Origin of the sequence: Pseudanabaena mucicola FACHB-723 (assembly GCF_014696385.1) — a bacterium.
Classification (GTDB): Bacteria; Cyanobacteriota; Cyanobacteriia; order Pseudanabaenales; family Pseudanabaenaceae; genus Pseudanabaena.
This window is the reverse complement of record NZ_JACJQB010000005.1, coordinates 1-57,671: the sequence shown is the minus strand read 5'-3', so window position 1 is coordinate 57,671 and position 57,671 is coordinate 1. Positions and strand designations below refer to the sequence as shown.

At 44.0% G+C, this 57,671-nt stretch carries 51 protein-coding genes, 2 tRNA genes and 1 riboswitch (1 of these 54 running past the window's edge); of the genes, 28 read left to right on the top strand and 25 right to left on the bottom strand.

Features of this window, described 5'->3' with window-relative positions; translation table 11 throughout:
* Positions 1-861: the 5' portion of a TrkH family potassium uptake protein gene (locus H6F41_RS04535; protein ID WP_190402292.1), read on the bottom strand. The gene continues 474 nt to the left of window position 1, outside the view; the window shows 861 of its 1,335 coding nt (coding positions 1-861); the start codon lies at positions 859-861; the stop codon falls past the left edge of the window.
* A gap of 299 nt (positions 862-1,160) precedes the next feature.
* Between H6F41_RS04535 and H6F41_RS04530 the strand changes: the two genes are divergently transcribed.
* Both H6F41_RS04530 and H6F41_RS04525 read left to right on the top strand, forming a co-directional pair.
* Positions 1,161-1,544: a transcription initiation factor IIE subunit alpha family protein gene (locus H6F41_RS04530; protein WP_190402291.1), complete on the top strand. Its 384-nt coding sequence runs from the start codon at positions 1,161-1,163 to the stop codon at positions 1,542-1,544.
* 139 nt (positions 1,545-1,683) lie between these two features.
* Positions 1,684-2,136 (top strand): NAD(P)H-quinone oxidoreductase subunit N, encoded by a 453-nt coding sequence (locus H6F41_RS04525; RefSeq protein ID WP_190402290.1) that lies wholly within the window; start codon positions 1,684-1,686, stop codon positions 2,134-2,136.
* Positions 2,137-2,190: 54 nt separating this feature from the next.
* Here the strand turns inward: H6F41_RS04525 and H6F41_RS04520 are convergent, their stop codons facing one another.
* Positions 2,191-3,528 carry an efflux RND transporter periplasmic adaptor subunit gene (locus H6F41_RS04520; RefSeq protein WP_190402289.1) on the bottom strand — a complete coding sequence of 446 codons (1,338 nt, stop codon included), beginning with the start codon at positions 3,526-3,528 and terminating at the stop codon, positions 2,191-2,193.
* Positions 3,529-3,845: 317 nt separating this feature from the next.
* Here H6F41_RS04520 and H6F41_RS04515 point away from each other — a divergent pair, with 317 nt between their 5' ends.
* From H6F41_RS04515 to H6F41_RS04495, 5 genes are all read left to right on the top strand, one after another.
* A complete protein-coding gene (locus H6F41_RS04515; RefSeq protein ID WP_322095873.1) occupies positions 3,846-4,844 on the top strand; it encodes an adenylate/guanylate cyclase domain-containing protein in 999 nt (332 codons plus the stop codon).
* 75 nt (positions 4,845-4,919) lie between these two features.
* Positions 4,920-6,272, top strand: coding sequence for a tRNA (N6-isopentenyl adenosine(37)-C2)-methylthiotransferase MiaB (gene miaB / locus H6F41_RS04510; protein WP_190402288.1), 1,353 nt, complete (start codon positions 4,920-4,922; stop codon positions 6,270-6,272).
* Between the two features lie 76 nt (positions 6,273-6,348).
* Positions 6,349-6,420: transfer RNA gene (locus tag H6F41_RS04505), tRNA-Lys, on the top strand.
* A gap of 155 nt (positions 6,421-6,575) precedes the next feature.
* Positions 6,576-7,739 carry a glycosyltransferase family 4 protein gene (locus H6F41_RS04500; protein WP_190402287.1) on the top strand — a complete coding sequence of 388 codons (1,164 nt, stop codon included), beginning with the start codon at positions 6,576-6,578 and terminating at the stop codon, positions 7,737-7,739.
* A gap of 54 nt (positions 7,740-7,793) precedes the next feature.
* Positions 7,794-7,867: transfer RNA gene (locus H6F41_RS04495), tRNA-Arg, on the top strand.
* Between the two features lie 62 nt (positions 7,868-7,929).
* On the opposite strand, the gene H6F41_RS04490 is transcribed toward H6F41_RS04495, so the two are convergent.
* Positions 7,930-8,901, bottom strand: coding sequence for an aspartate carbamoyltransferase catalytic subunit (locus tag H6F41_RS04490; RefSeq protein ID WP_190402286.1), 972 nt, complete (start codon positions 8,899-8,901; stop codon positions 7,930-7,932).
* 443 nt (positions 8,902-9,344) lie between these two features.
* On the opposite strand from H6F41_RS04490, the gene H6F41_RS04485 reads away from it, so the two are divergent.
* Positions 9,345-9,764 carry a helix-turn-helix domain-containing protein gene (locus tag H6F41_RS04485; RefSeq protein ID WP_190402285.1) on the top strand — a complete coding sequence of 140 codons (420 nt, stop codon included), beginning with the start codon at positions 9,345-9,347 and terminating at the stop codon, positions 9,762-9,764.
* Positions 9,765-9,789: 25 nt separating this feature from the next.
* On the opposite strand, the gene H6F41_RS04480 is transcribed toward H6F41_RS04485, so the two are convergent.
* The 7 genes from H6F41_RS04480 to H6F41_RS04450 form a co-directional block, all read right to left on the bottom strand.
* Positions 9,790-10,665 carry a HEAT repeat domain-containing protein gene (locus tag H6F41_RS04480; protein WP_190402284.1) on the bottom strand — a complete coding sequence of 292 codons (876 nt, stop codon included), beginning with the start codon at positions 10,663-10,665 and terminating at the stop codon, positions 9,790-9,792.
* A 100-nt stretch (positions 10,666-10,765) separates the two neighbouring features.
* Positions 10,766-11,584 (bottom strand): HEAT repeat domain-containing protein, encoded by an 819-nt coding sequence (locus tag H6F41_RS04475; RefSeq protein WP_190402283.1) that lies wholly within the window; start codon positions 11,582-11,584, stop codon positions 10,766-10,768.
* A 95-nt stretch (positions 11,585-11,679) separates the two neighbouring features.
* Positions 11,680-12,168 (bottom strand): phycocyanin subunit alpha, encoded by a 489-nt coding sequence (gene cpcA, locus H6F41_RS04470; RefSeq protein ID WP_190402282.1) that lies wholly within the window; start codon positions 12,166-12,168, stop codon positions 11,680-11,682.
* Between the two features lie 147 nt (positions 12,169-12,315).
* A complete protein-coding gene (locus tag H6F41_RS04465) occupies positions 12,316-12,834 on the bottom strand; it encodes a phycocyanin subunit beta (RefSeq protein WP_190402281.1) in 519 nt (172 codons plus the stop codon).
* A gap of 528 nt (positions 12,835-13,362) precedes the next feature.
* Positions 13,363-14,277 (bottom strand): glycine--tRNA ligase subunit alpha, encoded by a 915-nt coding sequence (gene glyQ, locus H6F41_RS04460; RefSeq protein ID WP_190402280.1) that lies wholly within the window; start codon positions 14,275-14,277, stop codon positions 13,363-13,365.
* Between the two features lie 119 nt (positions 14,278-14,396).
* Positions 14,397-15,554 (bottom strand): GAF domain-containing protein, encoded by a 1,158-nt coding sequence (locus H6F41_RS04455; protein ID WP_190402279.1) that lies wholly within the window; start codon positions 15,552-15,554, stop codon positions 14,397-14,399.
* An 11-nt stretch (positions 15,555-15,565) separates the two neighbouring features.
* A complete protein-coding gene (locus H6F41_RS04450) occupies positions 15,566-16,219 on the bottom strand; it encodes a hypothetical protein (RefSeq protein WP_190402278.1) in 654 nt (217 codons plus the stop codon).
* 160 nt (positions 16,220-16,379) lie between these two features.
* On the opposite strand from H6F41_RS04450, the gene argC reads away from it, so the two are divergent.
* Complete coding sequence (argC, locus tag H6F41_RS04445) at positions 16,380-17,438, top strand: N-acetyl-gamma-glutamyl-phosphate reductase (RefSeq protein WP_190402277.1); 1,059 nt, start codon at positions 16,380-16,382, stop codon at positions 17,436-17,438.
* 41 nt (positions 17,439-17,479) lie between these two features.
* Positions 17,480-18,463 carry a thiamine-phosphate kinase gene (gene thiL / locus H6F41_RS04440; RefSeq protein WP_242022920.1) on the top strand — a complete coding sequence of 328 codons (984 nt, stop codon included), beginning with the start codon at positions 17,480-17,482 and terminating at the stop codon, positions 18,461-18,463.
* A gap of 31 nt (positions 18,464-18,494) precedes the next feature.
* On the opposite strand, the gene bchI is transcribed toward thiL, so the two are convergent.
* The 4 genes from bchI to H6F41_RS04420 all read right to left on the bottom strand — a co-directional run bounded on the left by bchI (position 18,495) and on the right by H6F41_RS04420 (position 21,784).
* On the bottom strand, positions 18,495-19,565 hold the full coding sequence (gene bchI / locus H6F41_RS04435; RefSeq protein WP_190402353.1) for a magnesium chelatase ATPase subunit I: 1,071 nt from the start codon (positions 19,563-19,565) through the stop codon (positions 18,495-18,497).
* A gap of 146 nt (positions 19,566-19,711) precedes the next feature.
* Complete coding sequence (locus H6F41_RS04430; RefSeq protein ID WP_190402276.1) at positions 19,712-20,764, bottom strand: M23 family metallopeptidase; 1,053 nt, start codon at positions 20,762-20,764, stop codon at positions 19,712-19,714.
* A 57-nt stretch (positions 20,765-20,821) separates the two neighbouring features.
* A complete protein-coding gene (locus tag H6F41_RS04425; RefSeq protein WP_190402275.1) occupies positions 20,822-21,562 on the bottom strand; it encodes a biotin--[acetyl-CoA-carboxylase] ligase in 741 nt (246 codons plus the stop codon).
* A gap of 24 nt (positions 21,563-21,586) precedes the next feature.
* Complete coding sequence (locus tag H6F41_RS04420) at positions 21,587-21,784, bottom strand: hypothetical protein (protein ID WP_190402274.1); 198 nt, start codon at positions 21,782-21,784, stop codon at positions 21,587-21,589.
* A gap of 147 nt (positions 21,785-21,931) precedes the next feature.
* Between H6F41_RS04420 and H6F41_RS04415 the strand changes: the two genes are divergently transcribed.
* Both H6F41_RS04415 and H6F41_RS04410 read left to right on the top strand, forming a co-directional pair.
* Entirely contained in the window at positions 21,932-23,887 is a 1,956-nt protein-coding gene (locus H6F41_RS04415; RefSeq protein ID WP_190402273.1) for an AAA-like domain-containing protein, read from the top strand.
* Between the two features lie 90 nt (positions 23,888-23,977).
* Positions 23,978-27,439 carry an AAA-like domain-containing protein gene (locus H6F41_RS04410; RefSeq protein WP_190402272.1) on the top strand — a complete coding sequence of 1,154 codons (3,462 nt, stop codon included), beginning with the start codon at positions 23,978-23,980 and terminating at the stop codon, positions 27,437-27,439.
* An 18-nt stretch (positions 27,440-27,457) separates the two neighbouring features.
* On the opposite strand, the gene H6F41_RS04405 is transcribed toward H6F41_RS04410, so the two are convergent.
* Positions 27,458-28,246 (bottom strand): TrmH family RNA methyltransferase, encoded by a 789-nt coding sequence (locus H6F41_RS04405; RefSeq protein WP_190402271.1) that lies wholly within the window; start codon positions 28,244-28,246, stop codon positions 27,458-27,460.
* 255 nt (positions 28,247-28,501) lie between these two features.
* Here H6F41_RS04405 and H6F41_RS04400 point away from each other — a divergent pair, with 255 nt between their 5' ends.
* From H6F41_RS04400 to H6F41_RS04380, 5 genes are all read left to right on the top strand, one after another.
* Complete coding sequence (locus H6F41_RS04400; protein ID WP_190402270.1) at positions 28,502-28,903, top strand: DUF4189 domain-containing protein; 402 nt, start codon at positions 28,502-28,504, stop codon at positions 28,901-28,903.
* A gap of 216 nt (positions 28,904-29,119) precedes the next feature.
* On the top strand, positions 29,120-29,518 hold the full coding sequence (locus H6F41_RS04395) for a DUF4189 domain-containing protein (RefSeq protein WP_190402269.1): 399 nt from the start codon (positions 29,120-29,122) through the stop codon (positions 29,516-29,518).
* A gap of 34 nt (positions 29,519-29,552) precedes the next feature.
* Positions 29,553-30,380: a prepilin peptidase gene (locus H6F41_RS04390; protein ID WP_190402268.1), complete on the top strand. Its 828-nt coding sequence runs from the start codon at positions 29,553-29,555 to the stop codon at positions 30,378-30,380.
* Between the two features lie 98 nt (positions 30,381-30,478).
* Positions 30,479-31,864 carry an anthranilate synthase component I gene (locus H6F41_RS04385; RefSeq protein WP_190402267.1) on the top strand — a complete coding sequence of 462 codons (1,386 nt, stop codon included), beginning with the start codon at positions 30,479-30,481 and terminating at the stop codon, positions 31,862-31,864.
* 309 nt (positions 31,865-32,173) lie between these two features.
* Complete coding sequence (locus H6F41_RS04380; protein WP_190402266.1) at positions 32,174-33,130, top strand: hypothetical protein; 957 nt, start codon at positions 32,174-32,176, stop codon at positions 33,128-33,130.
* Positions 33,131-33,278: 148 nt separating this feature from the next.
* Here the strand turns inward: H6F41_RS04380 and argZ are convergent, their stop codons facing one another.
* Positions 33,279-35,390, bottom strand: a complete 2,112-nt coding sequence (gene argZ / locus H6F41_RS04375) for a bifunctional arginine dihydrolase/ornithine cyclodeaminase (protein WP_190402265.1) — start codon at positions 35,388-35,390, stop codon at positions 33,279-33,281.
* A gap of 417 nt (positions 35,391-35,807) precedes the next feature.
* Positions 35,808-35,904: riboswitch (cyclic di-GMP riboswitch) on the top strand.
* A 90-nt stretch (positions 35,905-35,994) separates the two neighbouring features.
* Positions 35,995-36,978 carry a GTP 3',8-cyclase MoaA gene (gene moaA / locus H6F41_RS04370; protein WP_190402264.1) on the bottom strand — a complete coding sequence of 328 codons (984 nt, stop codon included), beginning with the start codon at positions 36,976-36,978 and terminating at the stop codon, positions 35,995-35,997.
* A 74-nt stretch (positions 36,979-37,052) separates the two neighbouring features.
* Between moaA and H6F41_RS04365 the strand changes: the two genes are divergently transcribed.
* Positions 37,053-37,973 (top strand): branched-chain amino acid transaminase, encoded by a 921-nt coding sequence (locus H6F41_RS04365; RefSeq protein ID WP_190402263.1) that lies wholly within the window; start codon positions 37,053-37,055, stop codon positions 37,971-37,973.
* A gap of 43 nt (positions 37,974-38,016) precedes the next feature.
* Here H6F41_RS04365 and cobO read toward each other — a convergent pair whose 3' ends face one another.
* Positions 38,017-38,625 carry a cob(I)yrinic acid a,c-diamide adenosyltransferase gene (gene cobO / locus H6F41_RS04360; RefSeq protein ID WP_190402262.1) on the bottom strand — a complete coding sequence of 203 codons (609 nt, stop codon included), beginning with the start codon at positions 38,623-38,625 and terminating at the stop codon, positions 38,017-38,019.
* Positions 38,626-38,708: 83 nt separating this feature from the next.
* Here cobO and cax point away from each other — a divergent pair, with 83 nt between their 5' ends.
* Together cax and H6F41_RS04350 are read left to right on the top strand one after the other, a co-directional pair.
* The gene (gene cax, locus H6F41_RS04355; RefSeq protein ID WP_190402261.1) at positions 38,709-39,791 is read left to right on the top strand and encodes a calcium/proton exchanger; all 1,083 of its coding nucleotides are present in this window, start codon (positions 38,709-38,711) and stop codon (positions 39,789-39,791) included.
* A gap of 162 nt (positions 39,792-39,953) precedes the next feature.
* Positions 39,954-41,711, top strand: a complete 1,758-nt coding sequence (locus tag H6F41_RS04350) for a SulP family inorganic anion transporter (RefSeq protein WP_242022919.1) — start codon at positions 39,954-39,956, stop codon at positions 41,709-41,711.
* Between the two features lie 41 nt (positions 41,712-41,752).
* Here the strand turns inward: H6F41_RS04350 and H6F41_RS04345 are convergent, their stop codons facing one another.
* The 4 genes from H6F41_RS04345 to H6F41_RS04330 all read right to left on the bottom strand — a co-directional run bounded on the left by H6F41_RS04345 (position 41,753) and on the right by H6F41_RS04330 (position 45,202).
* Positions 41,753-41,959 (bottom strand): hypothetical protein, encoded by a 207-nt coding sequence (locus H6F41_RS04345; protein WP_190402260.1) that lies wholly within the window; start codon positions 41,957-41,959, stop codon positions 41,753-41,755.
* Positions 41,960-42,206: 247 nt separating this feature from the next.
* Complete coding sequence (locus H6F41_RS04340; protein ID WP_190402259.1) at positions 42,207-42,698, bottom strand: YajQ family cyclic di-GMP-binding protein; 492 nt, start codon at positions 42,696-42,698, stop codon at positions 42,207-42,209.
* 137 nt (positions 42,699-42,835) lie between these two features.
* The gene (locus H6F41_RS04335) at positions 42,836-43,963 is read right to left on the bottom strand and encodes an aldo/keto reductase (RefSeq protein WP_190402258.1); all 1,128 of its coding nucleotides are present in this window, start codon (positions 43,961-43,963) and stop codon (positions 42,836-42,838) included.
* 153 nt (positions 43,964-44,116) lie between these two features.
* A complete protein-coding gene (locus H6F41_RS04330; protein WP_190402257.1) occupies positions 44,117-45,202 on the bottom strand; it encodes an alkene reductase in 1,086 nt (361 codons plus the stop codon).
* Between the two features lie 110 nt (positions 45,203-45,312).
* Between H6F41_RS04330 and H6F41_RS04325 the strand changes: the two genes are divergently transcribed.
* A complete protein-coding gene (locus tag H6F41_RS04325) occupies positions 45,313-45,654 on the top strand; it encodes an ArsR/SmtB family transcription factor (RefSeq protein WP_190402256.1) in 342 nt (113 codons plus the stop codon).
* Between the two features lie 40 nt (positions 45,655-45,694).
* Here the strand turns inward: H6F41_RS04325 and H6F41_RS04320 are convergent, their stop codons facing one another.
* The gene (locus H6F41_RS04320; protein ID WP_190402255.1) at positions 45,695-46,327 is read right to left on the bottom strand and encodes a DUF1361 domain-containing protein; all 633 of its coding nucleotides are present in this window, start codon (positions 46,325-46,327) and stop codon (positions 45,695-45,697) included.
* 111 nt (positions 46,328-46,438) lie between these two features.
* On the opposite strand from H6F41_RS04320, the gene H6F41_RS04315 reads away from it, so the two are divergent.
* From H6F41_RS04315 to carB, 5 genes are all read left to right on the top strand, one after another.
* Positions 46,439-47,203 carry a TIGR00297 family protein gene (locus tag H6F41_RS04315; protein ID WP_190402254.1) on the top strand — a complete coding sequence of 255 codons (765 nt, stop codon included), beginning with the start codon at positions 46,439-46,441 and terminating at the stop codon, positions 47,201-47,203.
* Between the two features lie 192 nt (positions 47,204-47,395).
* Positions 47,396-47,767 (top strand): cyclic nucleotide-binding domain-containing protein, encoded by a 372-nt coding sequence (locus tag H6F41_RS04310; RefSeq protein ID WP_242022918.1) that lies wholly within the window; start codon positions 47,396-47,398, stop codon positions 47,765-47,767.
* A 138-nt stretch (positions 47,768-47,905) separates the two neighbouring features.
* Positions 47,906-49,189, top strand: a complete 1,284-nt coding sequence (gene eno / locus H6F41_RS04305; RefSeq protein WP_190402253.1) for a phosphopyruvate hydratase — start codon at positions 47,906-47,908, stop codon at positions 49,187-49,189.
* A 72-nt stretch (positions 49,190-49,261) separates the two neighbouring features.
* Positions 49,262-50,548: an ABC transporter substrate-binding protein gene (locus H6F41_RS04300; RefSeq protein WP_242022917.1), complete on the top strand. Its 1,287-nt coding sequence runs from the start codon at positions 49,262-49,264 to the stop codon at positions 50,546-50,548.
* Between the two features lie 93 nt (positions 50,549-50,641).
* Positions 50,642-53,893 carry a carbamoyl-phosphate synthase large subunit gene (carB, locus tag H6F41_RS04295; protein ID WP_190402252.1) on the top strand — a complete coding sequence of 1,084 codons (3,252 nt, stop codon included), beginning with the start codon at positions 50,642-50,644 and terminating at the stop codon, positions 53,891-53,893.
* Positions 53,894-53,981: 88 nt separating this feature from the next.
* Here carB and upp read toward each other — a convergent pair whose 3' ends face one another.
* Positions 53,982-54,632: a uracil phosphoribosyltransferase gene (upp, locus tag H6F41_RS04290; protein WP_190402349.1), complete on the bottom strand. Its 651-nt coding sequence runs from the start codon at positions 54,630-54,632 to the stop codon at positions 53,982-53,984.
* Positions 54,633-54,787: 155 nt separating this feature from the next.
* Between upp and H6F41_RS04285 the strand changes: the two genes are divergently transcribed.
* Complete coding sequence (locus H6F41_RS04285) at positions 54,788-55,939, top strand: metallophosphoesterase family protein (RefSeq protein WP_190402251.1); 1,152 nt, start codon at positions 54,788-54,790, stop codon at positions 55,937-55,939.
* Positions 55,929-57,059, top strand: coding sequence for a DNA replication/repair protein RecF (gene recF / locus H6F41_RS04280; protein WP_190402250.1), 1,131 nt, complete (start codon positions 55,929-55,931; stop codon positions 57,057-57,059). Before H6F41_RS04285 ends, recF begins: the two co-directional genes overlap by 11 nt.
* A 97-nt stretch (positions 57,060-57,156) precedes the next feature.
* Here recF and H6F41_RS04275 read toward each other — a convergent pair whose 3' ends face one another.
* Positions 57,157-57,540 carry an AbrB family transcriptional regulator gene (locus H6F41_RS04275; protein WP_190402249.1) on the bottom strand — a complete coding sequence of 128 codons (384 nt, stop codon included), beginning with the start codon at positions 57,538-57,540 and terminating at the stop codon, positions 57,157-57,159.
* Positions 57,541-57,671: the final 131 nt, after the last annotated feature.

Sequence of the window (57,671 nt, the reverse complement as noted above, 5' to 3'; positions counted from 1 at the left end):
TGTCATCTTGCCATTGTCAATCGTATTAAATCCTGCGGTGCGGGTACTAACCGCTTGAAACCACGCGCCAATGATTTGATCAAATAATGGTAGTTTGCCTAATGTTTCACTGTTATTAAATTCGGTAAACCAGATCGCCAAAGTACCTAATACTATTAAAACGATGGTGGTGCTAGTAACCACACAAAAAGTCAGACTAAAAGAAATGTATTCACGATTGCGGGAAAGTTTGGTTCTTAGCCACAGATAACCCTCTAAAATCACCTGATAGCCAATCCCACCAAAGATAATCAATAAGCCAATGATGATATTGAGGCTAGGGGTATTCACGTAACCCATGAGGTTGTCAGAAAACAAGCTAAACCCTGCATTATTAAAAGCACTGACGCTATTAAAGATGGCATGCCAGACGCTCTCTTGAAAACTCATTTTTTGGTTAAAAATCGGAATTAAGGCGATCGCACCCGTTAGTTCTAACAGTAGGGTAGTAGCAATAATTGATTTCACTAATTGCAAACCGCCACGAATTCCTTTTGTGTCAAGGGATTGCTGGAGAGTGATTTTATCCCGTAAGCTAAACTTGCGCCCAATCAGGATGAGCAGAATCGAGGTGGAGGTCATATATCCTAAACCGCCGATCTGGAATAGCAGCAGCAGGATAATTTGTCCCCATATCGAATAAAATTTGCTAACATCAACGACCGATAGCCCTGTAACACATACAGCAGAAGTAGCTGTAAATAGTGATGTAATCGGATCAGACCAATTCCCACTGCTAGAGGATATCGGTAGCATCAATAGAAATGCGCCAAAGGAAATGACAGCCAAGAATCCGAAACAAATTGTTCTAGCGGGGTTCACGTTTGTTTTGCAGATATCACATAAGAAGTAATTCTATAAGTAGCTAGGTGCAATTAAATAGCTAAATGTAATTAAAACAAAAAATTAGAGCGTGAGTGACTCACGCTTCTGGGTTTTAAGATTATTTATACTGAACTAATTAAATATAAAAAACTAAAATCTGTGGTGCATTCGCTACATTTTTAGGCATGTTCGCGATTACCCTATGGCTCACTGTGGTTAACCATACCCAGTGACAGAATGGCAAGTTTAAACAAGAGTGTTACGATCGCTACAGGTAAATACAGGGACGAAAACTCATGAGATACTACACATTTGGCAATAATTTCCCCAGTGGTGGCGGCGATGATGATCGTTGGTCAGGTGTGCGCTTTTGGCTAAAGGCTTTACTAATTTTTTGGGCGTTTAGTGCGCTCGGTCTAGGCTGGTTAGTCAACTCTTTTTTCATTTTGATTGGTTTAATTACAGTTGTCCCTGTAATTGCCTTTTTCGGTTTGCAATGGTGGGCAAAGCGCAGCATTGTCACGGCGGAATGTCCTGTATGTAGCTCTACATTTACTGCGTCAAGGTCAAGTCAGTTTCAATGCCCTAGCTGTGGAGAGCCTTTACAAGAAGAAAAAAATAAATTTGTGCGATTAACTCCCCCTGGCACGATTGATATTGATGTTCAAGTCGTTGATTAATTCTAATTATGTAGCCCATAGAAATTTTTGAAAGCGCCGCGAAGCGGCGCTTTCAAAAATTTTTATGGGTTTTAATTCAGCGCTTTGCGCTGTAAAATACCCGTAGCTCTATATTTAGCATTTCGCATAGGATGTCGCCATGCCATTAATTGCAACCGATAAAATTGTCAAAGACCTCGAAAAAGCAGGCGCTTTAGCAATGCGCGTTCCTCCTGAAGGTGGTTATGAAGGTCGCTACCAACTGCGGCTGAAGAATGCAGGTTATGAAATTCTATTTATTACGGCACGGGGACTAGGTGATGTCAGCAGCTATCTCACCGATGTGCATGGTGTACGTCCCTCGCACCTTGGCAAAACTGAGATTCGCACATATTTCATCCCACCTGCAATTCAGTTTCGCCTCAATGCCTTGCCTCCAAAATCGAAAGGGTTAGTTGTATGGCTGATTGAAGGAAAATATCTCTCTAAGGAAGAATTAGAAACTCTTAGTCAAATCCCCGATCGCGATCCACGGGTCAAAATCGTGATTGAAGTCGGCAGCGATCGCCAAGTAACTTGGGAATCTCTCAAACAATCGAATGCCGCCGCATAGATAATTCTCTAGCATAACAATCAAAAAGAGTCGCTTAGCGACTCTTTTTGATTGTTATGGCTTTTTGTTATCTGGGAGCTTTACAAATATGCGCTCCCCGACTTTTGCACCGCTCAAAATCTGAGTTTGGTTATCCACAGTCGTACCGATGGTCACGGGGCGAAATTGTGATTTACCCTGCTCATCGGCAATGAGTAAGCCTGTTTTCCCTTCCTGTGTGACGATTGCCACCGTCGGTACAACTAAAGCATTATCAATTTTTTGACCAATAAAGCGGATATCAGCATTCATCCCCGATTGCAATTTATCTTTGCCCGTTTCCAATGCGACACGGACTTGAAAAGATGTCACATTCTGCTCAATGATTGCTTCAGGTGCAATCAAACGGACTTTGCCTTTAAAAACCTGAGTGGGAAAAGCATCAGCAATAATTTCGACCTCTTGCCCAATCTTAATCTGGGCAATATCGACTTCAGGCACTTTGGCAATGATCTCTAAGCCATTTGCGATCGCAACAATCGAAGTCGATGTCGAGGAATTAGTTGACGAGGCACTAGTCGTCGGCGTAACAAATGCCCCAGCATTAGCATATTTTTGGGTGATGATCCCTGCAAAAGGAGCGCGAATAATCGTATCTTCCAGTTGGACTTCTACAGCCCGAATACCTGCGATCGCCTGTGCTAACTGTGCTTCTGCTTGGGCAATATCTTCAGGACGGCTACCATTGCGTAATTCTTCAAATTGGCGGGTTGCTTCTGCCAGATTTGCTTGAGCGCTCAGCAGATCTGCTTGGGTGCTGCGATCATCAGTCAACACTTCATCAAACCGATCCCGGGAAATCGCTCCCTCAGTTTGTAAATCTCGAAAGCGGGCAGTTCGCATATTTGTTAAAGCTAATCGCGATCGCACTGCCTCCAAACGACCACGAGCTGACTCTACCCTCGCTTGGGCTGCCGCAATATCTTCAGGACGATTACCATTGCGTAACTTTGCTAAATTTGCTTCACTTGCCGCCGCACTCGCCTGTGCCTGATATAGTTGGGGCAGCAAATTAGAATTGTCCATACGGGCAATTACTTGCCCCTGACGCACCCTAGCTCCCTGTTCCACCAATAGCTCCATCAATGTACCTGCTTGCTTGGGGCTGAGGTTGACAGTTTCAATGGGAACAACTGAGCCGCTTGATTTGATTTTGACTGCTAAGGATTTTGACTCAACTAATTCAGTGTTGTCATTCACCGTCGTTGATTTTTGTCCTAGCCCACTCAAGACACGAAAGGCAAAAAAGCCACCACCTAACAACACAATCACTAAAATTGTCACTAGCCAAGGTTTCTGCCAAGGACTTTTAATTTTGCTGTTTTCTTGCTTTTGGGAAACGGTAGTTTGCATCGGGATTTTGCCTAATCGAAAGCTAATAGAGAAGATTATGCTTGTTTAAGTAATCTATGGTATTGCTGCCACTTTAGCATCGACCCACAGGATCAGAAGATAAAAGTAGCAGATAGAAACATGGTCTTACAAATGCTTTGCGATCGCGATATCTTGGTAGATACAGCCAGTCAATAATGAGTAACTGGGCGCAATAAATACAAAATTCTAAAACCTGTGGTGCACGCCACAGGTTTTAGATCTGATTTTTGATTATGCCTAGCTACTTACATAGCTACTGATACGTAAATAATTCACATTTGGGGATCAATAACTTTGTGAGTGAGCCGATTACAGATTGTAATGAAATACCGCATATTTTGCTGCACAAACCTCAAGGTACAATGCAGATTCCCCTAATGAATGCCTATGCTTGGACATTGGGACGCAGCTCAGACAATGATATTCCTCTGTCCGACAGATGTGCTTCGCGCAATCACGCCATGTTTCAAATGGTTGGCGCAAATAATTACTTTTTGATTGACTTGGGTAGTCGCAATGGTTCTTTTGTAAATGGCAAGCGCGTCACCATTCCTGTGAGTCTAAAAAATGGCGATCACATTATCCTTGGCGAAACCAACATTGAATTTTACTGTCCTGAAGATAAGATTGCGGAGGAAAAAGCTCCTGAAAATAGTGACACAGCAGCAACAGCAGTTCTCCATACGCGGCAACTAATTACAGTTCTAGTGGTTGATATTCGCGACTTTACACAATTAACCCAACAAATGGATGAACAGATTCTTTCGGAGGTAATTGGTACATGGTTTCGACGAGCTGGGCAGATTATCGATCGGCACGGTAGTTGGGTAGACAAATATATTGGTGATGCAGTAATGACGGTTTGGATTCATCAAACGGGTAAAACCGCCGATATTGTAGCCACCCAAGACATGCTCAAGGTGTATCGAGCCCTTTACGAGATTTATCAAATGAGTGATGAACTAAATCAGCATTTTGCACTACCACTGCCGATTCGGGTTGGCGCGGGAATCAATACAGGCTATGCGATGGTCGGACAAATGGGAACTAGTGAGCATCCTGACTACACCGCCCTTGGTGATACGGTCAATGCCGCTTTCAGGTTGGAATCATCCACGAAGCAAATGGGCAAAGATATTGCGATCGGTGCTGCTACCTATAGTCACACACCCTATGCTGCCGTCCTACTCCCCTTCAAGCAATATTCAGTTGAATTAAAAGGCTACAGCAGCCCTAGCATCACCTATGCTGGAGCATTCGATGATTTGAGAGCTTACCTCGAAAAATTAGCGTGATTCATGCAGTTTTAATATCTTGCTGAAAGATATTAGAATAGAACAGCAATCTTTTCGGCTTGGTTAAACACTTTCATGACTGCTCAGAAATATCACATCGTTACCTTCGGCTGCCAAATGAATAAAGCCGACTCTGAACGCATGGCAGGCGTTTTAGAAAATATGGGCTATCAGTCAACTGAAGAAAGTGAAGAAGCCGATTTAATTTTGTATAACACTTGCAGCATCCGTGACAATGCAGAACAGAAAGTTTATTCGTATTTGGGGCGACAGGCAAAGCGTAAACGCGATAACCCCAACCTAACCCTTGTCGTGGCGGGTTGCGTTGCCCAACAAGAAGGTGAAGCATTGCTCAGACGAGTACCTGAACTCGATCTCGTCATGGGTCCACAGCATGTCAATCGCCTTGGCGATCTGCTCGAACAGGTTTTTAATGGCAATCAAGTTGCCGCCACCGAAGAAGCCTACATCGAAGAAGATATCACCACCCCACGGCGCAATAGCTCGGTATCAGCTTGGGTGAATGTGATCTATGGCTGCAATGAAAACTGTACCTATTGCATTGTGCCGTCAGTACGTGGCAGGGAGCAATCACGCACGCCGCAGGTAATCCGCCAAGAAATCGAGAATTTGGCAGCACAGGGTTACAAAGAGATTACTTTGCTGGGGCAAAATATTGATGCCTATGGTCGTGACCTTCCTGCGGGCGGCATCGGAGCAGGAGTAGGCGGCAAGATTACTTTCACGGACTTGTTGTACTACGTCCATGATGTCGAAGGCATCGATCGCATTCGCTATGCCACCAGCCATCCGCGCTATTTTAGTCCCCGCCTGATCAAAGCCTGTGCGGAATTGCCCAAGGTTTGTGAACATTTCCATATTCCTTTTCAATCGGGCGATAACGATATCCTCAAGGCAATGGCGCGGGGATATACCCATGAACGTTATCGCCGCATCATTGATGATATTCGCGAGATTATGCCCGATGCGGCAATTACTGCCGATGCGATTGTGGCTTTTCCGGGAGAGACTGAGGAACAGTTTGAGCGTACTGTTCAATTAGTTAATGATATTGGCTTTGATTTGGTGAATACTGCTGCCTACTCACCCCGTCCCGGCACACCTGCGGCGGTTTGGGAAAATCAGTTGAGTGAAGAAGTCAAAAATGATCGTTTGCAACGTCTTAACCATGCGGTTAATCAAAATGCGGCTTTGCGATCGCAGCGTTATGCAGGACGGATCGAAGAAATCATGATTGAAGGGACAAATCACAAGAACCCTAATCAAGTCATGGGACGGACGCGCACCAATCGCATCGCCTTTACTGAAAACACGACAGGCAAATCATTAGCTGAGCTAATCGGTCAAACAGTCTCTATAAGAATTACTGAAGTAAGACCTTTCAGTTTAACTGGTGTAATTTGCTAAGTGCATGTTAGACTAGTCAAGCGCGTAAACGACATAAGCAAAAGGCAAGCGCAAAACGTCGTCTACAAGCGAGATTGGGTCACTAACTCAATGGTAGAGTACTCGGCTTTTAACCGATTTGCTCCGGGTTCGAATCCCGGGTGACCCATAAAATTAATAACAAAAAAGGAAATGGCATAGTCATCTCCTTTTTTGTTATTAATCGCTTTTTTAATTGCTGTTCATAGGCAAAAATATAGATGCGCTAATTCGTGCCGCCGCGACTTTTGGTATTATACCTCTGGTAATTATGTGGTGTAATTCATGCATATTGCATGGCTAGGGAAAAAATCGCCTGCGTGCGGCAACGTGACCTATAGTCGCGAAATTACAAATGCCTTACTCGATCGCGGACATCGAGTTAGCTTTATGCATTTCGCACCTGAGTCTGACAACGAACATGCTGAAAGTATCAGTTTGGAAGATCCAGAGACCCAAGATGTCACCCTACCATTCCTCTATAAGTCAACTATTTATACAGTCCCGTCCCTTCGTGCCAACAAAATTCTGATCGATTCTTTGAGATCGTTAAAGCCCGATCTCGTTCATGCCTCCCTTGCGATCTCACCACTCGATTTCCGTCTACCAGAAATTTGTGCCGAACTCGATTTACCGCTAGTCGCGACATTTCATCAACCCTTTGATCTCAAGAGGCGCAATCTTGCTTCTAGTACGCAGCAACTCACCTATCAAATTTATGCGCCATCTCTTGCGGATTACAACCAAGTTATTATCTTCTCTAATATTCAAAAAGAACTGCTCAACAAATTAGGTGTTCCTAATACTAGAATCGCGGTAATTCCCAATGGTGTTGATAGTGATCGCTATTCTCCCGGAGCATCAAATATTAAGGAAGAGTTGCAAGCAGAGCGACTATTTCTTTATCAGGGGCGCTTGGCGGCAGAAAAAAATGTTGAGGCTTTGCTCAAGGCATGGCGCAAAGCGAAGATGCCCGAAGGTTGCAAACTAGCAATTGTTGGGACTGGCCCCTTATTAGCAAGTTTAAAGACTTTCTACGGCAATGACCCTAGCATTATTTGGATGGGTTATATTGCTGATGAGCAGAGGCGGATTGATATTTTACGAGGCACGGATGTGTTTATTTTACCTTCGCTAGTAGAAGGACTATCACTATCGTTACTAGAAGCGATGTCCTGCGGTGTGGCATGTATTGCTACTGATGTGGGGGCGGATGGTGAGGTGATTGAAAATGGCGCGGGTATTATTCTTGACTCACACAAAGTTACATCTCAACTTTGCATACTGCTCCCTCTATTCGCTGAACATCCCGAAATGTCAAAAATCATTGGCATGAAGGCAAGACAGAGGGTTTTAGATCGCTATACCCTCGTCAAAAATATTGATCGTCTAGAATCTCTATATGAGCAAACTATGAGTCAACAGTGGGTCAGGGTCAGCGCATTCTAAACTATTGCCAAAACTATGGGGTTTGTTGTATTATAATAAGCCGTGAATTTGTTTGGGCTAGTAGCTCAGTTGTATAGAGCAATCGCCTTCTAAGCGATCGGTCGATGGTTAGAGTCCATCCTAGCCTGTTCCTTTAAATCCTTATATTAAGTAGCAATGCAAATTTTACCAGTAAAATTTGCATTGCTACTTAAATTGCTGTGCCGAGTAAATATAACAAGCTCATCCTGATCGCTACACCGTTAGTTACCTGTTTATCAATCAAGCTTAAACGAGGATCATCCATTAGGTCGGAGCTAATCTCCACGCCACGATTGACAGGGCCGGGATGTAAAACTTGGACATTGGCTGCACATTTGGCAATGCGATCGCGGGTTATGCCATACCGCGCATGATATTCTCGCAAGCTGGGAATCAGGAACTGACCCATCCGCTCCATTTGCAAGCGCAAAGTCATCACAAAATCTGCATCCTCAAGGGCTGGCTCAAGGGAATAGTGAATTTTTGCGCCATATTCGGCAAACTCTGGCGGTAGTAATGTTGGTGGTGCAGCTAGATGTACTTCGGCTCCATTGGTGGCTAAGCTCCATAGATTGGAGCGCGCTACCCGTGAATGCAAAATGTCACCAACAATCGCTACTTTCTTGCCCTTCAGATCTTTGGCTGTCGGTGCAGTGGGGTTAAGGTACATGCATAGGGTCAGTAGGTCTAACAATGCTTGAGATGGATGTTCGTGTTTGCCATCGCCAGCATTGAGAATGGCGACTTTACCGCCACTAAGGGCATCCATATCCCTTGCGATCGCTAATGGTACACCTGCTGACTGGTGACGAATCACCATAATGTCTGTACCCATTGCCAAAAAAGTGCGGGCGGTATCAAGAATTGTCTCGCCCTTAGAAAGCGAAGATGTCCCAGGGGCAAAGTTTAATGTATCTGCCGATAGACGCTTAGCAGCTAGCTCAAAACTGTTACGAGTACGGGTTGAAGATTCAAAAAATAAGTTGGCGACAACTTTGCTCTGCAAGGTTGGCACTTTTTTATTTCGTCGTGACAGTACTTCTAAAAAGCTAACGGCTGTTTGCAGAACCGTTTCATAATCATTCTGGGTAAAGTCGGCCAGCGAGATTACATGTCGGCGCTGCCAAGTAAGTTCAGTCATGGTACTTTATCTTCTGAACTAGGAAATCATGCGATGCATCATCAGCACACCAATGGGGGCTGGAGCAACCATATCGTCTGGGAGGAAAGCACGGGAGCTAACCAACACGAGAGTAAATAAAAATATGGCGAAAATAATTAATGGTGCGATGTACTGACGAAAAAATGGCACGGCTTTAGATCGTAGATGACGCTTACATTGTCTATGATAACGTTTCAGACTAAAAAATTAGTAGTTTAGTTTTTTGATGATTAGTTTAGAGTCCATATTTACTTATTGAGATAGAATTATGCAGTGATGTTAGATTAACTCGCCTTTTCAAAATCTTAGGACTTCTACGAACGGATTGTGGGGGCAAATCGTGACCTGTCTCCACTAACAATTGCGGTCTCAAGTGATTTTTGCCTAAGTCCTAAATCTAACAAAATTGTTGATACTAAAAAATGCCACCAAGGTTACAAGTCAAAAACGAAGATTGCTCACCATTAGGGCTGTATGTGCTGCAATATTTAGAAGAGCAAGACATCAGCATGAATCATTTGGCGGAATTGGCGGGAGTGCCACAGCCAAGGCTGCGAGGAGCTTGTTTTAAAGGAACTTGTCCAACACCTGAAACCCTCAGGAAACTTGCCAAAGTGATGGGAAATCACCATTTGGAGCTGTATACCCTAGCCTATCAGGGCAGAATTGAACAGGTTCCTGAAGATGTAGATGATAATCTATTGGATATTTTGATACGTCAAATGTTAGAAACAGCACGGGAACTTAACTTAGCCATGCCGAAGACACAACCATCTAAGGCGAAAATCCGTAAAGCCTTAATAGAATTAGGGTTTAGGGAAAAAAGAGAAGAATTTTTGTAATCAAGCGATTGCACGGATTAAAAAGTTAAGTATTCTGCTCAGAGCTTGCCGTAGCAACCACAGCCGCTAAGTCTTGAAAACGACTTGGATCACCTTCATAACCTCTTTCAGTTCTTTCTTGACGCTTAATTTCGTACAGATTATTTAAAATCACCTCCCAGTCATTTTGAGTTAACGGAGATTGCTGGGATGGAGATGTCAAAACTTGATACTTAGGAGAATGCTCATACGAAGCATGGGAATTAGTTTTTAGATTCTCTAGGTGTTGTTGCAGCATTTTTTGGGCATACCATACGCGACCACGCACTGCTAAACTCTCGTCATTGCAAGACATCAAGTTGAATTGAGTTTGAATACATGCCCGCCAGTCTGGATGGATATCTGCGATCGCAATTGCTAAGGATTGCAGACCAACTACAGCCGCATAGCGAACCACCCATTCTTCATCCTGCTGCGCAACGAATAACAAGGCTTCTAGAGCCTCTGCTTGGGCTATTTCCCGCAGTTCATGAGGAAACCAATGCCATTTCATTGTGCCTAATCCTTTGACTGCTGCCCGACGGACACTCATCGCAAAGTCAGCCGTCGCCACCCCAATCAAAGTAACTAAACCTCTAGGATCACCAATTCCAGCTAAAGCTCGAATTGCCCATGAGCGTGCTGTGTAGTTGTGCATATCCAACAGTTCGAGCAAAGCAGGAACCGCAGGATCTCCCAATAGAATTAATCCATCTACAGCCGCAACTGCTGCACCAGGGTTATTGTAACTAAGTGCCTCAATCAAGGTGGGAATAGCACCTTCTAATCGAGCTGCCGCTAAATTCTGAACTGATTGGACAAGTAGTCTTGAAGAATCAGATTCTTCTACAGCTTTAATAAGTTGAGAAAGGCGATCAGTCATATATAGATAGAGATAAGAGAAGCTCTTGGCGATTCTTTACTTTACAATAAATTCGTCGCTTACTGCGCGGGCAACACAAGCTTTTAATGGTGTTAAAAGGCTAGAGCAATTCATCCATCAATGTCATAACTTTGATAGCACCATCGGTAAGGTCGGGAGGTGTGGCACAAACAATTTGTTTTTCCAATAGACCTTTGAGAGAAATTAATTTTAAGCTGTTTTCGGCCATGGTGTTACTAATTGCTTCTGCGGCTCCTAAATAGCCGATCGCGCCCAAATCAGTAAGCACAGTGCGGCGTAACTGTAAATCTTTATGGTTTAATGCCGACACCAGACGTTCTCCATATTGCTCAGCAAGGTCTGGCTCTGATAATTGATACATTGCTCTTGCTGCTGCATACTGCACTCTGGGAATGGGATGATCTAAAAATGGCAAAATATAGGGAATTGCGACCACTGCCCCCAAGCTTCCCAGTGCTTCGAGAAAAGCATCAAAGGGTTCTTCAGTCTCAATATCAGCACTCGTTTTTGAATTGGAATTTTTGATTAATTCAACTAATTTAGGTACACAGGTGTGATCTCCCAGAATCTCTAAGGCTTGGGCGGCGGCTTCGCGCACATAAAAATCATCACAATCTAAAGATTGAATCAAGGCAGGCACAGCACGACAATCTCCCAATTTTCCTAATGCCCTCGCTGCATTACGTCGCAATGGATAGCCACCTGCTTCAGTGCGATCGGCTTCATCTGACAAAGCAATGATCAATAAATCAATTGCTTCTGGTACATTCACCCGAAAGCGACCTAACCACCATGCGGCATATACCCGCAAACCCAAATCGTCACTTTGTAAATTTGCGATCGCTTGTTCAATGGTTAACGGGTTATCATCTGGGATATCAGACTCGGCATTTATCATCTTTTTAATTTCTAAGCAAAGCAATGTTTTTCAAAAATATATTAAAAAACAAAAAGCACCCCCGGTGGGGTGCTTTTTGTTTTTTCTAGAAAGAATTAGCTAAGAGCATTGATTGCATAATCAATATAGGAGTTTGCTTCAACAGCAGAGTCTCCGCTCAAACCATGGTTAGCCTTGATGTACTTCAAAGCTTCAACGTACCAGCTAGGAGAAAGATCAAAGGTGCGGTTGATTTCAGCGATACCAGCAACCAAGTAATCATCCATTGGACCTGTACCACCAACTACGCAGCAGTATGTAACCATACGCAAGTAGTAACCGATGTCACGTACGCACTTGTCCTTACCAGTTTGGCTGGAAGCGTAGTTAGGACCAGTCATGGTGGTGGTGTAAGGGAACTTACTGTATACAGCATTAGCAGCGCCATTAGCCAAAGAATCAGCCTTCTCGCTCAAAACACGAGCAGCAGCCAAGCCTGCGGTTGCTTGACGAAAACGACCGAAAGCAACTTGAGTTTCGGTAGAGCTGAGGAAACGGCCTTGAGAATCGGCGGCTGATACTGCTTCGGTTAAAGGGGTTTTCATTGTGAAATATTCTCCAAAATAATCTTGATAAGAGTTTTGTTAAGCGCAATGCATTAATTACAATGCGGAAGGGGATTGTTTGAGTAATTCAGATAGTCATTAACCGTCTAGATCAACTAGAGACTGATTAAGGACTAATCGTCAGAACTAAGCAACAGCAGCAGCAGCCTTGTCGAAGTAGCTACCAACTTCGCTCATTAGAGCAGAGCAATCACCACGGGTAACACCGTTAGCATCGTTAGCAATTGCGATCGCAGCATCTTTCATCTTTTGTACGCCAACAGCAACGGAAGCACCAGGAGTACCAAGAGCCAAGTATGTTTCGCGAAGGCCGTTCAAGCAACGATCTTCCAAGATGCTTGCATCGCCAGCGTAGATAGCATAGGTGACATAGCGCAAGATAATTTCCATGTCACGCAAACAAGCAGCCATACGACGGCTGGTGTATGCATTTCCACCAGGAGAGATCAAAGAAGGTTGTTCCGCAAACAAAGAACGAGCAGCATCGGCAACGATCTTAGAAGAATTGCTGGTGATACGGTTTACGGTGTCCAAACGCTTGTTGCTTTCTGCAACCATAGCGGTTAGAGCATCCAATTGAGCTGAGCTAATGTAAGCACCTCTAGAATCGGCTTGGGATACTACCTTTGCAAATGCATCGAACATATACTGTTATCTCCAGTTTTTTTGTGTAATTATTTTTTATGTTTAGGATCACACCGAATCGCTAAAGAGCAAGTTCTGTGCTACCGATCTAAATACTATCCGATCTTTCAATCGAAAAACTTAGAAAAATCTTTGTTTTTAAATAGCTGGAGAAATCCGAATAAATTATTAAAAACAGATAATTGCATGAACTGCATTTCTGCTTTGCTAATTTAATTTCCAACCTATTTGTTTATACTATGTCGTTGGAACGTTTTTCATTACAGATTGTCACAAATTATGACGGGTTGTTTCAAAAACTCCAAAAACCTTGCAGCATAAGCCTTAGCAATTCTGACAATTTCACGACATAAACTAAAAGCCTCACTAAAGTGAGGCTTTGTTATGAAGGTTAGCCATAGGCTTTGGTTTTTCGCTGAGCGAGAAATACAGGCCATCAAATCCAGCTAAGTAGCTATAATTAAAATCCAGATCTAAAGACTGTGGCGCACGCTGCGCGTGCGCCACAGTCTTTAGGGTTTTACTTACTTAGACTGGTAATGTTAGTTCAGCGCCGAGGGGAAAGCCTAATGCTTCGCGCTGGTTATAGTAAAGCTTGGCGACCTGTCGGGCTAAATTGCGAATGCGGCCGATATAGCGTGTCCGCTCGGTGACAGAAATGACCCCACGCGCATCAAGTAAATTAAAAGAGTGGGAACATTTTAAAACATAGTCAAAAGCTGGCAACACTAACTCAGATTCGAGCAAATGTCCTGCTTCCTTTTCATATTGCAGAAATAGTTGGAATAGTAGATCAGACTCTTGCGGTTTACCGCCAAAATTGCCGAAGTTATAGGCGCTATGCTCGACTTCGCCTTGGTGATGCACCTGCCCATATTTAATATCGCCTAGCTCTGGGTGCGATCGCCAAACGATATCGTAAACTGAGTCCACCCCTTGCAGGTACATGACTAGACGCTCTAGACCATAGGTGATTTCCGCAGAGACAGGACGGCAATCTAAACCACCAACTTGCTGAAAATAGGTAAATTGCGTGACTTCCATACCATCTAGCCAGACTTCCCAGCCCACACCCCAAGCGCCAAGGGTTGGGGATTCCCAGTCGTCTTCTACAAAGCGAATATCATGATCGGCGGGATCGATTCCTAAATGCTTGAGACTATTGAGATATTGATCTAAAACGTCATCGGGGGAAGGCTTGAGAATTACTTGAAATTGATAGTAATGTTGCAAACGGTTGGGATTCTCTCCATAGCGCCCATCGGTGGGACGACGACATGGTTCCACATAGGCAACACTCCAAGGCTCAGGTCCAATTGCTCTCAAAAAAGTATGCGGACTCATCGTGCCTGCACCCTTTTCGGTGTCGTAGGGTTGAGCAATCAGACAGCCTCGATCGCTCCAATACTTTTGCAACGCCAAAATAACCGACTGAAAATCCATGCTTTACAGGGCAATAACACTTTTAAATCATTTTTTATCCTATCAGCGATCGCAGCGAAAAATTAAGTAGTTACCTAGAAGCTTTGCTGCCCACTAAGTGGGTAGCAAAGCTTCTAGGGTTATGGTGATTTGGGTATTAGTAAGCCATTCAATAGCTGCCGAATTTCCTGCTGGGCTTCACTTATTTGTTGTACTTGATATTGAAGAATCGAAATTTCATGTAATTTTTGCTGCAAACCTTCAACTAGCTCACTGACTTTCTGTTGTAAATATTCAATTTTACGTTGAGATTCATGTTGAGATTCACCTTGATATTGACTTTGAACATTGTATTGAGATTTATTCTCTAAAATATCTTCTAGGGTTTGTGATTCTAGGTCAATTTCGTACTTAAAAACTTCTGATCTATAGGGTTTATTTCTATTGGCAAAACTATAGGGCGAAAGAGGAAAGCTTTGCTCGATTATTTTCTGTTCCAGCTTTTCCATGGCAATGTTAACAGCATGATCGAGTGGATTATCTGATTTTTTGTAATGCATTCTGTCAAGGCTAAGATTCTCTTGATCATCAACTATCAAAAAGTTACTAGCAAGGGTGATCTCTTCTGAGTAAAAATTTTTTTCTAATGGATCGACTGAATTACCTTCCTCTATTAATTCTGTTCTTTTTGCCCAAAATTCTGCTTTTTCAATAGTTTGCTGAAGATTTTGCTGATTCGCATCGTATAAATGAGGAAACTGTAGTTTTAATTCCCAATTTTGCAGACATTGTCCCAAAACCTGTGCTAAGTCAAACAATAGATGGGACTCTTCTAATTCCCATTGTTTGGGGTGATGACTCTGCACCAATGCCCATCCCCAAATATTGTTATGGGATAACAGGTCAAGTCTAATCGGCGCTGACATCATCGCTTTTACTTGTGTTTCCTGCCATTGCTGATGAATGCTGACATCCGCATCGATTTGCGTAACATCAGGACAAATGAAGGTGCGATCGCAGCCTACATTTGTAACTGAATTGATCCCTAAGTAATGGATTGAATAAATGCGATCTTTAATACTTTGTACGTCTGGAGAAATCGCTTCAACTAAGATATGCCCTTTTTGGGTGTTGAGCATCTGATAAATGACGATGCGACTAGCATTGAGTCTGCTACCGAGACTAGTCAAAAATATCTTTAGTAACTCCTCAGGACTTTGACAAGACAGCATCGCTAGGGCAATTAGTTCATGCTCTAGTTTGTGATTGGAATAGAGAGATGACGGAATCTCATTCATGTTCTATTTCTTTAAGTCCATGATTTAGCAATCTGCCAAGCCTGATGCCCAATGCCCAATCCAATTATGCAACAACTGGTCAAAATTCCAATTACTACCCAAGGCTTTCGCTTTTTGGTTAGAAAATCTCCCACAAAGGCGATCGCAGTTACACCCACCCATGCCACGATTGCTAAAACTATTAGTTCAAATTTTACACTAGCTAAAAAGATCAATCCACCAATAATTAATAATCCACTTAGTAGGTAGCTCCATTTCATGAGGGCAAAGTCGGCAAAGGCAGTCAAGGTCGGTAATATGGTGACAACAATAAAACTTGCGATCGCTAAATATTGGTGCTTAGGAAAAGTCAGCAGCACTGAAAGAAAGTAACCGATACAGGTATAGCTTCCCATAATCATAAATATCCATACCCAACTCACCCCCAATTGTGGCAAAGATGGTTTGGGGAAGTGTGGATGAATCGGTCTAGTTGATTCGGATTGACGTGATCTAAAGAATTTGGGTTGAGGCAACTTCAGATTTAGGGGTATCAGCTCTCTCAGTCTGGGTCTAGGCAAATCATTACTAGCCTGATTTGTCTTTGGCGCATTTTGCTGATCGTCAGGCTGCGGCGATGGTGTTATGGGTTGTTGACTTGGAGAATCGTCAGACGGTTTTGCCATAGGACTTTGCCAAATATATTCTTTGCATGTCTGCAATACTTTGTTGTAGTATTTGGGCGCTAAGCATTTAGATAAGTTTGCCGCGATCGTGTCAGGTCAAATTGTTAACCCGAACACAAAAGCCTGTTTAATACTTTTTTGACTTTAATGGAGTGAATATATGGTCTCACAGGATCGAGTCCCCGTAGGTATTATTGGTGCATCGGGCTATGGCGGTATCCAATTAGTTCGATTGCTGCTAGATCATCCATTAGTAAATATTACTTACATGGGTGGGAGTGGTTCTGTGGGGCAAAACTTTGCGGATTTATATCCCCATATTGCCCATGCGGTTAGTTTACCCATCGAAAATTTAGAACCCGATGCGATCGCAGAACGCTGTAAGGTCGTCTTTTTATCTTTGCCCAATGGTCTAGCCAGTAAGATTGCCCCCCGTCTTTTGGCGAAGGGTTGTAAAGTTCTCGATTTATCCGCAGACTATCGCTTTACCGATCTGCAAGTCTATGAGTCTTGGTATAAAGAGGCTCGAACTGATGCGGATGTGAATGCTAAGGCTGTGTATGGTCTGCCCGAAATTTATCGCGATCGGATTGCCACGGCAGATCTGGTGGGCTGTGCAGGGTGTTATCCCACGGCAAGTTTATTGGCTTTACAACCTTTACTCAAGCAGGGTTTAGTCGATCCAAGTACGATCATCATTGACGCGAAGTCTGGTACATCGGGTGGTGGTCGTCAGCCGAAAACAAATTTATTACTTGCTGAAGCCGATGGCTCTCTCGCTGCCTATGGTATCGCTAGCCATCGCCATACTCCCGAAATCGAACAAATTTGTAGTGATATGGCGGGTCAAGAGGTATTAGTCCAATTTACACCGCACTTAATTCCGATGATTCGCGGTATTCTCTCGACGGTATACGCCAAGCTGCGCGACCCCGGCTTAGTCAAAGATGATGTTTTAACTATCTATAAATCTTTTTATCGCAACTCTGAATGGGTCAAGGTTTTGCCGAAAAATACTTTCCCTCAGACCAAATGGGCGCTCGGCACAAATCTTTGTTATCTCGGTGTAGAGGTAGATGAGCGCACAGGTCGAGTGATCGTTGTTTCGGCGATCGATAACTTGATGAAGGGGCAAGCTGCCCAAGCTGTGCAATGTATGAACATCATGATGGGTTGGGAAGAGTCATTAGCTTTGCCTAAGCTTACTTTCTATCCATAGCGCCCTCACCCCTAGCCCCTCTCCCTAAGGTTGAGGGGAATATGGAGAGTATTTTACTAAAAATGACGACAGTTAAAGATTTAGGTGAACAAGGATTGCTGAAAATTTTTCGGCAATATTGTAGCAATGTGGTCGGTGATGATGCTGCGCCCATGGGGGCAACTTTGCCAGAGCATCAGATGGTGGTGACCACTGATATGTTGGTGGATGGTGTGCATTTTAGCGATCGCACTACTAGCTCTGAAGATGTTGGTTGGCGGGCGGCGGCTGTGAATCTATCGGATTTAGCCGCGATGGGGGCGAAGCCTTGGGGATTGGTCATGTCTGTGGGATTAACCCCTGATACTGAAATTAATTGGATTGAAGGGGTATATCGTGGCTTTAGTGAATGTTTACGCACCTACGGCACAGAATTAGTCGGTGGCGATACCGTACGCTCACCGATGCGAACTTTAGCGGTAACTGCCTTTGGACAAGTCCCCAAGGATAACTTAATTCAAAGGCATACGGCTCGGGTTGGTGATGTAATTGTGATGACGGGGCTACATGGTCTGTCTAAGGCAGGTTTAGAGCTGTTATTAGATCAAAATTTAGAGAAAAACAAGGAATTAGTGCAAACAATTTGTCGATATCATCAACGACCCAAACCAAGATTTGATGCGATCGCAATTCTCCACGAAATTCTAAATCATGAGCATTATTTACAAGGTTTTCCAATCTCAGGCATGGATAGCAGCGATGGACTTGCCGATGCGATCGCCCAAATTTGTCGGGCTAGTCATGTGGGTGCAAAAATATATTGGCGCTCATTACCAATCCCGAAAATTATTCGTAATTTAGCAGGCGAGCAGGCGCTCGATTGGGTGCTTTATGGTGGAGAAGATTTTGAACTAGTTTTATGTATGCCTTTGCCCTTGGCAAAAAAATTAGTACATCAGTTACCTCATGCCGCAATTATCGGGGAAATTGTGGAGGGTAATCAAATTGATGGCATCAAAATGCAATCTGCTTTTCAGCATTTCTAATAAAAAAGCCTTGCAACGCAAGGCTTTTTTATTATTCTTCCTCAATTCCAAAAACTTGGTTGAAGGTTTTGAGAACTTTATAACCGTTATCAATAGATTCGAGAGGATCTTTGCGGAGACGGTGACGCAGGCATAGACCGATGACGCGCTTAATGTCATCTACCTCAACTTCTTTGCGACCTTCAAAGGCAGCAATCGCTCTAGCAGCACGGTTGCTGACAATGTCACCACGCAAACCGTCAACATTTAACTCAGAGCAAACTCTAGAAATATTCAAGCGCAGATCTTGAGGGATTTCTACTTCGCCGAGCATGTTTTGCGCTCTGACGATTTTGGCTTGTAGTTCCTCTTGCTCTGTTGAATATTCCTTGAGAAATCCATGGGGATTGCTGTCAAAATTAGTCCGCTCTTCGACCACCCGCACCCGCAATTCTGGCTCACGCACGGTACGAATTTCGGCATACATACCAAAACGGTCAAGCAGTTGGGGACGCAATTCGCCTTCTTCGGGGTTGCCAGAGCCAACTAGGACAAAGCGGGCAGGGTGACGGATGGAGATACCTTCGCGCTCAACGGTGTTCCAGCCTGAAGCCGCCGAGTCTAACAACACATCGACAAGGTGATCATCGAGGAGGTTGACCTCATCAATATAGAGAATGCCGCGATTTGCCTTGGCAAGTAGTCCGAGTTCAAAGGCTTTAACACCTTCAGATAATGCCTTTTCAATATCGATTGTGCCGCAAACACGGTCTTCGGTTGCGCCGAGAGGCAAGTCCACCATGATCACTTGCTTGGTGGTCACAGGCAAAGTTTCGCCATTGGCAACACGGCGGCGCACTTCTTCACTCTGGAGATCGCCGTCGGTAGGATGGCTGCTAAAGGGATCGTCAGCGACAACTTCGATTTCGGGTAAGAGGTCGGCAAGGGCGCGAACGGTTGTGGATTTGCCCGTACCGCGATCGCCCATTACCATCACCCCACCGATTTTGGGATCGATGACGTTGAGCAACAGGGCGAGCTTCATCTCTTCCTGTCCGATCACGGCGGTGAAAGGAAATACAGGTCGTCTTGTCGTTGTGGTTGGTTTAATGGGAGTTGCAATCAAGGTTTTTTAAATTTTGGATCGATAAGTGGGTCACTCTAGCCAATATACCGCTTTTCATCTCCCAAAAGAATAAGCCCCAAAGCTTTAGCACTTCTTACTTACTTTGAAAGACTGTCTGCGGCAGTCTTTCAAAAAATTGATTTTTAAGCTTTGCTAGGTGAACCTTGCGATTGCGCTAGGTATTTTTGCAGTTGTTCCATGGCTAAAATTAACTGTGGCGTGGGATCGATTGCCACTAGACCATCTTGCATCTTTTGCCAAATCTCAAAGTGGAGGTGGGGGCCAGTTGCCATACCTGTGCTACCAACTAGACCGATCACAGTTCCCTGCTTGACCTCTTGACCTTCTTTAACGAGCACTTCTGACAGGTGGGCATAGCGAGTTTCATGGGTATCACCATGGGAAATGACGACAATCAGTCCATAACCGCCCAGCCATCCCGCAATTTCCACACGACCACTAAAGGACGCGACCACAGGAGTTCCTTCTGGAGCAGCTAAGTCTGTACCTTGGTGGAAGCGCACCTGTCCTGTGACGGGATGGACACGACTGCCAAAGATGGAACTAATGATAGAGGGAGCAATTAAGGGGAACAGCATTTGCTTATCGCCATTACTGGGTAAGCTCATGGCGGCAATTTCTTTTTCAGTGAGGCGGCGTACTTGCACTGCCGTTTCACCCGATGCGGCTGCATACAATACGCCACCATCGTTGGTTGCATATTGATATTGAGAATTAGCACGATTTTGTTGTTTGGCTGCGATCGCAATTTCAGGATTACATAGAGCCGCATCTCGCTCCATGAGGCTGCTAGCCTTGAATTTACAACCAGTTGAGCGATTTTCTAAGATAATTTCAGGCTCTGACTCAGTAACAGTGATAGGGCGTGAGTTTACCTGCGAATTAGTCTGAATATTTACCTGTACAGGTGGTGGAGCAATTGCTTGGCTATTGTCAATTTTGTCATTTGCCGTAAAGCCCGCATTATTTTCAATTTTAATGTCGACAACATCACTGGCAGGAGTATTGACCGCAGCAGGTTCAGATGTCATTGTGGAGGAAGGCTGCGATACCGAGATATCTGGGGAAATGGCTGACTTGGTAGCGGCGTATGCTGAGCTAACTGATAGATAGCTAGTTGTGGAGAAACACAGCAAAGTAGCTAGGGTGAGCGTAGAAAGTGTCGATTTTCGCATAGTTAAGTCTATAAATTTTTGAGATTTGGCAAGGCTACATCAATACAGATGTATTTCTCAATAACCAACAGAAAAAGCTTGGGGCTGATAGACCGCTTGCTGGCGATCGCTTTCCCATATTACTACTAGTTCGCCTGTTGCCCTTATGTCGATTATTTGACCGTGAAGTTCCCGTCCGTCAACTATTTTCCGAATATTGCGATCGCAAAGCATCTGTAAATATTCAGCTAAAATGCCGTCCATACCCTCACGGTTGCTGCGATTTTGCCCTAGAGCAATGCCCTCTAGCACTACGTCAATGAGTTCATCCATGCTCGATAGAGTAGTTGGCAGCTCACCAATTGCGATCGCACCTTCAGGTACTTCATTAGTCCAATTAATGCCGATCCCCACCACGGCATAATCGATCTTTCCTGCCTCAATTCTGGTTTCCGTAAGGATACCGCCCACCTTACGACGCTCAATTAATAGGTCGTTGAGCCACTTCAACCTCACATTTGCACCGACTTCCTGCAATTTTTTAGCAATGCCCCAAGCACTCCATAGCGTAATCTGATGGGCATTAATCGCCGCTAAATCTACCCGCAAAATTACGGACATAAACAATCCGCCCAATTCGGACTGCCAGTGATGACCGCGTTGACCTCGACCTTTGGTTTGGCGCTTGGCAATAATTACGGTTTGATGTGGATCGGTATGGCTTGCTTCAGAACGATCATGATCAATTAGTCGCCATGCCTCACTATTCGTTGAGTCAAGTTCTGCATATCTAATGACCTTAAATCCTGAAGCAAGCATATCTAAACTTCTCTAAACTTCCATCTAGCTGCGGGTTACGACTGCCTCAACGGTTGCCGTCTGCTTGCCAGTGGTTGCCTCAGTATTCACCTCGGTAATTGCCCAGCGCAAGGGTTGCCCATGCTGAGCCAGTTGTTGCTCAACATCAGCGATGAGATTTTTGGCGATCGCATCTTGATTCTCGTTGATTTCTACTTCGGCGGTTATGAAATGTGTAGTCATGACGTTTAATCTTTTATGTAACAACTGAGTAATGTTCTAGTTTATAGATATATCAGCAGACATACAAATCAAGTCATTATTTATTAATTTATTGATCGCGCTATGATTGTGACAGATGTTACTAAATTTTTTAAGTAATGACACACCATGACCACCACAAAGATTATTCTTGCGGGTAGATATCAAATTGTAAAACCGCTTGGTGGTGGTGGTTTTGGCAGGACTTTTTTGGCGCGAGATCTGCAACTACCCAATCAACCTGCCTGTGTGGTCAAACAACTAAGACCTAAAGTTCAGAATGAAGCAGATCTTGCGATCGCAAAACGTCTGTTTGATAGTGAAGCCAAAACTCTCCATAACTTAGGTAATCATGATCAGATCCCAAGGCTATTCGCACATTTTGAACAAGCAGGCAAGTTTTATCTAGTACAGGAATTTATTGAAGGTTACACCCTTGCTCAAGAGCTAAGTAATGGTCATACATGGAGCCAAAAAGAATTAATTTTGGCGATGTGGGACATCTTGCAAGTTTTAGCATTTGTGCATAAATCACAGGTGATTCATCGAGATATTAAACCTGCCAATTTAATTCGCCGTAGTCGCGATCGCAAAATTGCCCTGATTGACTTTGGCGCAGTTAAAGCTTTATCCAGTGATTTTAGTGATTTTTGGGAAATTTCAGAAAAAGATAGTAAAGTCGCTAACACAATTGTGATTGGCTCCCCTGTATACACCCCTAGCGAGCAATTAGGAGGTAATCCCCAATTCTGTAGCGATGTTTATGCATTGGGAATTATGTGCTTACAGTCCTATACAGGTCTATCACTTAAGGAACTTCCCAAGGATCCACAAACCAATGAATATTTGTCTGCGCTGGCAGTAGCAAAAGTTAATCGACCAATCAATACAGGAATAGCCGCAATCATCGACAAGATGTTGCGCTATGACTATCGGCAACGCTTCAAAGATGCCACAGAGACATTGCAAGCCCTAGAAAAATTACTAAAGATGGGGAATACTGCCCCAGTTACCAACCAGACTGCCCCTGCGTTTCAGTTAGAAGAACCAGAAGGTCAGCTTGAGGTCAAATCTGCTTTCTATATGCAACGTCCACCCATCGAAACCGACTGTTGCGAAATGATGCTGCGGCCAGGTTCTCTAATTCGCATTAAAGCACCACGGCAAATGGGAAAATCATCACTATTATCACGCACTCTTTCCTTAGCTAAATTTAAGGGATATCAGGTTGCCCATCTCTACTTCCAGCAAGCTGATAGTGATATTTTTGACGATCTGGATTTGTTTTTGCGGTGGCTCTGCACCAGTATTGCCTTAGAGTTAGACCTAGATGACAATCTAGAACCCTATTGGCAAGGGGTCTTAGGCAGTAAAAATAAATGCACCAAATATTTCCAGCGTTATCTTTTAACTGCTAGAGATTCGCCTTTAGTGTTGGGTTTAGATGATGTGGATTTAATTTTTCAATATCCGAAGATTTCTTCAGATTTCTTTGGACTATTACGAGCATGGCATGAAAAGGCAAAGAACGAAGATATTTGGAAAAAACTAAGACTAGTGATTGTTCATTCCAAAGAAGTTTATATTCCTCTCAATGTCAATCAATCTCCCTTTAATGTGGGTTTGCCAATTGACTTACCCGAATTCAATCTCTCGCAAATCACAGATCTCGTATATTGCCATCAATTAGCTTGGACACCAGCGCAAATAGAGCATCTCCAGAAACTGACAGGTGGTCATCCCTATCTAGTTAGACAAGCTCTTTATCAAATTGCGAGAGGTAGAATTGATTGGGAAAATTTACTAGAATTAGCGCCTACTGAGGAAGGAATTTATGCCGATCATCTGCGTCGCCAGTTAGGTATTTTGAAAGAAGATCCTGCCTTGCTTGAGGTCTATCAATCTTTGGTGCAGAGTGCTCAACCCTTGCAAATAGATAGTCAGTTTGCTTTTAAACTACGCAGCATTGGGCTAATCAAATTTTCAGGTAATAAAGTTCTGCCAATGTGCCAGTTGTACTATCAATATTTCCGACAATATTTCCGACAAAATCAAAATATCCAAAATCAAAATATAAGTAGTTAAGCCGATTTAAAAAATAAAACCAAAGCTTGTGCTACCCGTTATGTGCTCGGAAAAGCTTCTAGATTTTTAAGTTTACTTATAAGGCAATTGATGAGCGAGGAAAAGCATTCAAATTATTTATACCAAGTTGGTGGCAGTCTATCTCCTGATGCACCAACTTATGTGGAGCGACAAGCTGATAGCGAGCTTTATGAAAGCCTAAAAGCAGGTGAATTCTGTTATATTCTGAACTCGCGACAGATGGGCAAGTCTAGTTTGCGCGTCCGCACCATGAGGCGTTTGCAAGAAGAGAATTTTACCTGTGCGGCTGTGGATATCACTGCGATCGGTACATCTGATATTAATCCCGAACAATGGTATGCAGGGTTAATCGACAGCATCGTTAGTAGCCTCAATTTATATAGTTCTTTCGATTTAGAAGAATGGTGGGAAGCGAACCGATTAATTTCCCCTGTACAGCGTTTTGGCAAGTTTCTCGACGAGGTTTTACTTCAGCGAATTTCTACGCCGATTGTCCTATTTATTGATGAAATTGATAGCATTCTTAGTCTAAACTTTCCTGTGGATGACTTTTTTGCATTAATTCGTGAATCATTCAATCGCCGCGCCGATCATGATGTCTATAAGCGTTTGACTTTTGCTTTGTTTGGGGTAGCGACACCTTCTGATCTGATTCGTGATAAACAGAGGACTCCTTTTAATATTGGGAGAGCGATTGAGCTAAGAGGATTTCAACTAAGGGAGGCGAAACCTTTACTGCGTGGATTATTGAGGAAATCGCACAATCCTATAGCTGTTCTCAAGGCGTTGATTGCCTATACAGGGGGGCAGCCATTCCTGATGCAAAAAATCTGTCAATTGATCATGAATTCACCAGATCTAGTCCCGATAAATCATGAGTTGATCTGGGTGAATAATTTACTGAAGTCCAAAGTTATTGAGAATTGGGAAATCCATGATCAGCCTGAGCATTTCAAAACAATTCGCGATCGCATTCTTTGGAGTAGTGAAAATCGGCAGGGGAAATTGCTGGGGCTATATCAACAAATCTTGCACTCAGAACCATCCGCGAAAAAACGGGAATGGGGAATTATTGCTGATGATAGTCCTGAGCAAACAGAATTACGAATTACGGGGTTAGTGGTCAAACGAGATGGAAAATTACGAGTTTACAACCCCATCTATGCCGCAATTTTTAATCAAAACTGGGTGAATCAAGCCCTAGCAAATTTGCGTCCCTATGGCGAGTCATTCAAAGCTTGGGTGGACTCCAACTATCAAGATGAATCTCGATTACTGCGGGGGCAAGCACTCCAAGATGCTCTCATATGGGCAGCCAATAAAAACCTGAGCAATCATGATTATCAATTCTTTTCAGCAAGCCAAGATCTGGAAAAACGAGAAGTGGAAGTTGCGCTTGTGGCTCAAGAGGAAGCCAATCAAATCCTCGCCATGGCAAAACAAAGATTAGAAAATACTTTGGTGGCAGAGCAGGAGGCAAAGGTAAGATTGGTCGAGATGCAAAAGCAGATGCAGGCAAGTTTGATGCAGGCAGAAGTGGTGCTAAAAAGTGCATCAGCAAAGGCGACTTTCATCCTCAATCAACACTTTGAAGCCTTAATAGAAGCTGTAGATGCTTGCAAACAACTACAGCTTCTAGAAGAATTTACGGGCGAGAGAGCAAATCTGAGAATGCATGGAATTACGGCTTTGCATCAAGTTATTTACAACATTCGTGAATACAACCATTTGCTAGGACATTTAGATACAGTCACTTGTATTGCAATCCATCCTAGTGATCGTCTGATTGCATCGGGTAGTAGCGATCGCACAATTAAACTTTGGGATAGCCAAGGCAATCTCTGTCAAGTCCTTAGTGGTCATACCAACTGGATTACCAGCCTTAGTTTTAGTAGTACAGGGCAATATCTAGTATCTGCAAGTCGTGATGGCACGATCCGAGTTTGGCGCATTAATCGGATTACAGGGTTGTATGCAGATGAGCCAATCAAAATCCTGAAAGAGCATGAAGCACCAGTATTAGCAGTGAGATTTAGTCCTACTAATTCCATGTTTGTCTCCTGTGGTGAAGACACCAAAATTAGATTATGGAGCGAAGATGGAACTTTGCTCCAAACCTTTAAAGATGGACATCATAAGTGGGTAACCTGTCTTTGTTTTAGTCCTGATGGCGAGTTTATCGTTACAGGCAGTGCCGATCGCACATTAATCGTTTGGCATATCTCAGGCAAAATCGTCCAAACCTTTAAAGCCCACGACAGCTTTATCGAAGATGTCGATATTTCCCCCTCTGGCAGAATTATTGCATCTGCAAGTCGTGGACGTACTATTAAGCTATGGAATATGCAAGGAAAACTACTCAATCGATTAGATGGTCATGCTGACAAAGTTTTAGGTGTGCGCTTTCATCCTATTGAGCAATCTCTTGTGTCTGTGAGTAGCGATCGCACAATTAAGGTATGGGATTTACGCGGCAATCTGTGCCAAACAATCTTTGGTCACAAAGGTGGAGTAAATAGTTTGAGTTGGAATTCTCAGGGCAGTATTTTGCTGACAGGGGGGCAAGATACCATGATTAAATTTTGGCGAAATAAAGGTAATGCGCCCACCAATGTGGCAGCCCATAAAAGTGAAATCAATTGCCTTGATTTTAGTGCTGATAATCAATGGATTGCGACTGCGAGTAGTGACTGTACAATTAAGATCTGGTCAGTGGCTGAGGCTAAACCAGTAATGGTCATGACAGGACATAAAGAGCAAGTAAACAGTGTCTGTTTTAGTCCCGATCATCGTTTGTTGTTGTCGGTGAGTAGCGATCGTGCTATTAAGATTTGGGATACGAAGGGGAATTTACGCAAAAGTATTTATAAGGAACATGAAGGCACAATCTACAGTGTGGGGTTTCGTAGTGATAGTGAGATATTTGCCTCTGCAAGTGGTGATGGAACTGTGAAGATATGGACTAAAGAAGGAGAATGGTTACATACATTAGTCGGTCATGCCAATGCCGTTTATCACGTTTGCTTTAGTCCCGATGGCAATATGATTGCTACGGCGAGCCAAGATAAAACCGTGAAACTATGGCATTGGGATGGAACCTTGCTAAATACCCTCATGGGGCATACAGGTGAAGTCTATAGCGTTTGTTTTAGTCCTGATAGTAAGACTGTGGCAAGTAGTAGCAAAGATGCCAGTATCAAGTTATGGAATATCGATGGCAAGTTATTAAGGACTTTAAATGAACATAGTGCTGAAGTGCGAAGTATTTGTTTTAGCCCTGATGGTAATGCCTTAGCCTCAGGCAGTCATGATTGCACCGCCAAGATTTGGAGTTTTGATGGCAAAGAATTGCTCACATTGTCAGACCAACAAAATGCACCGATTAAGAGCGTTAGTTTTAGTCCTGATGGTGATATTCTTGCGATCGCAAATAGCGCTGGCAAGTTAACTTTCTGGGATTTTAATTTAGATCGGCTTATGGAAATGGGAAATAGTTGGATGCAAGATTATTTGGCTACCCATGAAACCTGAGCATTGAGGTGGTTCCGTTTATGACTGCGTGCGTTGACGCTTGGCTTCATAAAGCAATAGGGCAGCACAAATTGCCACATTCAGAGATTCCACGCGATCGCTTTGGGGAATGGATACGGATTCGTCGGCTAGCTCGATTAACTCTTGCGATAATCCATTACCTTCATTGCCCAGCAAAATCACAGTGGGTTTTGTAAAGTCATAGTCCCAATAGGTTTTTGATGCATTTGCCATCGTTGCAATCACGGTCACACCCTGTGACTGGAGCTGGCGCAGGTCTTCAGCAAGATCTGTAGAAGTTTGCATGGCACAGCGAAACCATTGACCTGCGGTGGCGCGAATGATTTTGGGGTTAGTTAAATCAACACTGTCGCTACTGATCAGCATTCCATCAGTGCCTACAGCCACTGCCGAGCGCACAATTGCGCCAATATTGCCGGGGTCTTGAATGGTTTCGAGAGCTAGACCCAAGGTCTTGATTTGAGCGACCTCTCGTGATGGTAATAATGCTGCGGCAATTGCACCGTCAGGATTTTTGGTGGTTGCGATCGCAGATAGGACTTCTTCAGAAACAATTTCTAGCTTTTCGATTTCCTCAAGCGCTTCAATTTGGTCATACAGGTCTGGATGAGTCGCAATCCACTTTTCGGTACAACAAACGATAGAGATTGGATAGGCAGTTGCGATCGCTTCAGTGATTGCATGGGTTCCTTCGATCAAAAATAGCCCTTGTTCGCGGCGATCCTTGGCACTTTCACCGAGCGATCGCAATTGTTTGACTAATAGATTTTTGGTACTGGTGAGCAACTGCTGGTTCCTAGACTAAATATGATTGGCTTTATTTTAAACCATAGCAAAGCACCAACCCCAATAAGCAAGTAGCAGCGCTTTGCGCCGCTACTTATTTAAAAACTAATGCGATGGGTCAAGGCTCTAAGGGTTTATCGATTCAGGTTTTCAGCTTCATGTCCATACTTTAAAATATGTCACCAGCCTATAGCTAGAGGGGTAACATAGAAGTAGAGGGCTGTGGTAATGACTCCCTAAGGAGGGTTGCTGGTTATGCCTAAGAACTTTTGGAAATCTGTGATTATTGCTGCGGCTGTGATCATCCCGACTGTCTCCGTCGGAGCATTGCAAGCGACAGCCCAAAGCTTTGGTGCGATCGCCAGATCGCCAACAACTGAAGACAAGGGTTACTCTTGGAATTTTCGTCATCGCCTTGCGGCAGAATATCGAGCTTTAAGCGAATGTGAAAGTATCTCTGGTGCGGGAGATTGTGAAGTCTTGATTTGGGCAAGGAATGCCTGTATGTCAATCTCTGAAGCTACTAATGGCGCAGCAGGAACTGGCTGGTCAGCCGATGAATATGAAGCAGAAATCATTGCTGACGAAGTTTGTCGTGACTTTGGTGGCAGAGGCTGTTCGACAACGCGCACTATTTGCTTGCCCTATTACAAGTGATCTATTGCTCTATCCAAAACTCAAGAAGTGAGTTGCGGCGAGAAGTGCCGCAACTCACTTCTTGGGCCTTATGTCCGATTCTCGCTTAGCGAGCGGCACAGTCTATATGTTTAGTTTTACGATATGCAAACAGAGTTTATTAAGCTTTGGGTCGCAGGGTAAGATAACCACTACAAGGCTGTAACGAAGAATCAGTAAAGAAAGGGTAGGTTAATTATGGCTAAAAGTTTCTGGAATTCATTGATGATCGCTGCTGCTGTAATCGTGCCAACTGTTTCGGTGGGGGCAATAGAAGCAGTTGCTCAGGTTAGTTATGGTGCGATTTCGCGATCGCCATCGACTCAAGATAAAGGTTATTCTTGGAATTATCGGACTCGTGCGGCTGCCGAAAATCGGGCTTTGAACGAATGTGAAAGTATTTCTGGTGCAGGAGATTGCGAAGTTTTGATTTGGACAAGAAATGCCTGTATGTCTCTCTCGGAGGCGAGTAATGGTGCAGCGGGAACAGGATGGGCAGTTGAAGAATACAGAGCTGAGAGCATTGCCAATGAAGTATGTAGTGATTTTGGTGGTGATGATTGTTCGATAACTCGCACAATTTGTTTACCATATTAAGCAATTGCCAACTGAGTAAAATCTCTTTAATCTTTTGCTATTTATTGAATCTCTGTTTTTACAATGCTTTGCGATCGCAATTGGAGCCTGTATTGGTAGCTTCTTAAATGTGGTCGTTTATCGAGTGCCTGCGGGACTATCAATTCTCTATCCACCTTCGCGTTGTCCGCATTGCTTGCGTCAGCTTGCTCCCCGCGACAACATTCCGATCATTGGCTGGTTTCTAATTAAGGGTAAATGCCGTTATTGCCATACACCGATCTCATGGCGCTATCCTGCGATCGAGGCAATGACGGCATTTTTGTTTTGGGGTTTAGCAGCTTGCTTTGGAACTTCAACACCAGTTTTAATTCTTTGCTTTTATGCCGCATTTCTCAGTTGGTTATTGGTGCTTGCCTTAATTGACTGCGACACGATGACTTTACCTAATTCCTTGACCCAATCAGGATTAGTATTGGGAATTATTTATCAAATTAGTCTCGCGACTATCACTCATAGCGATCGCAGTGCTTTGCCCAAATTGCTACTATTTGGGATTGGCGGAGCCGTATTGGGCATATGGCTACTGGATATCATGCGAATTGCAGGACGGTTTTTTCTCCAAAAGGAAGCCATGGGTGGCGGTGATCCCAAACTCGCGGCGATGATTGGAATGTGGCTCGGTTGGGAAAATGTACTGCTCACCATGCTGATTGCGGCGGCAGTTGGTACTGTAGTTGGGCTAATTACCATCCTGTTTAAAAACTCCGATCGTCAGCAACCGATCCCTTTTGGTCCATTTTTAGCCTTTGGCGCAGCTATATCTCTATTTTTTGGTAAAACTATCCTTACGACCTATCTGGGCTGGTTTGGGCTAGCTTAGCTTGTGCTATCCGCATAGCCCACAGCACAAGTTTTTAGGTTTTATGCTTGGGGGTTAATGCTTTAATTAACATCATTGCAAATTTATCAAATCTCTCTATGACCGATTGGTTGTGGCTTCAGCGCTCCCTCTCTTCCGACTCGACTCCCTCTTTGACAGGTGCAGACCTGTGGGAAGCTCTCTACATTGATGAACCTGTTACGGTTTTGCTCGAAAGCCCTGCCACAGTCCCATCTAAACTAGCTCGCTATTCCATCGCCGCAGGAAAGCCACGCCAGATCTGGACTCCGCCATTGGGAGAGATTTTGCCATGTTTAGAAAATTTGCGATCGCAAATGCAAGCATCTCATCATGCTCAACCAGCTTTACCCGATCATTTACCCTTTACAGGCGGATATTTGGGATGGCTAGGCTATGACCTTGCTTGGGAAATTGAGCATTTGCCCTATACCAAGCCTGACACTCTGCCCTTTCCTGTTGCCTTTTGGTATGAGCCATCTAGTTTTGCGATCATCGATCATCAGACGCAGGATGTTTGGCTTGCGGCTAGCGATCACCATGAGCTGACTGAATTGAACGAAAGCTTAACTGACTATCTAAAGCATTCAAAATCCCAAAAGGATGCTACTCCTCTAAAGTTCTCCGTAGATTCTGCTGATCATTCCCAAACCACCTACTCGCCATCGCAGCAAGGCTATGAGGAAATGGTGGAAACTGCAAAACAGCATATCTATGCAGGGGATATCTTTCAAGCTAATCTCTCGATGCGTTTTGGTCATCCTTGGCAAGCGGACGGATGGCAACTATACCGACATTTACAAAAGATTAATCCTTCTCCCTTTGCCAGTTATTGGCGCACCGATTGGGGAGAAGTGATAAGTGTTTCCCCTGAGCGACTGGTTAGCCTCCGTAATCGCCATGCAGAGACACGCCCGATCGCGGGTACAAGACCACGCGGCAAAACCGATCAGCAAGATTTGGCTTTTGAGAAGGAGTTACTAGCCTGCACCAAGGAACAGGCGGAACATATTATGCTGGTCGATTTGGAGCGGAATGATTTGGGACGTGTTTGTGACTGGGGAACGGTCACCGTTGATGAACTGCTCACCATTGAGCGCTATAGCCATGTGATGCACCTAGTTAGTAATGTCGTTGGTACATTACGTTGCGATCGCAATTTCGTTGATTTAATTCGGGCAACTTTTCCGGGGGGGACGATTACGGGTTGCCCTAAGGTTCGTTGTATGGAAATTGTGGAAAGTCTAGAACCACAAAGGCGTAGTCTTTTCTATGGCTCTTGCGGTTATATCGACCGACGAGGCAATATGGATTTGAATATTTTGATTCGGACTTTATTGAAAGCCGATGGCCACATTTGGGGGCAGGTGGGCGCAGGTATCGTTGCTGATAGTATTTGCGATCGCGAATGGCGCGAATCACTTCAAAAAGCTCAAGCTCAATTGGCTGCCCTTGGTTTGATTTAATAAGCGAGATGCGGCAACGATTTCCATCGTCATCACTTCACTATTGCTTAAGGTTGGCTCAAACCCTTTGTTTTTTAATTGCGCCCAGATACTTATAGAAAACATAATTCTCGCTGCTACTTCCGTTAGTTCTATTTCCTAAAACTCTTGGCTGTGCGTTTTTTTGCAGTTTCTTAGTTGTACAACACATTGTTTTTCATGTTTTATAGCAGGAATGCCTTGATAATGGCACTTTTCCCACTTCCGTAACGAGATAAAAAATGTATAAATGAAATGAGTTTATACCATTGTCAATTGTGCAAAATAACGATGAATAAAAACTCCCGAGGCAAAGTAATTAATTTGTCTTCTCTTCTGATCTTTTCAATTTTTTTGTTTCTGCCAAGTAGTCCAAGTTTAGCTCTAACGACATACAACAACACTAATGGCAATGTGACATGGGGCAATAATCCAGACAACAATCAAGAGCCAATAGTTGATATAGTTCCACCAGCCTCAAAAGAACTTGTTAGTGGAGAAGTTGTTCCAACCGCTATAAGATTTAACTGGACAAAAGGTGAATTTGATCCAGTCACTAAGAAATCTATTCCTCATCCTGAATACGAAGTTTTTTATGACTCGAATGAAGATCCTCTAAATAGTAAGAGATATACATTTACTATACCCAAGGATAAATCAATTACTGATTGGACACAAACTATTCGTATAGGCAATGGGAAAGAAGGACAAGGAGGATCTACTACAGTTTATGGTGGTAATATTATTCAGGAGAGTCCTTGGCAATTTAGACCTCTGAGTGAACTACCTGATAAAGCTTGGCGAATTCCAGATGTAGCTCCTCTTGACCCACCTGCTGACTTGACTATCTACACCGCTGTAAACTTAGGTCTTTATATTTCTAAAAATCCTAATGGCTTCTTAAATGGAAATTGGTCTGTAGGTCAAACTCTTGACACAATTGGAGTCACCATTGTAAATGGTAGAGTCGCTGGTCTAGAAGGAATTTATTTTTCAACCTCTGATTTTACTTTTGACCCAAATTCTGAAACTGGATGGGTTCCAATTGATGGCGATTCAGCATGGCTAAACAGTTTGAGTTTTCAATCAGAGAATGGAGCCTTGTACATTCCCTCTGAGCATAGTAAATCAGTTCCCGTACCATCCTCTGTTCTAGGAACATTAGCCTTTGGTGCTTTCGCTACAGGTTCGGTTCTAAAGCGCAAATTGAAGCAAAAGAAATTAGCTAAGCTAAAGTTAGTTGCCTGATTGGGTGCGATTCAGATCTCTGGATTTTAAATACCTTAAGAGCGACTCTAAAAATCAGTCAAAATAAAAAACAAGGCTTGGACTCCGCTCAGTCAACTATATACGCTGACTGAGCGGAGTCCAAGCCTTTTCCAACTTTTTTAGACAACTACACAGCAACAGCCACAGGGCTATCGAGCTTCTTTAACTGTTGAACGAGTAAGCTCAGGAATAGTCCCACATCGGTGACCACACCCACAGACTCCACGGAACCGCGATCGGATAGTTTCGTTACCACCGCAGGGTTGATATCCACACAAACCATCTTCACGCCTGCGGGAGTCATATTACCCACGCCGATCGAATGCAGCATTGAGGACAACATCAAGATCATGTCTGCACCACGAATTTGTTCACTGTAAAGGCGTTGCGCTTCTAATAAATCCATCACGGTGTCAGGCAAGGGGCCATCATCACGGATTGAACCCGCCAACACAAAGGGAACATTATTTTTTACACACTCGTACATCACACCAGTATCCACAAAACCAGCTTCTACGGCTTTATGAATACTGCCATAGCGACGTACAGTATTAATTACCTTCAGGTGATGACGATGCCCACCTTTGACACTGATGCCTCGCTTGAGGTCAACACCGAGGGACGTTCCCATAGAAGACTGTTCCATGTCGTGAACTGCGATCGCATTGCCACCCAGCATTGATTGCACATAGCCCTCACGAATCAAATAGGCTAGATGCGGAGCGCCACCAGTATGCACAACTACGGGACCACAGGAAACGACTAACTTGCCGCCGCGATCGCGAATTTGGCGTAATTCCCATGCGATTTGTTCCACGACGAGTTCCACCCGACGTTCGCTAGATACACCTGCACCCATGAAGGAAAATTCTTCTTTTTGGGAATTGGTTCTCGCTTCAGGTTTACGCACTGTCCGTACACCGTCATAACCAACCACAACGCGCTCACCCACAACCAAGTCACGTAAGAGTTTGCAGGTTGCAGTTTTACCATCGGGGCTAATGGCGATCGCACCGTCCATCCGTTGATTAGCACAACGGATCCATTCGCCATCAACACAGGCATCGGTAGGATAAATGGTGGTGACGTAGAAATCATCGGGTGCAACCCCATCTTGGACAACAGGCTCAAGATTTGCGACACATGTATCGCGATCCTGTAATACTGCGCCGATTTCGATCAACTCACCCATGATTGTTTCCATGAGGTCATGGGATGGAGCCGAGATGCGAATTCTGGCGAGGGATGTGCTTTGACGCTGTTCACCCAAATTAAATTCGAGAACTTGGAAACTGCCGCCATTATCGGTGACTAAATCGAGGGCGCGATTGATGATGCCAGAATCAAGTAAATGCCCTGTTAGCTCAACAATGCGAGATTCGACAACGCTTGGTTCAACAGCAGTTTGCTCTCCCGTAACAGAAACTTCGACAGTTCTCAAAGTTAAACATTTGGCAGCTCCACCAGCTTTGAGAAACTCGGTGAGCGGGGTTTCAATGACATTAAATCCAGCGTCAGTAATCCTTTTCTTGAGGCGATCGCTGATTTTGTTCATCACCACATTGCGATCGACATTCACCGCATTGCACGCAAAATTGACGGCATCTGCTTCTTCGATCGCAATTCTCTTGTCCGCAGGTACACGCATTTCAATCAGGCGATTGGAATAGGAATCAAAGGCGGGTGGATAGTACAGTAAATAGCCGCCTGTTAACGGACAGAAGCAAGTGTCAAGGTGGTAAAAACGATTGTCGATTAAACGCAGGGAAAGAACTTCGACATCAAGCCATTTGGCAAGATAGGGGTGAGCATCTAGCTCAGAGCGAAAACCATAGCCAGCCCATAGCCAACCACCGCTGCGATCGAAAAGGGCATCACCAGCACCTTCAAAGGGGAGATCCTTAGGTAATTCAAATACCGTAAAACCCTTGGACTCAAACCATGCTTTGAAATAGGGTTCTTCACCTTGGCGCTCTTTATGCAAAAAACGACTGAGTACAGCTTTATCGCCCAATACCAGACCAGCGTTTGCTGTAAATACCATGTCTGGCCAGCCTTTTTCGGGGGTGACCAGCTCGACATTGACTAAACCCTTGAGGACTCCATACAGTTTCTGCCATTGTTCCACAGCGCGATCGCGGCTAGACTTATGAACGTTACCCTCCATCCAAGGATTGATCACGTAGTCCACATCGTAGTGATCGGGCGCACACATCAAGTAATTCAGTGGGGAAGTCATAAATAAAGTAAATGATTAGGGGAAAACACAAAATTTGGCACATCCACACTGGCAGCCACCAAAACTTGCCAAACAATTGCAAGGCTGCCGATCTTTAATCATACCTAATGCTTTAGGGTGAATCCTCTTTTAAAAGTTATCGTCTCTTGATAATTACCTCAGCCCTAATTGACATTGAGTAGCTATAGGTACAGCGTTAATATTTTTACTCTTTGCTCACCGAAGAAATCGACCTAAACCAAGAAATAGAGGTGCGCGGCAAAGCCGCACACCTCTAAATACTCCTTAGTAAATTTTGCGTTGCTATAGGGTTTGAGCGTCAATTAACAAAAAAATTACTAAATCTCTTGCCAATCAATTTAAAGTAAGCTAGATTAATAGCAGACCCATCCTATTCCCCCCCGTGTGGGTCTAGTATCCCCGAAAGGGCAATTACTTCCGAAAGGGGTAAGCGCAAATTGGTAGACCTAAAGCTATCCGCTACACATACGGTATGGTGGCTACTGATGCCGAAGGGATATTTTGTAATCCTACAACTAAATAAAAAAGGAAAGCTCGCAATGCGAGCTTTCCTTTTTTTATCTCGCATCGCGAGATTTTTTAATTAGCCACCAATTTGAGACATGGTGCGGAAATAGCTTTTTTGCTCCCCCGTACCGCGATCGCGGTCTTTAAAATTAATTTCATCCTTGAGCTGTAGCAAATCACGAACCGCCACCCGCAACTCGGCAAAGTCTTTCCCCTGACGCAACAGGCTTTTGAGGTCAATTTGTCCCGACTCATTTAACAAACAGGGACGCAACAACCCATCTGCCGAAAGCCGCATCCGATTACAGTGATCGCAAAAACATTCTGACATTTGGCTAATAAACCCCAAAGTCCCTTTGGCGTTAGGAATTTGAAAGATATCAGCAGGCCCATTGCCTTTACAATTTCCAGTTTCTAAACCATAGCGATCGCTAATTTGTTGGCGCAATGTTACCGAGTCTACCCACCTTTTATGCGTGAATAGGTTGTCATTACCAATCGGCATAAACTCAATAAATCGCACATGCCAATGACGATCGATACTGAGGGCGGCAAGGTCTAAAATTTCGCGATCATTGACCTCTGGTACGACCACCACATTGAGCTTGAGTGGATTAAAGCCCACTTCATAGGCAGCGAGTATTCCTGCCCAAACCTTTTCCCAAGTATCGCGTCCTGTAATCTGGCGAAATACATTGTGATCGAGGGAGTCAAGGCTAATGTTAATGCGGCGTAAACCTGCATCATACAAGGGCTGGGCTAGCTCATTTAGCAAGAAACCATTGGTGGTCATCGAAAGGTCTTCTACCCCTGCTAAATTTGCGATCGCATCGACTAGACTAACCAGATCTCGCCGTAGTAGAGGTTCACCACCTGTCAGTCGAATTTTTTTAAAGCCAAGGGGAATAAAAACTTCTTTTAAAAGGGCAATTAATTCAGTATTGGTGAGGCTTTCTTGGGCTTGGATATACTCGACCTCCGATCCTTCGGGCATACAGTAGGTACAACGAAAGTTGCAGCGATCAATCAAGCTGATGCGAAGGTAATCAACGGTATTCACAGATTTATGACCTCGAACTTTACTTTGTCCTAAGTATTATGATAAGAAAACTAATAATAGAAATGTATTAAACCATGACCTTACAATACGCTTACATACGCGGGAAGTTTGTTCCCCTCGAAGATGCCACGATTAGTATTCGCACCCATGCTTTTTTGTATGGCACTGCTGTATTTGAGGGTATAAAAGCGTATTGGTTACCAGAAGAAAACCGCATGGCGGCATTTCGCTTAGAAGAACATTACCAACGGTTGATTCAAAGTTGCCGCATTATTGGCTTGCAACATCCCCTTGATATAGCGGCAATGGTGGATATCACCAAAGAATTATTGCAGCGTAATAAATGTGATTCTGCGACATATCTGCGCCCAATTATTTACAAGTCTGACCTGAGAATTGGTCCGATCCTCAAGGTTCCCCATACCCACGATGACTTCTGCTTATTCAGTGTGCCGATGGATGGATATCTTGATACTAGCAATGGGATTAAAGTCGGCGTATCTTCATGGCGACGTTTAGATGATAACGCCATTCCTGCCCGCGCCAAGGTTAATGGCGCATATGTAAACACCGCGCTTGCGAAAACCGATGGCTATGCGTCAGGCTTTGATGATGTTGTCGTCTTGACCAATGATGGACATGTGGCGGAGGGAAGTGCCATGAATCTATTTTTGGTCAGAGATGGAAAGTTAATCACTAGTTCTGTTACTGATAACATTTTGGAAGGAATTACCCGTGATTCGATTATTGAATTGGCAGCGAAGGAATTAGGATTAGAATCTGTATCCCGTACCATCGATCGCACTGAGCTATATATTGCTGATGAGGCTTTCTTTGTCGGTACTGCGACTGAGTTAGCACCAATTACCAGCTTTGATCATCGTCCAGTCGGTGATGGCACAATTGGCGAAATTACCAAGAAACTGCGTGATTTATATAGTAAGGCTGTTCAAGGTTTGTTACCTGAATATCAACATTGGCTCACCAAAGTCTAGTTAGCCTTAAAAAAGAGAGAAGCTAAGCTTCTCTCTTTTTTGTTTAAAACTCAATTCCTGCTTGGGCTTTAACCCCCTGTTCTCTAAAGGGATGTTTAACTAGTTCCATTCGCGTAACTAAATCTGCGATCGCAATTAGTTCTGTCGGTGCGCCCCGACCTGTCAAAATCACATGGGAATCATTAGGCTTTTCCTGCAAACCCGCAATCACAGTTTCGACATCAAGATAACCAAGTTTGAGCGCAATATTCACTTCATCCAGCAGCACTAACTTGTATTCAGGATTTTTGATATAGCCAAGTCCCACCTCCCAAGCTTCCTTGGTTTTGGCAATATCGCGATCGCGATCTTGAGTTTCCCATGTAAATCCTTCCCCCAAAGCCTGAAAAACCAGTTGATCTTGCCACATTTCAAAAACTTTCTTTTCCGCAGGCTCCCAAGCACCCTTAATAAATTGCACGATCGCAACTTTATATCCATGTCCTAGCGATCGCAAAACCATCCCTAGCGCCGCCGTGGTTTTGCCCTTACCATCACCAGTATTTACAATAATTAATCCTTTTTCAAGATTTCGCTCAGCAACCCGTTGATGTTGAACCTCTTGTCGGCGCTGCATTTTCGCCCGATGTTGCTCACTGGTAAGTTCGGTCATAGATATCTCCTATTTTTAATTATTTTCAACTACTTAGAGTATATTGAGCCTTAACATTACATGGGGTCATATTTAGGCTAGTTATGTTTAAGAAAGTCTTCTCCTATGGTCTGCTGGCGTTTGTGCCAATTTCCATAATTGGTCACCTATTGGGATGGGATCCCACACTAATATTTGTGACTTCTGCGATCGCAATTTTGCCATTGGCGGGTTGGTTAAGCACCGCAACCGAAGAAATATCAGTGGTTCTAGGCGAATCATTGGGTGGCTTATTAAATGCCACCTTTGGCAATGCCACCGAACTGATTATTGCGATTGTCGCGCTTAAAGCAGGGTTTACAGGGGTTGTCAAAGCAAGTATTACAGGCTCAATTATTGGCAACTTATTGCTAGTTATGGGGCTGTCGATGTTCTTAGGCGGACTACGATATAAAGAGCAAGAGTTTCAGCCTACGATGGCTAGATTAAATGCCTCCGTGATGAATCTAGCGGTAATTGCGATTTTGTTACCGACTGCCGCCAATTTTACAACCGCAGGCATCAGCGAAGAAATATTGCAAAAACTATCGATTGCCGTGGCGATCGTTTTGATCATTGTCTATTGTTTGACTCTGCTATTCTCGATGAAAACCCATGCCTATCTCTATGATGTTGGCAAATCTGAAGCTGATGATGCGGAAGAAGAAACAGGGCATCCCCAAAAAATTAATCTTGGTTTATGGATTAGTGTCCTTTTGGGGGCGACTCTCTTAGTTGCCATAGAATCTGAGATGCTAGTGGGAACACTAGAAGAAGCAACTGCTCAATTGGGCTTGACTGAGTTGTTTACTGGGGTAATTTTATTGCCAATCATCGGTAATGCTGCTGAACATACCACCGCAATCACCGTTGCCATGAAAAATAAAATGGAACTATCGGTATCTGTTGCGGTCGGTTCTAGTATGCAGATTGCACTTTTCGTCGCACCACTATTAGTAATTGTTGGCTGGTTTATGGGACAACCGATGGATTTAAATTTCAATCCCTTCGAGTTGGTCGCCGTAGCCGTTGCTGTACTAATTGCCAATTCCATTAGTTCCGATGGACGCTCCAATTGGTTAGAAGGCTCGCTCTTAGTGGCAACTTATGCAATCTTGGGCTTTGCATTCTACTTTCAACCAGTCTAATCACAAATTAAGACATGGCTACGCTATGGCTTAATTTAAAAATCCTTACTAGGTTTGGTTTTTAATTCCAAAAAATGAGGGTAGCGCCGCTACTCTCATTTTTTAGTTGGAAAATTGGGTAAGCTAGAAATTCTTTCTAGATATCTCAACTGAGGTGTATTGTTGTCCGACCAACCTCCAAAGATTACATTTGCGATCGCATCTCCCGCCTATGGTTTAGCAAGGTGGATGCCGATTATTTCCGTCTTAAAAAATTACAACCTATCTTGGCTGATTAAAGATGTCAGTGCAGGCATTGCCCTCACCGCCATCTTGATTCCCGCAGGTATGGGCTATGCTGTTGCCGCAGGTTTACCTGCTATCTATGGACTCTACGCAACCATTATCCCGCTACTTGCCTATGCTATCTTTGGTCCTAGTCGCATTTTGGTCTTAGGCCCCGACTCAGCATTGATTCCTCTCATTGCAACTACCGTTGTCCCCCTATCTGGTGGTGACCCGATCAGAGCAATTGCGATCGCAGGCATGTTGTCCATTATCGCAGGGGGGATTTGTATCATTGCAGGGCTACTAAAGTTTGGCTTTGTTACCGATTTGCTATCTAAACCAATTCGTTATGGATATCTGAATGGTATTGCCATCAGTGTTTTAGTGGGACAATTGCCTAAAATATTTGGCTTCTCAGTTGATAGCGATAATATTTGGGATGGATTGCTTGGATTTTGGCAAGGCGTGCAAGATGGGCGCACCAATTACACATCCTTAGCAATTGGTTTAGGTTGCCTCGCAATTATTTTAGGCTTAAAAAAACTAGCTCCCAAAATTCCAGGGGTCTTAGTTGCCGTAGTCGCAGCCACCATCATAAGTTCAATTTTCGAGCTTTCACAAAGATCGGGCATTTCGGTAATCGGAGTGTTGCCACAGGGATTACCCAGTTTTCAAATTCCCAGTATTGCGCCACTCAAGTTTGCCAATTTGTTTTCTAGTGCCTTAGCGATCGCCATGGTTTCCTTTACCGATCTAAGCGTTTTATCTCGAACCTTTGCCATCCGTGGGGGATACAAAGTGGATCGCAATCAGGAATTATTTGCCTTGGGACTGGCCAATATTGCCGCAGGTTTATTTCAAGGCTTTGCGATTAGTAGTAGCACTTCTCGTACACCCGTAGCCGAGGCGGCTGGCTCAAAAACACAAATTACGGGTGTAGTGGGCGCAGCTTGCATTGCCCTGATTCTGGTATTTGCGCCCACATTGCTCAAAAATTTACCACAGGCATCATTAAGCGCCGTAGTTATGTCTGCGGGGCTGTCGATTTTAGAACTCAAAGGTACTTTACGCCTGTATCAACTCCGTAGATTTGAGTTTGTCCTATCAATCATTTGTTTTCTGGGGGTAGCCCTTTTGGGGGTAATTCAGGGTATTTTCGGATCACTAGGATTAGCGCTATTTGCCTTTGTTTGGAGTGCATGGCGACCTCACTATGCAGTGTTGGGGCGGATTGACGGTATTAAGGGCTATCACGATGTGGTGCGACATCCCGAAGCCCGACGAATTCCGGGGTTGGTAATTTTTCGTTGGGATGCACCGCTATTTTTTGCCAATGCCGAAACCTTTACAGAAAGGGTGATGCAAGCCGTAGCCACTGCCCCAACGCCAACTAATTGGGTCTTAGTTGCGGCTGAACCTGTAACGGATATTGACCTCACTGCCGCCGATGCGATCGCAGAACTCGATAAAACTCTCTGTCAAGCAGGTATAGAGCTATGCTTTGCCGAAATGAAAGGACCAACTAAAGATCGACTTAAACGTTATGGTTTATTTTCTAAATTGGGAATAGAGAACTTCTTCCCAACGATTGGACAAGCTGTCGATGTCTATTTAGAGACCAACCAAGTGCAATGGAAAGATTGGGATGAATAGAGAAGCAGATAGCGCTAAGCGCTATCTGTTAAGTAAGGGAATTAAGACTTAATGGCGATCCAATCCTTCTTTAACAAATTAACAAAAGTCGTAATTCCTTTAGAGAAGCCTAGCGGGTCTTGCATTGCATATTCGGGAAATTCTTCATAATGCTTCCATTGCTCAGTAGCATTGTGCCGTAGGTGTAGTACGCGCTCACCATCTTCTAGCTTCCAAAGCATCTGACCACCAGTTGGGATGTTAGACATGATCTCCTCCTTTTCTACCTATGAGAACATTTAACATTGGCATGAGCTACCAGTTGTTAGTTCCCAATTTTGGCGATCCCAACATTAAATTCTGTAAACGTTGTTACAACAATTGCATAAAATGTGCATATCTCCTTCTCTTGGTGTTGTTAGCCTTAGCTCCGAAAGCCTTCTATTCCTTAAGAGCTAAATCCTCTCTAAATCCACCACTCATCAAAAAAGAAAGGGCGCAACGCGCCCTTTCTTTTTAACGGTAATTTGTAAATTGGAGTGCAAGAGGAAAATCTTCTGCTTTTACAAGTTGAATGATTTCCTGTAATTCATCCTTAGATTTGGAAGTAACTCGTAACGCATCACCTTGGATTGAAGCTTGACATTTGGGAAAAGCATCACGAATTAGTTTCGATAGTTTTTTGGCTTGTTCCTGTTCAATTCCCTTCTTCAATTTAATCTTCTGAACTACACGATTGCCACTAGCAGACTCAATTTCGCCATAATCAAAAATTTTAAGAGATAAGCCGCGTTTAATTGCTTTAGATTGCATCACATCAACCACAGAGGTAAGCGTCATTTCACTGTTGGTATTGATTGTTATTAATTCTTTTTCAAGTTCAACTTCTGTTTTGGTACTTTTTAAGTCATAACGACTGACAATTTCACGGCGGGTTTGATCGAGCGCATTGACAAGCTCTTGATGATCAAAATCACTAACGATATCGAAGGAATAACTGGAAGCCATAGGTTTATTTTGGATTTGATGATATTTGTGCTTTGTGCCGCCATTCTGAGTTAGCGATCGCTATCACAAGAATAGACATCTAGGATACCAAAAACTATCATTCCCTTTCTCACACTGCCAGATTTTTTGAATTTTGATTATTCCCAAAGTCTTTTACCTTCGCCACTATCAAGGCGATCGTGCGTGTCGCGCAACAATTTGGGGATGTCTAATTTTTCGGGGCAACGCGGTAAGCAGTCACCACAGTCTGTACAGCGAATTGCTTTACGACCGGGGAACCAATGCCCAGCGTTTTCAAACATTTTGTAGCGATATTTGCCAAATTCCACCATATCAAAGCCCACTGCTAAATTTCTGAGCCTTAATACTTCAGGGATATTAATATCTTCAGGACAGGGTAAGCATTCATAACATTGAGAACAGCGATCGCTTTCGAGTAATGTGTAGCGGCGATTGATGCAATCGAGAACTGCTTGCTCTAATTCGGACATTGGCTCAATGTTGTCCCATGCGTCCTGATGGGAGTCAATTTCGCTAGGGTTGGCAGCTCCGAGACTGAGGGTATGCACGCGAGGATCACTCAACAAAAAGCGATCGCACATGTATAGCGGCGTAAAAGGATAGCTCACCCCTGCTAATTCCTCCGATGGGGCGTAGAGCATTCCACCTTTATCCGATGGTGAAATGATAAATACACCCATGTCTTTCTCGTGAGCGAGTTGCACCGCAGGGGCATTACGCTGATTGAAGTAGTAATAATGTAAATTAACTGACTCAAATAAATCGGTGTTAATCGTGGCAAGAATAATATCAAGGGGGGCATGGGTGGAGAAGCCAACATGACCAATCATTTTTTGATCGATTGCCTCTCTGACTGCCTTCATACAGCCATTCGGATCGGTAACTAAATCAAGATGCTCTTGGAGATTGATGCCATGAATATCAAAATTGTCGATATAGTCCACATTTAACTTTTTTAGGGACTGCTCAATTTGACGGCGCATCGCATCTGCGTCTTTAGTTGGCGATATTTTGGTGGTGAGATAAAACTGCTCGCGCTGATCCTTGAGTCCATTGCGGAGAGCTTGGCCAATAAATTCTTCACTCTTGCCATAGCCCTGCGCTGTTTCAATGTGGTTGATGCCAACTTCTAACGCCCTTACGATCGTCTGATGAGCGTTTTCTGCTGATTCCATATAGCGCATCGCCCCCAAGGAAAACACGGACAGGAGCATTTCAGTTTTGCCAAAACGACGGTAGCGCATAGTTGATCTAGTAGAGATGGCTTAATTTTATTACAGAAAATAAAGCTTGCGCCGCCTGCTAGTCAGGCAACGCAAATATGCTGAACTACTTATACCAAATCAAGAAATGGCGTAGCCATTTCTTGATTTGAAAATCCTTTTCGTGAATTGGTGTTAGGACAAAGTTGGATAATCGGTGTAGCCCTTCTCATCGCCACCATAGAAGGTATTGCGATCGGGGGTGTTTAATGGCGCATTAATGGCAAATCTTTCCACGAGATCAGGGTTAGCAATATAGAGGCGACCAAAGGCAACTAGATCGGCATTGCCCGATGCGATCGCAGCATTGCCAGTCTCAAGGGTATAACCGCCTGCGGTCATAATTGTGCCGTTGTAAATAGGACGGAAAAATTCAGCGCCAAGATCAGGTTGATCTTCCGCAGTGCCGAAGCCTTCGACTCTGGGAGCAACTAGGTGCAAATAAGCAAGATCAAAGCGGTTTAATTCCTTCACGGCATAACTAAAGGTGGCGGCACGATTGGAATCATACATGCTGTTAAATGTGCCACTAGGAGATAGCCTCACGCCAACGCGATCGCTGCCGCATTCCTGCACAACTGCCTCTGTCACTTCCATCAAAAATCTGGTGCGATTTTCAAGGGAGCCACCATAGATATCTGTGCGCTGATTAGTATTGTCTTGCAAAAATTGATCGATGAGATAGCCATTCGCACCATGGATTTCTACGCCATCAAAACCTGCTGCGATCGCATTTTTCGCACCAAGGCGATATTGTTCCACAATCTGAGGAATATCTGAGGTTTCGAGCGCACGCGGTGTTACAAAGGGTTTCATGCCTGTATAGGTAGCGGCTTCGCCTTCAGGTGCGATCGCCGATGGAGCTACGGGCAACTCGCCATTAGGTTGGAGGTCAGGATGGGAAATTCTGCCCACATGCCAGAGCTGCAAAAAGATCTTGCCACCCTTGGCATGGACAGCATCCGTAACCAAGCGCCAACCTGCAACTTGCTCATCAGAATAAATGCCGGGGGTATTGGGGTAGCCCATACCTTGGGGTGAAATTTGGGATGCTTCAGTAATCAATAATCCACCTGACGCTCTTTGGGCATAGTGCAGAGCATTAAGAGCTGTGGGAGCAAGTCCATCGCCTGCACGATTGCGGGTGAGCGGAGCTAAGACAACACGGTTAGGCAATGTGTAGCGTCCGAGTTTAACTGGTGAGAGGAGAGGAGCGCTCATAGAGGTGTTAATGGTATTACAAATATTTCTATTGTTCGATTATATACGAATAACCAAACTATCTGCAAATGTATGGCATAATTGTAGATAGTTCGCAAAAAAGTCTGTAAATGCGTCAATATCACCACCCCGATCGCAATCATATTTCTTTAACGGGAGTTCTCTACGGACTTAGTGATCCGACTCGTCTACAAATTGTCAAAATGCTATCGACTAAGCCCGAAATTACCTGTGGCGAATTTTGTTTAACGATGAGCAAGTCTACGCAATCTCATCATTTTAAGGTTTTGCGAGATGTGGGGATTATGTATACACGTCTAGAAGGAACGCAACATTACAATTCCCTGCGGCGTGAAGATTTAGATGCGAGATTTCCTAATTTGATTGATGCTGTGTTGAATAGTTGTGAATTAGAGAGTTACGAATCTACAAATGCCCAAGCCAAAGCTTAAAAATCCCACTAAGCGGTATTTTTAAGCTTTGAGGGATAATTTATACCGATATGGACTTAGAGCTTTTTTGCCAATAAAATGCGATCGCAATATTCACCCATTTAAAAATGTAATAGAGGCAGGTGAAAATAATAAAAAATATGCCTGTCCCCAAAAAGAAATTGGGATTTTCGAGATTTTTAAGGGCATCCTCCATCACTTGACTGGGTTGGGTAAATACATCCCAACTATTTAAACGGTTTACCCTTCCCCAATAGACACCGATCGCACAAATTAAATTAATGCTGACTTCTAACCAAACTACATTCTTGAGTAACTTGACCCATTCTAAATACTGCATAAGTTTGACTAGGGAAATTGCGTAGCATTGGAATCCCAATAATATAAAAATGAGATACTGCGGGATCATGACAAAAATGATGCCATTCGCTGAAATATCGGGCAGTCTCACCTCATTCACAAAATGAATAATGTCAGTGATGATATAGGGGGCATTGGGTAAAAATAGGACAAACAGCAAAAATCCGATCCACCAAATTGGGTTGCGTGACAGTCGCTTTGGCGATCGTTTGGAAAATAGGATGAAACTGAGCGCACAGGGAATAATTGCTAAAAATAAATTCCATCCCATCCATCGCAAATTGCCCCAAAACAACTCAAATGCTTCTGTCATTATTTTTGCTCCATAGTATGTTGTTAGTTAACGCCTAGCGATCTAGTTGTGATGCCCCGCGTATCGGGGCATCACAACCGCAAAATATTCATAATCTAAAGATTAACTTTTATGCTCAATAGTTTCCCAATATCGCAGGACTGGTTAATTGCGATCGGATTAAATACTGTGCTTGGTGCGATCGCCCTGTTGCTACCGCGCAAAGTCCTCACCACCGCAGGAATTTGCCACGCATGGGCATTGGGAATCACAATCTGGGGCTGTTTGAGTTGGCAAGGTTATATTGTCATCTTAAGCTATTTAATTGTTGGTTCGGGGGTGACTCGCATTGGCAAAGACATTAAAGAAGCCAAAGGAATTGCCGAAAAACGTGACGGGGCAAGAGGGCCTGAAAATCTTTGGGGTTCAGCCGCAACGGGCGCTGTTTGCGCGATTGGTTTTGCGATCGCACCGAGTCCCCTCTGGCTATTGGGCTATGTGGCAAGCCTGAGTACCAAACTCGCCGATACCACTGCTAGCGAAATTGGCAAAGCCTATGGCAAAAGCACCTTTTTGATCACCACATTTAAGCCAGTTCCCGCAGGTACAGAGGGCGCAGTCAGCCTAGAGGGTACAGCCGCAGGGATTATCGGGTCACTGTTGATCGCCGCCATTGGTTTCTCTGTTGGCTTATTAACCAGTCCTTGGGCGTTACTATGGTGTGCACTCGCCGCCTTTATCGCCACCAATATCGAAAGTTTAATTGGCGCAACATTTCAAGAAAAATATGATTGGTTAACCAATGAACTGGTGAATGGAATTAACACAACGCTTGGTGCTGCGATCGCCGTTTTAATTGTGCAGTTATTGAAATTATTTAACCTTGAATTAATGTAAATTTAACCTTGGCAAAACCTACAAACAACCATTTATACATTAGGAAATTAGACATTGCTAAAGCTTGAAGCCTTGATCTAGATTCAGCTATAGGTAATTGGTCAATTACTCATAAATAATTAAAAAATAGTTTGTTCCTAACTTAAAATAAACATTGCATACTCACTTTTTTAGAGATATTGGGGTTTGATTTTGAATACAACGATTAACCTGTTTAACAACGACAAAGACTTTGTAATTTTTCCTGCAGGTCAGATGATCTTTGAAAAAGGTGGTGTTGCCGACCGCATGTATGTCGTAATTGACGGCGAAGTAGAAATTTCGATTGACGGTAAATTTTTGGATACCACGGGCGCGGGGGGCATTGTCGGGGAAATGGCGCTAATAGACTCTAGCCCTAGAAGCGCAACTGCGATCGCAAAAACACAGTGCAAACTAGTTGGCGTTGACAAGAACCGCTTTAATTTTTTAGTCCAACAGACCCCGAACTTTGCGCTTAACGTGATGAAGATCATGGTGGAGCGGATCAGAAAGCTAGATGCACTCGTTGTTTCCATGAAATAATCGCGATTTTGTAGTACAGCTCAAAGTGCCTTTTGTCAATTTATTTAATAAAAACCTAACATTTGAGAAATGGGGCAGCGCAAAACTGTAAGATTGATGCGAATAGCTTCACTTAAATCATCAAAGGAATAGCTCAAAGTGACTAAAGGCACAGAAATCATCGCGATCGCAGCAAGAGAAATCCTCGACTCGCGTGGCAAACCAACCGTAGAAGCAGAAGTTACCCTAGCAAACGGAGCCGTTGGTTTGGCTCAAGTCCCTAGTGGTGCATCAACGGGGAGTTTTGAAGCCCATGAACTGCGCGACGGAGATAAAAAACGCTACGGCGGCAAAGGGGTTTTAGTTGCAGTTCGCAATATTACAGAAAAAATTCTCCCTGAATTGAAGGGTGTAGATGCGCTCAATCAAGAACTCGTTGATCGACTCATGATCAAGCGTGATGGCACACCCAATAAATCTGAACTTGGTGCAAACGCCATCTTGGCAGTCTCCCTCGCCAATGCCAAAGCAGCATCGGCAGCGATAGGACAGCCCCTATATCGCTACTTAGGGACTCCCCTATCTAACGTGTTGCCAGTACCAATGATGAACGTCCTCAATGGTGGCGCTCATGCCGACAACAACGTGGACATCCAAGAGTTTATGATCGTCCCTGTTGGCGCACCCACCTTCAAGGAAGCTCTTCGCTATGGTGCTGAAGTATTTGCAGCCCTTAGCTCGGTACTCCATGACAAAGGTTTATCCACGGCTGTTGGTGATGAAGGGGGCTTTGCGCCCAACCTTGAGTCCAACCAAGCTGCCCTAGAGTTACTAATTGACGCTATTACTAAAGCTGGTTATAAACCTGGTGAGCAAGTTGCCTTGGCGTTAGACGTTGCCTCTAATGAGCTATTCAAGGATGGCAAATACAACATCGATGGCAAGGCTCTCAGCCCTCAAGAGTTTGTTAATTACTATGAAAGTCTGATCTCCAAATACCCCATCGTCTCCATCGAAGATGGTCTACAGGAAGACGAATGGGCAAGCTGGAAAGCAATGACCGATCAACTCACCAATACGCAATTGGTTGGTGATGATCTGTTTGTAACCAACAAGACTCGTCTCGATCGCGGTATTCGCGAAGGTTGTGCTAGTGCAATTTTGATTAAGCTCAATCAAATTGGTAGCTTGACCGAAACTCTCGAAGCGATCGCAACGGCTGACAAGAATGGCTATCGCTCAGTCATCAGTCACCGTTCTGGCGAAACTGAAGACACCACCATCGCTGATCTGTCTGTAGCAACTCGTGCAGGTCAAATCAAAACAGGTTCTCTCTGTCGTAGCGAGCGGGTTGCTAAGTACAACCGTCTGCTCAGAATCGAAGCCGAACTAGGCAGCCAAGCTGTCTATGCTGGCGCAGTTGGCTTAGGTCCATCTCGCTAATTGTTTAGCAATTTGAAAAAGCGCGGCAAAGCCGCGCTTTTTCAAGGAACAAAATGTAATTAAATCTTTGATATGACACCGAATCTCCCCCAAATGCTCAATCGTCGTAAATTTGTTGGATTGTCTGCACTATTTCTGCTCGGAGCTTGTGGAGCGCAAACCACTAACTCTACAACTTCGGCAGGCAAAAACAAAATAGTCTTCTGGACAATGCAATTAAAGCCTCAGTTTGAGCAATACATGACCAATTTAATTGCAGGTTTTGTGAAGGAAAATCCCACCGCAGAAGTCGAATGGGTAGACATTCCTTGGGGAGAGATGGAAACGAAAATTTTGACCGTTGTTGCCGCCAAAACTGCGCCAGATGTCGTTAATCTCAATCCGCAGTTTGCCTCAAAATTAGCGGAAAAGAATGCCCTTGTTGATATGAATAAGGCAATCTCGGCAACCGATCAAGCTAGCTATTTTCCGAATATTTGGAAAGCAAATCAACTTGATCAAGTTACCTTTGGCTTACCTTGGTACGTCGCCACCGATATCACGATTTACAATCGCGATCTATTTGAAAAGGCGGGACTAGATGCTGCTAAACCACCGCAAACCTTTGAAGATCTAACCAAGGTTGCCGAACAGATCAAGGCGAAAACAGGTAAATACGCCTTTATGTTGACCATGGATGGCGGTCAGGTTTTGGAATCTATGGTGCAGATGGGCATGAAACTTTTTGATGCTAATGGTAAAGCTGCCTTTAATGATGCTGCGGGTAAAGCGGCTTTTGCCTATTGGGTAAATCTATTCGAGAAGCAATTAATTCCTCGCGAAATCTTGACGGAAGGACATCGCAAGGCAGTAGAGCTATATCAATCAGGGGAATTAGCAATTTTATTAACTGGCCCCCAATTTTTGCAGTCAGTGGCCAAAAATGCCCCTGAAATTGCCAAGGTAACTGATATTGGCGCACAAATCACTGGCTCAACGGGTAAAAAGAGTGCCGCCGTGATGAATGTGGCAGTCCCAACCACATCCCAAAATCAAGAGCTAGCGGTGAAATTCGCGCTGTACTTGACGAATGCCGAAAATCAGCTTGCCTTTACAAAGGTGGAAAATCTATTGCCTTCTACTATCACAAGTTCTCGCGATCGCTATTTTACAGAAGCCGCAAAAGATTCACCATTACTGGACCGTGCCAGAGTTGTCAGTGCGTCGCAACTTCCCCAATCTGAAGTTTTGATTCCCCCTGCCAAGGGCATTGAGAATCTCCGAAAGATTATTTACGAAGAATTGCAAACTGCAATGCTAAAAGAAAAATCTAGTGAACAGGCGATCGCGACGGCGGCAGAACGCTGGAATGCACTTTAGCCAGTAGCCCAATTAGCATCATGCGCTACATACGAAGAGATCGCCATGACGCTATAAAATGTATTGCGAGTTACCTAAGAAATACAAGATTATATGCCCCGCCGTACTGACATCCAAAAGATTTTGCTGATTGGCGCTGGCCCAATTGTGATCGGGCAAGCCTGCGAATTTGACTACTCAGGAACCCAAGCCTGTAAGGTTTTACGGGATGAGGGCTACTATGTGATCCTAGTTAACTCCAATCCTGCAACGATCATGACCGATCCTGCAACGGCTGATCGCACTTACATCGAGCCAATTACACCTGAAGTAGTTGCCCAGATTATTGAGAAAGAGCGTCCTGACGCTATTTTACCCACCATGGGTGGACAGACGGCGTTAAATACGGCGGTTGCTCTTGCGAAAATGGGCGTATTGGAAAAATATGGCGTGGAACTGATCGGCGCTAAACTAGAAGCGATCGAAATGGCAGAGGATCGAAAGCTATTTAAAGAGGCGATGGAACGAATCGGCGTTGCCATGTGTCCATCGGGATTAGGGACAACCATGGAAGAATCCCGTGCAATCGCCCATGAAATTGGTACTTATCCTTTAATCATCCGTCCAGCCTTCACAATGGGCGGTACAGGAGGCGGCATTGCCTACAATCAAGAGGAATTTGAAGAAATTTGTGCCTCTGGTTTAGAAGCTAGTCCTGTATCGCAAATCTTGATCGAGCGATCGCTCATTGGTTGGAAAGAGTATGAGCTAGAGGTGATGCGCGATCTCGCTGATAACGTGGTGATTATTTGTAGCATTGAAAACATTGATCCCATGGGTATCCATACAGGCGATTCGATCACGGTTGCGCCTGCTCAAACCCTCACGGACAAGGAATATCAACGCCTGCGTGACTATTCGATCAAGATTATTCGCGAAATTGGCGTGGAGACTGGTGGCTCAAATATTCAGTTCTCAATCAATCCTGAAAATGGCGAAGTGGTCGTCATTGAAATGAATCCTCGTGTATCCCGCAGTTCGGCACTAGCGTCAAAAGCGACAGGCTTCCCGATCGCAAAATTTGCAGCAAAACTAGCTGTTGGTTATACCCTTGATGAAATTTCTAACGACATCACCAAGAAAACTCCTGCAAGCTTTGAGCCAACTATCGATTATGTCGTCACCAAAATTCCGCGCTTTGCCTTCGAGAAATTCCCAGGTTCTGAGCCAGTCTTAACTACACAGATGAAGTCCGTTGGCGAAGCCATGGCAATCGGACGAACTTTCCAAGAATCTTTCCAGAAAGCATTGCGCTCCCTTGAAGTCGGACGCTTTGGTTTTGGTGGCGATCGCGAAGAAGTTTTACCAGACCTCGATAAAATCAAGTACAGTTTGCGAGTTCCTAACCCCGATCGCATTTTCTCGATTCGTGATGGATTTTTGTCAGGGCTATCAGTTCAAGCTATTTTTGAACTAACCAATATTGATCCTTGGTTCTTACAAAAAATGCGCGAGATTACGGATGTGGAACTCTCGATTAAGGGGAGGAAGTTGGATAGTCTGCTTAAGGAAGAAATGTTAGAGATTAAGCGTCTAGGCTTTAGCGATCGCCAAATTGCTTATCTAACAGGCACAAATGAAGATACAGTCCGTACCTATCGCAAATCACTTGGTGTCATTCCTTCGTACAAGACTGTCGATACTTGTGCGGCTGAGTTTGAAGCGCTCACACCCTATCACTATTCCACCTATGAAGAAGAATCAGAAGTCATGCCTTCTAGTAAGAGAAAAGTGATGATTCTCGGTGGTGGCCCTAACCGCATCGGGCAAGGAATTGAGTTTGATTACTGCTGTTGTCATGCTAGCTATGCGCTGCGTGCGGCTGGGTTTGAGACGATTATGGTTAACTCCAATCCTGAAACTGTTTCTACAGACTATGACACTAGCGATCGCCTCTATTTTGAGCCACTGACTCGCGAAGATGTGTTGAACATTATCGAAGCTGAACAACCTGAAGGCGTGATCATTCAATTTGGTGGACAAACTCCATTGAAACTTTCTGTGCCACTATTGCGATATCTTGAAGAAAATAATTCCACTACTAAAATTTGGGGTACTTCTCCTGATTCCATTGATACGGCTGAAGATAGGGAACGCTTTGAAGCAATCTGCCAAAAGTTGGGCATTTTACAACCTAACAATGGTTTAGCCCGTTCTGAAGAAGAAGCGATCGCAGTGGCACAGAGAGTTAGCTATCCTGTAGTTGTCCGTCCTAGCTATGTACTGGGTGGGCGTGGCATGGAAGTGGTTTACTCTGATGCGGAGCTAGAGGATTACATGCGTCGCGCCATCATCATTGAGCCAGAACATCCTGTCTTAATCGATCAATTCCTTGAAGGCGCAATTGAGGTCGATGTTGATGCGATTGCCGATCAAGAGGGCAATGTCACCATTGGCGGCATCATGGAGCATATTGAAGAGGCAGGAATTCACTCTGGTGACTCCGCCTGTGCAATTCCCACCTTCTCTTTGCCTGCCGATGTTCTCACCACCATTCGCACATGGACAATTAGTCTTGCTAAAGCCTTGAATGTGATTGGTTTGATGAATATTCAATATGCCGTGCAGTTGAATAATAACAATCCCAAAGACAGTAAAGTCTTTATTCTTGAAGCCAATCCCCGTGCGTCGCGCACTGTTCCCTATGTCAGTAAAGCGATTAATGTTCCTCTCGTTAACTATGCTTCGCGAATCATGGCAGGTGCAACCCTTGCCGAACTTGGCTTAACTGAAGAAGTGATTCCTAAACACATTTCAATTAAGGAGGCCGTGCTTCCGTTTGCCAAATTTGCTGGCACAGATACCATTTTAGGCCCTGAGATGCGTTCGACGGGTGAAGTCATGGGTATCGACACCGAATTTGGGCGGGCTTTTGCTAAGGCACAAATTGCCGCAGGAACTCACTTGCCGCTTGAAGGAACTGTGTTTTTATCGGTCAACGATCGTGATAAAAGTGGTATCACCAAAATTGCTGAAGCCTTTGTTGAGCTTGGCTTTAATGTTGTGGCAACAGAAGGAACTCATAAGATTCTGCGTCGTAGCAATATTCCATCAAAGCAAGTTCTCAAAGTCCATGAAGGTCGTCCTCACATTGGCGATTCCATGAAGAACGGTCAGATTCAACTGATCATTAATTCTCCTAGTGGTGAAGAAGCAAAAACCGATGGCAAAATGATTCGTCGTACTGCTCTTGCTTACAAAATCCCTGTGATTACGACCCTTGCGGGGGCAAAAGCGGCTATTGAAGCAATTCGCTCCTTACAATCTGGAGCAATCTCGGTCACGGCGCTTCAAGATTACGCCTAAACACAAAAAGATTTACCGTAGGTGCAATTCATGAATTGCACCTACGGTAAAATACAGGGCTTAATTCATTTTTGCGTAAGTCCTAAATCTAAGTTCCAAATGAGCGATCGCCTGCATCACCTAAACCCGGAACAATCCAGCCGTTTTCATCGACGACTTCATCAATACAACCTGAATAAATTTGGATAGCAGGGAACTGTTGGTTAATCAGTTGTAATGCTGGGGGCGCACAAAGAGCGTTAATAATCCGAATTAGGGAAGCATCAACGCCTCTTTCAGTTAACATTTGCAAGGTTGTGATGATCGAGCCACCCGTTGCCATCATTGGCTCAACAATGAACACTCTGGTTTCTGGGGCAAATCTTTCGGGTAAGCGATTGAGATAACAGCTAGCTTCAAGGGTTTCTTCATTACGCACCAAACCCAAATGATAAACATTTGCCGTTGGTAATAGACTTTGACAACCCTCTAACATCGATAAACCCGCTCGCAAAATTGGCACAAAAGCAAGAGGAATAGAACCATCGATTAAATGTCCTGATGCAGTTCCCAAAGGCGTTTCGATATCTACAGGTTGTACAGGCAAAAACTCTCGTACTGCTTCGTAGGTCAGCCATTTACCCATTTCATTCATTGCTGTCCGAAATAGGGGAACTGGGGTATGCTTCTCCCGTGCGATCGTCAGCCAGTGACGGATAACGGGATGGGGGGGGACGTATACGCGCAGTTGAGGAGCCATGAATTTCTTTTGTTTGAGGATGTCATTACCAAGCGGTGTCGATACCGCCGTAAATAACATCCTACAACGCTTTGCAAATCTTAGCTTGATTGCAAAGCGCTATATACTTGTATGACTTATGACTTAAGTTAATTGATTTAGATACTTAATTTTGTATGGCACTAAAGCGGCGGCAACTATTGATGTTTGGTGGACTAGCGGTTGGCGCTGGTTTGGGCGGTGCGGCGTTGTCAGGTAGTTGGGGTCGCCAGAATGCGCCGATCGCAACGACAGCATCCCCACTCCAATCACCAACTGCGATCGCAAAAAATACATCAACGAACAGCCCAACAGCTTTGCGATCGCAAAAACCTGCACCAAAGGGATTATTTGCCCCAACCCGTGGTGATGTCAGAATTGTTGTGATTAGCGACCTGAACAGTGCCTATGGCTCGACTGATTATATCGATCAGGTTAAACAAGCAATCAAATTTTTGCCAGATTGGGAACCAGACTTGGTGTTATGTGGCGGCGATATGGTGGCTGGGCAGGATACGGACTTATCCGATGCCGAAATTAAGGCAATGTGGCAAGGCTTTGACAAGCATATCGCCGCACCCATGCGAAAAGCTAAGCTCAGTTTTGGATTTACGATTGGTAATCACGACGGCTCAGGCTCTCTCTACAATGGTAAATATACATTTGATCGCGATCGCAAAGCCGTCAGTACCTATTGGCAAGATCCTAAACATGATCCCAATTTAAATTTTATTGATCGCAGTAACTTTCCCTTCAACTACACATTCCAGCAAAATGATATTTTCTTTTTAGCTTGGGATGCTTCTACTGCAACTATTTCTGATCAGCAGTTGCAATGGGTCGAAAAAAGTCTCGCCAGTGAAGTCGCGAAAAACTCGAAACTACGGATAGCGATCGGACATTTACCGCTTTATGCAGTGGCTAGAGGTCGTGAGACAGGCGGCAATTATCTCAATGATGCAGAGCGTCTCAGAACCTTGCTTGAAAAATACAATGTCCATACCTATGTGAGTGGACATCACCATGCGTACTATCCTGCCTATAAGGGCAAGCTAGAACTTCTCAATGCAGGGGTATTAGGCGATGGACCTCGACGTTTGCTAAGTGGCGACCTTGCTCCGAGTCGTACCATTACCGTCATTGATATTAGTTGGACAACCAATGACGTGATCTACACAACCTACGACATGGATACGCTCAAAGTAGTTGACCAGACCACATTGCCCCCCTATATTGATGCTCCCAATGGTCGCATTAATCGCCGTGATTTGAAAGTGAATGTATCTTAAATCTCTCCATATCAAACAGTTTCGGAATTATACCGATCAAGCAGTTAGCTTCACTACTCCTAAAACAGTGATTGTTGGTAATAATGCTCAGGGCAAGTCCAACCTATTAGAGGCGATTTTACTATTAGCAACTTTGCGATCTCACCGAGTTAGCAAAGATCGGGACTTGGTACACAATGGTGAAGTAATGGGAGAAATTAGCGCAATCTGTTTGCGATCGCAATCTCCTGAAAGCTATCCTGTAGAATTATTGATGCGGATGCGAGCAAGTGGTAAGCGCACCCTGAGTATAAATGGTGTTAGTCAGTCACGACATCTAGATTTTTTAGGAAATCTGAATGCAGTAATGTTTTCTAGCTTAGATCTAGATTTAGTGCGTGGCAGTCCAGAGAGTCGGCGTAATTGGTTAGATACGGTACTAATTCAACTAGAGCCGATTTATATCAATCTATTGCAACAATATAATCAAGTTCTACGTCAACGTAATGCACTATTAAAATCAATTAAACAAGGACAAATTGCTTATGAACCACAACAAATGGCTCTATGGGATGCTCAATTAGTAACAGCAGGAACTAGACTAATCAGAAGGCGATCGCGTTTATTAGAAAGATTAACTCCAATCGCAAGGCATTGGCATCAAGCCATTAGTGGCGGTAGCGAAGATTTAGCAATTACCTATGTACCCAAATTTGTCTTTGCTCCAAACGATACCATCGAGCAAATTCATCATGCTTTTTTTGAAACAATTTTACAGAAATCAATTATTGAGCAACATCAAGGGATAAGCTTAGTTGGCCCCCATCGTGATGAAGTTTCGCTCACAATTAATGATACGCCTGCGCGTGAGTATGGCTCTCAAGGGCAACAACGCACTTTGGTTCTAGCCCTAAAATTAGCGGAGCTAGAGTTATTAGAATCAGTAATTGGTGAGCCACCACTTTTATTGTTAGATGATGTGTTAGCTGAACTCGACTTACAAAGACAAGACCAGCTACTAAATGCTATCGGCGATCGTGTGCAAACAGTAATTACCACCACTCATTTAGGTTCTTTTGATGCTCAGTGGTTAGATTCTGCCCGAATTTTTCAAGTTGATAGGGGAAAAATTTTAGTCTAAAAAAGCTAAAAAAACAAGATGTCACCAGTTCATGAATCGGCGACATCTTGTTTTTTGCTTCTTAATCTCAGAATTACAAAACTGTCTGTATTTTGAGTTATTCGTCGTCGTCACCTGCACCGACTTGACGTAAGTGAATATGCTTACGACCGAGGCGAATTTCTAACTCATCACCAGCCTTTAGACCCATCAATTGAGTATAGGCTGAGCCAATTAGTAGGTTGCCATTTTTCTGAACACTGACGCGATAACTGGCACTACGCCCTCCTTTGCCGCTACCTTTTGATTCTAGCTCAACACCATCAGCCTCCATTAGGGCATTATAGAACTTCATCAAATTAACGCGAGCTTGATTGTTTTTCGTGATGGTGGCATATCCACAAGCTTTAGCTTTTTCTTCTTTAGAGAGATGCTCTAGTTCTTTGACCTTCTGTAATAATGCTTCGCCAGAGAGTTGTACAGGTTGTTTCGCTTTTGCCATTTGCTTTTGATCGAATTTAATATTTAATATCAGAAGTGTTGAATCAGAAATGAAATCAGCCTAAAATCGGGCACACTATTCCTGTAAAGATGGTGATTTTAGCTTAAAATTACCATCTTTCTAAACCAATG

What these genes read in the sequence shown, in the direction of transcription:
- H6F41_RS04530 (WP_190402291.1), top strand. Translation starts at nt 1,161, where the DNA reads ATGAGATACTACACATTTGGCAATAATTTCCCCAGTGGTGGCGGCGAT.
- H6F41_RS04525 (WP_190402290.1), top strand. Translation starts at nt 1,684, where the DNA reads ATGCCATTAATTGCAACCGATAAAATTGTCAAAGACCTCGAAAAAGCA.
- H6F41_RS04520 (WP_190402289.1), bottom strand. Translation starts at nt 3,528, where the DNA reads ATGCAAACTACCGTTTCCCAAAAGCAAGAAAACAGCAAAATTAAAAGT.
- miaB (WP_190402288.1), top strand. Translation starts at nt 4,920, where the DNA reads ATGACTGCTCAGAAATATCACATCGTTACCTTCGGCTGCCAAATGAAT.
- H6F41_RS04500 (WP_190402287.1), top strand. Translation starts at nt 6,576, where the DNA reads ATGCATATTGCATGGCTAGGGAAAAAATCGCCTGCGTGCGGCAACGTG.
- H6F41_RS04490 (WP_190402286.1), bottom strand. Translation starts at nt 8,901, where the DNA reads ATGACTGAACTTACTTGGCAGCGCCGACATGTAATCTCGCTGGCCGAC.
- H6F41_RS04485 (WP_190402285.1), top strand. Translation starts at nt 9,345, where the DNA reads ATGCCACCAAGGTTACAAGTCAAAAACGAAGATTGCTCACCATTAGGG.
- H6F41_RS04480 (WP_190402284.1), bottom strand. Translation starts at nt 10,665, where the DNA reads ATGACTGATCGCCTTTCTCAACTTATTAAAGCTGTAGAAGAATCTGAT.
- H6F41_RS04475 (WP_190402283.1), bottom strand. Translation starts at nt 11,584, where the DNA reads ATGATAAATGCCGAGTCTGATATCCCAGATGATAACCCGTTAACCATT.
- cpcA (WP_190402282.1), bottom strand. Translation starts at nt 12,168, where the DNA reads ATGAAAACCCCTTTAACCGAAGCAGTATCAGCCGCCGATTCTCAAGGC.
- H6F41_RS04465 (WP_190402281.1), bottom strand. Translation starts at nt 12,834, where the DNA reads ATGTTCGATGCATTTGCAAAGGTAGTATCCCAAGCCGATTCTAGAGGT.
- glyQ (WP_190402280.1), bottom strand. Translation starts at nt 14,277, where the DNA reads ATGGATTTTCAGTCGGTTATTTTGGCGTTGCAAAAGTATTGGAGCGAT.
- H6F41_RS04455 (WP_190402279.1), bottom strand. Translation starts at nt 15,554, where the DNA reads ATGAATGAGATTCCGTCATCTCTCTATTCCAATCACAAACTAGAGCAT.
- H6F41_RS04450 (WP_190402278.1), bottom strand. Translation starts at nt 16,219, where the DNA reads ATGGCAAAACCGTCTGACGATTCTCCAAGTCAACAACCCATAACACCA.
- argC (WP_190402277.1), top strand. Translation starts at nt 16,380, where the DNA reads ATGGTCTCACAGGATCGAGTCCCCGTAGGTATTATTGGTGCATCGGGC.
- thiL (WP_242022920.1), top strand. Translation starts at nt 17,480, where the DNA reads ATGGAGAGTATTTTACTAAAAATGACGACAGTTAAAGATTTAGGTGAA.
- H6F41_RS04430 (WP_190402276.1), bottom strand. Translation starts at nt 20,764, where the DNA reads ATGCGAAAATCGACACTTTCTACGCTCACCCTAGCTACTTTGCTGTGT.
- H6F41_RS04425 (WP_190402275.1), bottom strand. Translation starts at nt 21,562, where the DNA reads ATGCTTGCTTCAGGATTTAAGGTCATTAGATATGCAGAACTTGACTCA.
- H6F41_RS04420 (WP_190402274.1), bottom strand. Translation starts at nt 21,784, where the DNA reads ATGACTACACATTTCATAACCGCCGAAGTAGAAATCAACGAGAATCAA.
- H6F41_RS04415 (WP_190402273.1), top strand. Translation starts at nt 21,932, where the DNA reads ATGACCACCACAAAGATTATTCTTGCGGGTAGATATCAAATTGTAAAA.
- H6F41_RS04410 (WP_190402272.1), top strand. Translation starts at nt 23,978, where the DNA reads ATGAGCGAGGAAAAGCATTCAAATTATTTATACCAAGTTGGTGGCAGT.
- H6F41_RS04400 (WP_190402270.1), top strand. Translation starts at nt 28,502, where the DNA reads ATGCCTAAGAACTTTTGGAAATCTGTGATTATTGCTGCGGCTGTGATC.
- H6F41_RS04395 (WP_190402269.1), top strand. Translation starts at nt 29,120, where the DNA reads ATGGCTAAAAGTTTCTGGAATTCATTGATGATCGCTGCTGCTGTAATC.
- H6F41_RS04385 (WP_190402267.1), top strand. Translation starts at nt 30,479, where the DNA reads ATGACCGATTGGTTGTGGCTTCAGCGCTCCCTCTCTTCCGACTCGACT.
- H6F41_RS04380 (WP_190402266.1), top strand. Translation starts at nt 32,174, where the DNA reads ATGAATAAAAACTCCCGAGGCAAAGTAATTAATTTGTCTTCTCTTCTG.
- argZ (WP_190402265.1), bottom strand. Translation starts at nt 35,390, where the DNA reads ATGACTTCCCCACTGAATTACTTGATGTGTGCGCCCGATCACTACGAT.
- H6F41_RS04365 (WP_190402263.1), top strand. Translation starts at nt 37,053, where the DNA reads ATGACCTTACAATACGCTTACATACGCGGGAAGTTTGTTCCCCTCGAA.
- cobO (WP_190402262.1), bottom strand. Translation starts at nt 38,625, where the DNA reads ATGACCGAACTTACCAGTGAGCAACATCGGGCGAAAATGCAGCGCCGA.
- cax (WP_190402261.1), top strand. Translation starts at nt 38,709, where the DNA reads ATGTTTAAGAAAGTCTTCTCCTATGGTCTGCTGGCGTTTGTGCCAATT.
- H6F41_RS04345 (WP_190402260.1), bottom strand. Translation starts at nt 41,959, where the DNA reads ATGTCTAACATCCCAACTGGTGGTCAGATGCTTTGGAAGCTAGAAGAT.
- H6F41_RS04340 (WP_190402259.1), bottom strand. Translation starts at nt 42,698, where the DNA reads ATGGCTTCCAGTTATTCCTTCGATATCGTTAGTGATTTTGATCATCAA.
- H6F41_RS04335 (WP_190402258.1), bottom strand. Translation starts at nt 43,963, where the DNA reads ATGCGCTACCGTCGTTTTGGCAAAACTGAAATGCTCCTGTCCGTGTTT.
- H6F41_RS04330 (WP_190402257.1), bottom strand. Translation starts at nt 45,202, where the DNA reads ATGAGCGCTCCTCTCCTCTCACCAGTTAAACTCGGACGCTACACATTG.
- H6F41_RS04325 (WP_190402256.1), top strand. Translation starts at nt 45,313, where the DNA reads ATGCGTCAATATCACCACCCCGATCGCAATCATATTTCTTTAACGGGA.
- H6F41_RS04320 (WP_190402255.1), bottom strand. Translation starts at nt 46,327, where the DNA reads ATGACAGAAGCATTTGAGTTGTTTTGGGGCAATTTGCGATGGATGGGA.
- H6F41_RS04315 (WP_190402254.1), top strand. Translation starts at nt 46,439, where the DNA reads ATGCTCAATAGTTTCCCAATATCGCAGGACTGGTTAATTGCGATCGGA.
- H6F41_RS04300 (WP_242022917.1), top strand. Translation starts at nt 49,262, where the DNA reads ATGACACCGAATCTCCCCCAAATGCTCAATCGTCGTAAATTTGTTGGA.
- carB (WP_190402252.1), top strand. Translation starts at nt 50,642, where the DNA reads ATGCCCCGCCGTACTGACATCCAAAAGATTTTGCTGATTGGCGCTGGC.
- upp (WP_190402349.1), bottom strand. Translation starts at nt 54,632, where the DNA reads ATGGCTCCTCAACTGCGCGTATACGTCCCCCCCCATCCCGTTATCCGT.
- H6F41_RS04285 (WP_190402251.1), top strand. Translation starts at nt 54,788, where the DNA reads ATGGCACTAAAGCGGCGGCAACTATTGATGTTTGGTGGACTAGCGGTT.
- recF (WP_190402250.1), top strand. Translation starts at nt 55,929, where the DNA reads ATGTATCTTAAATCTCTCCATATCAAACAGTTTCGGAATTATACCGAT.
- H6F41_RS04275 (WP_190402249.1), bottom strand. Translation starts at nt 57,540, where the DNA reads ATGGCAAAAGCGAAACAACCTGTACAACTCTCTGGCGAAGCATTATTA.